36 protein-coding genes (1 of these 36 running past the window's edge) are annotated in these 57,671 nt (G+C 46.3%); 17 read left to right on the forward strand and 19 right to left on the reverse strand.

Features of this window, described 5'->3' with window-relative positions; all coding sequences use genetic code 11:
• Positions 1-609 precede the first annotated feature (609 nt).
• The 12 genes from Q1B11_RS09855 to Q1B11_RS09910 form a co-directional block, all read right to left on the reverse strand.
• The gene (locus tag Q1B11_RS09855; RefSeq protein ID WP_299731465.1) at positions 610-1,506 is read right to left on the reverse strand and encodes a ParB/RepB/Spo0J family partition protein; all 897 of its coding nucleotides are present in this window, start codon (positions 1,504-1,506) and stop codon (positions 610-612) included.
• A gap of 3 nt (positions 1,507-1,509) precedes the next feature.
• A complete protein-coding gene (locus Q1B11_RS09860) occupies positions 1,510-2,319 on the reverse strand; it encodes a ParA family protein (protein ID WP_067516014.1) in 810 nt (269 codons plus the stop codon).
• Between the two features lie 15 nt (positions 2,320-2,334).
• Positions 2,335-3,009, reverse strand: a complete 675-nt coding sequence (gene rsmG, locus Q1B11_RS09865; protein WP_299731472.1) for a 16S rRNA (guanine(527)-N(7))-methyltransferase RsmG — start codon at positions 3,007-3,009, stop codon at positions 2,335-2,337.
• 436 nt (positions 3,010-3,445) lie between these two features.
• Positions 3,446-9,508 carry a transglutaminase domain-containing protein gene (locus Q1B11_RS09870; RefSeq protein WP_299731475.1) on the reverse strand — a complete coding sequence of 2,021 codons (6,063 nt, stop codon included), beginning with the start codon at positions 9,506-9,508 and terminating at the stop codon, positions 3,446-3,448.
• Between the two features lie 69 nt (positions 9,509-9,577).
• Entirely contained in the window at positions 9,578-11,428 is a 1,851-nt protein-coding gene (locus tag Q1B11_RS09875; RefSeq protein ID WP_299731477.1) for a hypothetical protein, read from the reverse strand.
• A 115-nt stretch (positions 11,429-11,543) separates the two neighbouring features.
• Positions 11,544-11,915: a YiiX/YebB-like N1pC/P60 family cysteine hydrolase gene (locus tag Q1B11_RS09880; RefSeq protein ID WP_299731480.1), complete on the reverse strand. Its 372-nt coding sequence runs from the start codon at positions 11,913-11,915 to the stop codon at positions 11,544-11,546.
• An 83-nt stretch (positions 11,916-11,998) separates the two neighbouring features.
• Entirely contained in the window at positions 11,999-12,127 is a 129-nt protein-coding gene (locus Q1B11_RS09885) for a hypothetical protein (RefSeq protein WP_299731483.1), read from the reverse strand.
• 25 nt (positions 12,128-12,152) lie between these two features.
• The gene (aroE, locus tag Q1B11_RS09890) at positions 12,153-12,980 is read right to left on the reverse strand and encodes a shikimate dehydrogenase (protein WP_299731486.1); all 828 of its coding nucleotides are present in this window, start codon (positions 12,978-12,980) and stop codon (positions 12,153-12,155) included.
• A gap of 3 nt (positions 12,981-12,983) precedes the next feature.
• The gene (gene hemF / locus Q1B11_RS09895) at positions 12,984-13,901 is read right to left on the reverse strand and encodes an oxygen-dependent coproporphyrinogen oxidase (RefSeq protein WP_299731489.1); all 918 of its coding nucleotides are present in this window, start codon (positions 13,899-13,901) and stop codon (positions 12,984-12,986) included.
• Between the two features lie 28 nt (positions 13,902-13,929).
• Entirely contained in the window at positions 13,930-14,484 is a 555-nt protein-coding gene (locus tag Q1B11_RS09900; protein ID WP_299731492.1) for an L-threonylcarbamoyladenylate synthase, read from the reverse strand.
• An 84-nt stretch (positions 14,485-14,568) separates the two neighbouring features.
• Entirely contained in the window at positions 14,569-15,705 is a 1,137-nt protein-coding gene (dprA, locus tag Q1B11_RS09905; protein ID WP_299731495.1) for a DNA-processing protein DprA, read from the reverse strand.
• 95 nt (positions 15,706-15,800) lie between these two features.
• The gene (locus Q1B11_RS09910) at positions 15,801-16,838 is read right to left on the reverse strand and encodes a LysM peptidoglycan-binding domain-containing protein (protein ID WP_299731498.1); all 1,038 of its coding nucleotides are present in this window, start codon (positions 16,836-16,838) and stop codon (positions 15,801-15,803) included.
• Between the two features lie 189 nt (positions 16,839-17,027).
• Between Q1B11_RS09910 and Q1B11_RS09915 the strand changes: the two genes are divergently transcribed.
• The gene (locus tag Q1B11_RS09915) at positions 17,028-18,875 is read left to right on the forward strand and encodes an extracellular solute-binding protein (protein WP_299731501.1); all 1,848 of its coding nucleotides are present in this window, start codon (positions 17,028-17,030) and stop codon (positions 18,873-18,875) included.
• On the opposite strand, the gene Q1B11_RS09920 is transcribed toward Q1B11_RS09915, so the two are convergent.
• Positions 18,850-32,997, reverse strand: a complete 14,148-nt coding sequence (locus tag Q1B11_RS09920) for a hypothetical protein (protein ID WP_299731504.1) — start codon at positions 32,995-32,997, stop codon at positions 18,850-18,852. The two genes, Q1B11_RS09915 and Q1B11_RS09920, sit on opposite strands and share 26 nt — an antisense overlap.
• A 518-nt stretch (positions 32,998-33,515) precedes the next feature.
• Here Q1B11_RS09920 and def point away from each other — a divergent pair.
• From def to Q1B11_RS09950, 6 genes are all read left to right on the forward strand, one after another.
• Positions 33,516-34,013: a peptide deformylase gene (def, locus tag Q1B11_RS09925; protein ID WP_299731507.1), complete on the forward strand. Its 498-nt coding sequence runs from the start codon at positions 33,516-33,518 to the stop codon at positions 34,011-34,013.
• Positions 34,013-34,957 carry a methionyl-tRNA formyltransferase gene (fmt, locus tag Q1B11_RS09930; RefSeq protein ID WP_299731510.1) on the forward strand — a complete coding sequence of 315 codons (945 nt, stop codon included), beginning with the start codon at positions 34,013-34,015 and terminating at the stop codon, positions 34,955-34,957. The genes def and fmt overlap by 1 nt, the downstream gene beginning before the upstream one ends.
• Positions 34,958-36,283, forward strand: a complete 1,326-nt coding sequence (gene rsmB / locus Q1B11_RS09935; protein ID WP_299731513.1) for a 16S rRNA (cytosine(967)-C(5))-methyltransferase RsmB — start codon at positions 34,958-34,960, stop codon at positions 36,281-36,283.
• Positions 36,280-37,653 (forward strand): Trk system potassium transporter TrkA, encoded by a 1,374-nt coding sequence (gene trkA / locus Q1B11_RS09940; RefSeq protein WP_299731516.1) that lies wholly within the window; start codon positions 36,280-36,282, stop codon positions 37,651-37,653. Before rsmB ends, trkA begins: the two co-directional genes overlap by 4 nt.
• Before the next feature lie 129 nt (positions 37,654-37,782).
• Entirely contained in the window at positions 37,783-38,526 is a 744-nt protein-coding gene (locus tag Q1B11_RS09945) for a hypothetical protein (protein WP_299731519.1), read from the forward strand.
• Between the two features lie 141 nt (positions 38,527-38,667).
• Positions 38,668-40,119 carry a TrkH family potassium uptake protein gene (locus Q1B11_RS09950; RefSeq protein WP_299731522.1) on the forward strand — a complete coding sequence of 484 codons (1,452 nt, stop codon included), beginning with the start codon at positions 38,668-38,670 and terminating at the stop codon, positions 40,117-40,119.
• 18 nt (positions 40,120-40,137) lie between these two features.
• Here Q1B11_RS09950 and Q1B11_RS09955 read toward each other — a convergent pair whose 3' ends face one another.
• Positions 40,138-41,172, reverse strand: coding sequence for a permease (locus Q1B11_RS09955; protein WP_299731525.1), 1,035 nt, complete (start codon positions 41,170-41,172; stop codon positions 40,138-40,140).
• 178 nt (positions 41,173-41,350) lie between these two features.
• Here Q1B11_RS09955 and glyQ point away from each other — a divergent pair, with 178 nt between their 5' ends.
• The 4 genes from glyQ to Q1B11_RS09975 all read left to right on the forward strand — a co-directional run bounded on the left by glyQ (position 41,351) and on the right by Q1B11_RS09975 (position 45,855).
• Entirely contained in the window at positions 41,351-42,328 is a 978-nt protein-coding gene (gene glyQ / locus Q1B11_RS09960) for a glycine--tRNA ligase subunit alpha (RefSeq protein ID WP_299731528.1), read from the forward strand.
• On the forward strand, positions 42,328-44,415 hold the full coding sequence (gene glyS / locus Q1B11_RS09965) for a glycine--tRNA ligase subunit beta (RefSeq protein WP_299731531.1): 2,088 nt from the start codon (positions 42,328-42,330) through the stop codon (positions 44,413-44,415). The genes glyQ and glyS overlap by 1 nt, the downstream gene beginning before the upstream one ends.
• A 106-nt stretch (positions 44,416-44,521) precedes the next feature.
• Positions 44,522-45,088 carry a D-glycero-beta-D-manno-heptose 1,7-bisphosphate 7-phosphatase gene (gene gmhB, locus Q1B11_RS09970; RefSeq protein ID WP_299731534.1) on the forward strand — a complete coding sequence of 189 codons (567 nt, stop codon included), beginning with the start codon at positions 44,522-44,524 and terminating at the stop codon, positions 45,086-45,088.
• On the forward strand, positions 45,088-45,855 hold the full coding sequence (locus Q1B11_RS09975) for a lysophospholipid acyltransferase family protein (RefSeq protein ID WP_299731537.1): 768 nt from the start codon (positions 45,088-45,090) through the stop codon (positions 45,853-45,855). The genes gmhB and Q1B11_RS09975 overlap by 1 nt, the downstream gene beginning before the upstream one ends.
• Before the next feature lie 27 nt (positions 45,856-45,882).
• Here Q1B11_RS09975 and lpcA read toward each other — a convergent pair whose 3' ends face one another.
• From lpcA to dnaA, 5 genes are all read right to left on the reverse strand, one after another.
• Entirely contained in the window at positions 45,883-46,467 is a 585-nt protein-coding gene (gene lpcA / locus Q1B11_RS09980; RefSeq protein WP_299731540.1) for a D-sedoheptulose 7-phosphate isomerase, read from the reverse strand.
• 63 nt (positions 46,468-46,530) lie between these two features.
• Positions 46,531-48,945, reverse strand: coding sequence for a DNA topoisomerase (ATP-hydrolyzing) subunit B (gyrB, locus tag Q1B11_RS09985; protein ID WP_299731543.1), 2,415 nt, complete (start codon positions 48,943-48,945; stop codon positions 46,531-46,533).
• Complete coding sequence (recF, locus tag Q1B11_RS09990; protein ID WP_299731546.1) at positions 48,938-50,083, reverse strand: DNA replication/repair protein RecF; 1,146 nt, start codon at positions 50,081-50,083, stop codon at positions 48,938-48,940. Before recF ends, gyrB begins: the two co-directional genes overlap by 8 nt.
• Positions 50,084-50,170: 87 nt before the next feature.
• Positions 50,171-51,274 (reverse strand): DNA polymerase III subunit beta, encoded by a 1,104-nt coding sequence (gene dnaN / locus Q1B11_RS09995; RefSeq protein WP_299731550.1) that lies wholly within the window; start codon positions 51,272-51,274, stop codon positions 50,171-50,173.
• A gap of 72 nt (positions 51,275-51,346) precedes the next feature.
• Positions 51,347-52,918 carry a chromosomal replication initiator protein DnaA gene (gene dnaA, locus Q1B11_RS10000; RefSeq protein ID WP_299731553.1) on the reverse strand — a complete coding sequence of 524 codons (1,572 nt, stop codon included), beginning with the start codon at positions 52,916-52,918 and terminating at the stop codon, positions 51,347-51,349.
• Between the two features lie 706 nt (positions 52,919-53,624).
• Here dnaA and rpmH point away from each other — a divergent pair.
• From rpmH to Q1B11_RS10030, 6 genes are all read left to right on the forward strand, one after another.
• A complete protein-coding gene (rpmH, locus tag Q1B11_RS10005) occupies positions 53,625-53,759 on the forward strand; it encodes a 50S ribosomal protein L34 (protein ID WP_067515830.1) in 135 nt (44 codons plus the stop codon).
• Between the two features lie 32 nt (positions 53,760-53,791).
• Positions 53,792-54,163 (forward strand): ribonuclease P protein component, encoded by a 372-nt coding sequence (rnpA, locus tag Q1B11_RS10010; protein ID WP_299731561.1) that lies wholly within the window; start codon positions 53,792-53,794, stop codon positions 54,161-54,163.
• Positions 54,164-54,252: 89 nt separating this feature from the next.
• A complete protein-coding gene (locus tag Q1B11_RS10015) occupies positions 54,253-54,492 on the forward strand; it encodes a hypothetical protein (protein WP_299731731.1) in 240 nt (79 codons plus the stop codon).
• Positions 54,461-54,769 carry a membrane protein insertion efficiency factor YidD gene (gene yidD, locus Q1B11_RS10020; protein ID WP_366139452.1) on the forward strand — a complete coding sequence of 103 codons (309 nt, stop codon included), beginning with the start codon at positions 54,461-54,463 and terminating at the stop codon, positions 54,767-54,769. The genes Q1B11_RS10015 and yidD overlap by 32 nt, the downstream gene beginning before the upstream one ends.
• Positions 54,745-56,412, forward strand: a complete 1,668-nt coding sequence (yidC, locus tag Q1B11_RS10025) for a membrane protein insertase YidC (protein WP_299731567.1) — start codon at positions 54,745-54,747, stop codon at positions 56,410-56,412. The genes yidD and yidC overlap by 25 nt, the downstream gene beginning before the upstream one ends.
• 192 nt (positions 56,413-56,604) lie before the next feature.
• A protein-coding gene (locus Q1B11_RS10030; protein WP_299731570.1) for a hypothetical protein crosses the window boundary here: on the forward strand, positions 56,605-57,671 show its beginning. It continues 1,435 nt past the right edge of the window; 1,067 of the gene's 2,502 nt are visible here — the first part of the coding sequence; the start codon lies at positions 56,605-56,607; the stop codon falls past the right edge of the window.

The following is a 57,671-nucleotide window of genomic DNA, read 5'->3' on the forward strand; positions in this document are numbered from 1 at the left end:
TCTGTGAAGACAGCTGAATTAACGAGTGTTCACTTGATTGATCAAGCATTCAAAGTTTTTGAAAGAGACTCTTTATAACAAGTACAAAGAGAAGCTTTCTTAACCGATGCAATCACACAAGCGCCCACACGAATTGTCTGATATCTTGTTAAAGAACCTGATCAGTGCGTACCGAAGCGCGTCTTATCTGATCTCCAACCGGCGATGGTGCCGATCAGCGAGGCCGCTATCATACCGAAGCGGCTTTCGTTGTCAAGCGATCGTTTTCAGATGCTTTCCAACTCGCTGACGTTGTCGTTCAGACCGTGTCAGCGGAGGCGCATATTACCGCACCTCGTTGATTTGTCAATCGGTTGTTTTCATCGTTTGATTCAAGCAACCGTTTTCAAATCACTCTTCCTGCCAGAGATGAAAAATCATCTTCTGTCGTTAGGCTTCTCGTTGAAGATCGTCCGTGGAAGAGATGTGTATGATAGAGTTTTTTTGACTTTAATCAATAAGCAGAAGGGATATTACGTAAATGCACTTATAAATAGCAGCTAATTCGATGGAGAACGAAATATAGCCTCCATCACCATTAATGAAAGCTATATAAAGGAAGAGATGTGGTTATTGGATATGCTCAAGAACACCATCAAGTTCATCAAGGGTGTTATAGGAGATCACCAACTTCCCTTTGCCTTTCGCATTGCACTGAATAGCAACACGGGCACCCACCTTTTCAGACAGTTCGTCTTCCAACTGTTTGATATTAGGATCCAGTCGTTTAACAACTTTACTGCCTTTCTCCTTTTCCTGCTGAATTCTGCGAACCAGGGATTCAGTCTGTCGAACAGATAATCCTTTAGCGGCAACTATCCTGGCTATTTCCAGCTGATCCATTTCTCCTAACGGCAACAGAGCACGGGCATGCCCCATTTCCAGGTCACCATACTCCAGCATTTTCTTAACTTCGGTATTCAACGACATGAGACGTAGAATGTTGGCTACCGCAGCTCTGGACTTTCCAACCGCCTGAGCCACTTCTTGCTGGGTAAGCTCAAACTCTTTCTGAAGCCTGGAAAGCGCGATGGCTTCCTCTATAGGATTAAGATCTTCACGCTGAATGTTTTCGATAAGCGACATGGCTATGGCCGCTTCATCAGGCACATCACGAATTAAGGCAGGTACTTCTGACAAGCCAGCCAGTTGCGCGGCTCTCCAACGGCGCTCTCCGGCAATAATTTCATATCGATTATGACCAACCGGGCGCACCACAATGGGCTGCATAATGCCCTGCTCTTTAATGCTTTCTGACAACTCTTCAAGAGCATCGGAGTGCATGTCTCGGCGAGGCTGGTACTTTCCTCGAATAAGGAATTCAACCGGGAGTTCTTTCATTACGCCATCTAACGACTCTTTGTCCTGGAATTGTGACGGACCAGATAAGTCATTAGATAATGATGCTGGCAACTTTGCGCTACCGAGCAATGCATTCAAGTTAGTACCGAGACGTTGTTTTGCCATCTGTTAATGTGTTCCTGTTTTCCTTTCAGACTTGGCATGAAGGTTTTTAATGTCGTGCTTACGAACCAGTTCACCGGCCAGTGCCAGATAGGCGACAGCTCCACGGGAGTTTCTGTCGTATGCCAATACTGGCTTTCCATGGCTTGGTGCTTCCGCCAGTCGGATATTCCGAGGAATGACGGTTCGATAGACCTGTTCACCAAAGTGGCTGACGAGTTGTCTCGATACTTCGTTGGTCAGCGACATTCGTGGGTCATACATGGTTCGTAGCAGACCTTCGATATGCAAGTCTGGATTAATGGTCTCCCTGATACCGGCAATGGTTTCCATCAGGGCAGTCAAGCCTTCCAACGCATAGTATTCACACTGCATGGGGATGATCACCCCACGGGCAGCGACCATGGCATTGATGGTTAACATATTCAGAGAAGGTGGACAGTCGATCATAATAAAATCGTACTGACTCGCTACACGGTGTAGAGCATCTTTCAGTCGCGATTCTTTATGATCAAGCGTCATCAACTCAACTTCTGCGGCGGTCAGGTCAGCGTTGGCACCCAGCACATCGTAACCTGCATCAGCGGATGGTGTGATCGCCTGTGTGATATCACAGCGCCCAGTCAGCACATGATAGACCGACCATTCCTGATCGTGTTTATCAATACCACTGCCCATGGTGGCATTACCCTGGGGATCCATATCCACCAGCAATACCCGCTGCTTATTGGCAGCAAGCGATGCCGAGAGATTAACGCAGGATGTGGTTTTGCCAACACCACCTTTCTGATTGGTTACCGCTAGAATTTTAGCCACAGCCGTTAATACCATTTAATGACGATTAGTCAGGATGACCAGATGACGATCGCCTTCTGTGCCCGGTACATTCAGGGGCTCGCAGCCGACTAGTTCAATTTCGTGACGATCCATCAGTTCTTTCAACTCTTCTTCAGGATATAGCCCTTTCATGGCCAGATAAACACCTGAAGCTGATAATAAGTGTTTCGTGCCGTCCACCATATTAACTAATGAGCTGAATGCCCGCGAGGTTATTGCATCAAAAGGCTGTGGTGCTTCAAAGTTTTCTACACGACAGTTGGCGACTGTCAGGTTATCCAGCTTCAGGTCATTTTTCGCCTGTTGCATGAATCGGGTTTTCTTGCCGTTGCTGTCCAATGTCGTGAATTTTTTCTCTGGATAGAGGATGGCAAGCACAATTCCCGGCAAGCCGGGGCCGGAGCCAACATCCAGAATATAATCACCCACAATATGTGGAACAATGCTCAGACTATCGAGAATATGCCGGAACACCATCTCTTTTGGATCACGAATGGCCGTCAGGTTGTAGGCTTTGTTCCACTTATCCAGCAGCAAAACATAGTCTGTCAGTAGATCTGCTTTCGCTTCAGTCAAATCGATACCAAAGGATGTTGCACCTTTGCAGATATCGTTTCGTAGCTGAATGCTAAGTGGATGATCAAGAAGCGGGAAGGTGTCAGTACTCATGTTGCCCTTATGCAGGTTTCAAATGGGTAGTTTGCTGTCTGCGGGGCAGACGGTTAGAAGTCAGTATATGCAGTGATAAAAGCAAGTACTTTATTTTATGGCATTTTTCAGTACTTAACGATAGTTATTACACCAGCTCCCGAATGTTTCGGGCATGATGTCTTTAATCGTGCTGTATTTTATAAAGGCCTTCTACACTTTGTGGTGACAGTTTATAGACCAACTTATACCAATGGCGTTTTTAAATTTTGGAACGAGCAAGTTATTTTGGACGACTGGGCAATACCCGAGGGCATAAAGGCGAAGCGACGAGTCATAGCCTTTACGCCCTGTGGGTGGTAGCTATGGTGAGGAACTTCAACGCTGATCCAGTCGGTCAAAATGGCTGCGCAGCCCATAATTTAAAAACAGAATTGGTATTATCAGCCGTTAACAGCTATTCAACCACCGCAGCTTTCATCACCTGAACAAACTCCTCATACATCATCAGAATATCATGATTGTTTAATACTACAGCAGACGGTTCCTGAAAATTATCTCGAATCTGTTGTTTAGAATACTTCATCACATCAAAAGGTTTAACGGTATCTGTATGCTCAATATCAAGAATACCGTAGGGCAGTTTTATACCATTATCCTGTTCGATGCAGCCTTGATAGCTATTAAACAACCAACGCCAAGTAGTATTTCTACAATCTTTTTGTGTCTGACAAAGCCAGGTGATGAACAAATCAAGGTTAAATGATTCATACCAATCACCTCTTTCAGTAAAATCAGGGTAATTGGTTACTTTGATGCTATGGCCATCAGCCCTATAAAGACCTTCAATGTAGGCTCGATAGCATTTATCACGACCTTTTTTTTGAAAATCATAATGAATATCGGAAGGCAGTTTTTCACCCAACCTCGTCATTTGACGGTGATCAATATGACACATATCAAATACGACGGGTTTATATGATTTATGAACCGATTCATTGACAAACGCTGGCAACCCTTTGGCCAATCGCTCTGGCGCCAACCGGGAATTGCTTTCGGGGGCATGAGTGTATTTACGGTCAATGCGATTGCTGCCTATTTTTGCACTTAGATACTGACTTCGGGGCAACGTTGACGCAAAGGAAGTCAGCAATGCTTCTTTCTCAGTTATCACATCCAGAGGTTTGATTCTATCAAATGACGGATAGGGCATTTTATCCAGCAGACGATTAACACGTTCTTTATAAGCTACAAAATCGGGGGTTCCTGACAATTTCTGAAAATCACTGGCAAATATCTGGCTCAACTGAATATTCTCTTCGCACAAACCTAAAAACCAATCGATATAGCTATCTTGTAAAGATGATGGTTCCAAATCAAGGTTTACGTGATCAAACTGCGTTGGTTCCATATAGCTTTCTAAATAATCCTGTTTCTCAGCTCTGAAAAAATGATATTGGATTTTGCCTTTGATAACTGAGGAATAAGTATATTTTTCTACAACTAGTGGTGAATGCAGCAGCGCTCGTTTAATAATCGACACCCACTCATTATCCCCATGAATATATCGATAAGCCGGAAATGACAATAATTCTGCCCATTGACTCCTTAAGTAAGCTGTGGGATCTCCCTCATCCATTCGGTTTAATTCAGCTTGCATCCTTATTTTCAGCTCTGCCAACAGCCCCGGATCAACAGTATCTTGTTCAAGTTCTTTTTTAAAACGGTCAATATGTTTGTATAAACTATCGCTCCAATCAATATTGGAGTAAAACTTTTCAAAGTCCTTTTTGAGTGACTTTGACGATGGTTGAACACTATTTTTTCCAGATGGGTGGTCATAGACTTCAGAATCAGCTTCACTCTTGTTGTTACTGCTTGAAGATACTTCTGTTCCCGTCGTTTCTGATCCTCTGTCCAGACCTTGACCGAAAGGATCGTAGTTTCTCTTTTTGCGCTCATTTGGCGCTGCCAGCTCTGAAAAACCAGAGTTATTGTAATCCGTCCAATCTGGCTCTGTGACAACAGACTCCGAATTGCCTCCTCCGCCCACTTGATACTGGTGCCAGGATTGACCACCATCAGAACTTATCTCAACAAAAGCATGGGAGGTATTACTAACGGTTCGTGCCGGTACCCCCCAGTAATGACATAGCATTTGAAATACCATGGCTTTATGACGGCAAACACCCTGCTTTTCTCGAAGGATATTCAATAACAATTCACTACCATTACCCGACACATTGGCATTATCAGAAAAGCTATCAAGCCACTCCATAAGCGTCTGTAATCGTTCAGAAGTATCGTCAACATTATTAATCCAACGTAGTTGATCAAATGCCTCTACATCATCATTCTGGCTGAAGATGTGTTCATCAAACAACGCTTTTAACGCCGGCGAACAAAGATCATCCTGTAAAGCAATAGAGTCATTAGGCTCTAATTGCTCGTAATAGACCTGCTGGGGAGCAACAATGAAGTCAACAATGGCATCCATAGTTTCACTGGCTAATGAGCGAATCAGTAATTGGCCAGTTGACCCGCTTCGGCCAAGCTCAATGATTACATCCGGCTTGGTCCGTATACCTCGTAGATCATCCACTGGCGTCAGCGAAGGCAGTGGTTGCCAGTCACCGGTTAGATTCAACGCAATTTTACCAGGCAGTTCATCTACCTTCAGGTCTGCCCGCCAGGGAAGTTCTGTTACAGAAGGGAATGCTTCCACCTCACTATCCACCCAGGTGACTGGGTACGACCTCAATTGTCCATCTGCATCCAGAATCGTTTCGGATAATGTAAGTCTGTATTGTCGTGCATCATAAGGATACTCTGGAAAATAACGATCCACCTCAAAGTTGCTTGTTCCTGTTATATCACCGAAAGAAAGCGTTTGAGGGAGTAGGCTTGTCATTAAATTATTCGCCGCAGGCTTAGCTGACCAAGGCGATTTACGAACATGATTACTGCCTGTAGATGATGACTTTGGAGGTCGCACAACGGGGGTTTTAAATGCTGGCTTATCGCGTTCTGCCTGTTTACTGGCTGGGTTGCTTGTTAAGGACCCTTTGGTTTTCTGGTACTCTGGCCACTCAGGCTGAATATCCTTTGAAAAGTAGTGCGACCTTTCTACCGGGTAATAGTGCCACTTTTCCCCAAAATCAGGACTCACCTCAACAAAGCCATTTCTCTCGTTATCAACAATGCGGGATGGAATACCCCAGAAATCGCATAACAAATGGAAAACCACCAGCTTATCTGAACCAGAACCCTGTTTCGTACCAAGCACCCGTGATAACAAGTCTTCGCCATTCTCTGATACTCTCTTTTTTGTTTCAGAGAATGAGTCCAGCCAACGCCTCAGGGCTTCTAAGCGCTTCGGGATATTGGAAATATTATGAATATCATTTAACTCCTTAAACGCCATTTCACCATTAATAGGATTCACAACGTTTTTTTCCAGGAACTGATTGATTGTCGAAGACCCTAGACCGCTCTGTAATTCAACCGGGATATTATCATCAAGCTGACTAAAATAGTCCGCGTCCGGTGCGACAATAAAATCAACCACTGCATTTACCGGAGCTCCATTCCTATCAGCCAGTGCAATCATCAGCTGCCCGGTCTTATCACTGCGCTTGACGTCAATATCGGTCTCCGGTGTCACCTGAATCGCCTGCAAGGAATCCATGGCCGACAGTGATGGCAATGGATGCCACTGATTACTGAGGGTTAATGAGATTTGCCCGGGCACTTCCTCATTGTATAAATCTTCTCGCCATATCAGCTGGCTGAGCTCAGGTGAAATATCTTGCAAGCCTCCATACTCCCATGAAATGGGATATTGCATTAACTGTCCGTCGTTGTACCGAATCGCTGAAAGTCCGAGCCGGTATTGATCAGGCTTAAAACTCCGTCCTTGAAAATAAATGGTGGCCTGAGCATTCCTGTGAGGATTCGCCTCCTTTTCACCAACGACCGATGACGCTTTGGTATTCAATGGGTTCTTTCTGGCTCCCTTCTCTTTTTCATCGCTGCTAAAGTATTGCGCTAAAAATTGCGGGTAAATACTCTCTCCGGTCACTTCACGGGTCACCATCATGTAATTCTTACGAAGCTTAACCTCATTACCAAACTTCACGGTAATGGGTTCTTTCAGGCTCTCTGCCTGATTAACAAGGCGTTCCTGGGTAAGGCGCCACTGCTCTGTTTTCTGCTGTTGATCCAGGGTAGAACGTAAATTTTCATCAACATTAAGGGGGCTCTCCAGTGACCGGTTTGCCAGGGAAAGATGCTCAATAAAGCCATCCTGCCATTGGTTGGCAGGTTGAGCAGCAAGGTAACGGGTACAGCCGAATAAATCATCCAGTGCCGGTTGAATAGGGCTTCCCTGCTCCCTTAAGGCTAATGACAATTGATAAAAGCGATCTGCCAGCCATTCCGATAAACCTTCTGGCACCTCTTTTTGTCTGGAGATCAAACCTTCAAGGTCTGATCTGGATAATTGTTCCAGCTTAATCTGGGTACAGCGACTCTTCAAAGCCGGGCTCAGGGATTCACGACCATCAAAAGAACCGGGGTTTATCGTTCCGAATAATCGAAACCCCGGTGCGGCATAGCCCGTCAGAACATCATTAAACAATCCTTCCAGATAGTGACTGGGTATCAGGTTAAGTTCGCTGATTGCCAGAATGTGGCCTCGAGTCATAGCCTCACGAACCTTCTCAACCAGCTTGGGCCATTGATGGAGATTGGCATTGATATGCACCATTGGGCGGTTCGCTGACTGCTCCTGTTGCCACTGCTGAATAGTTCGGTCCAGAATAAAATCTTTACCCCAGCCTGCCGGGCCTTCTACCAGAACAGAAATACGACCATCATCGTCTTTTTCCAGGCTCTGCCAATAGTTATAAACCAACTTACGTACAGGTTCTGTGCCAAAGTCTCCTTCAGGGTTGTTCTTCTGAAGTTTCTCCATGAACGCTGAAAACGCCCTGTTCACGCCATTAAGAATGGCGGTATCTTCAGGGAACTGCCCCTGATACCAGTGATTCAACGCCTCCAGTTGCTGATGCTGTGAGCCAGTCACGGCACCACTGAGGCTATCCATAAAGGCTTTATGGATCAGTGCATTGATTTGTTCTTCAGAGATATCTTGTGCATCCAGTATCACCGGTCCTTGCTGGTAACGAAGTAACTGACGAACAGAAGCCAGCGTATCTTTTATATCTCTGGGTGTCATCAAATCACCCGGCACCAGCTCCCTGAACTGATTAAACAGGGTAAGCAGTCGTTCGCTGGCCTGCTGCTTCTGCGCTTCACTCCAGTTCGCTGGTAATCCCGGACGTATGATCGATTCGGCCAGCACCGCCTCCGACAGCGGGTGGTAGAACAGTGTTGGAACCTTGGTTTTCAAAACATCATCCAGATGCCGACCTTCGTAGTGATCAGGGTTGCCGGTCAAAACAATATGATGTCGTTCGGTCAGTGAGTATTGACGCCCCTGGTAGTCAATCACCGGAGGTTGGCCAGTGAGCCCTGCCAGTGGCGATAACAGTCCATCCGGAGCCAGATTGGCTTCATCCAGTAATAATAACGGCGGGTTTTCCGACATTGCCCATTTCAGAATGGGGCCTTCCTGAAACTCTGTACTGCGGTCGTTACCTTGTTTGATAACTCGCTGCCCACCAAAGATCTCATCCGACGTTCGGTTTGGGCTTAACTGTAATACCTGACAGTCTGGATAACCGGCCCGGCAGGCAATGGCTTTTGCCATGAAGGTTTTTCCCGCACCCGCCTCGCCCTGTAGAAATACGATGGGATGCTCGTCTATCCGTCGAGCCAGCTGTGCTATACGCCTTTCCTGACGGGCCTTACTGTGGCGCTGTCCTGTCATCAATGCATCAGGCAGATCCTGATAACCATCAGGTAATTGCCCATCTGAAAAAAAGGCACCAAACGTCTTACTCAGCTCAAGTCGTTTTTCAGCATCAGGCATTGACGCTTTCAGAATGACTGATACCTGGCGTTCCAATAACGTAACAGCGTCGTTGATGACGGTACCCGGTACTAATTGATGACGATTGGCAATCAACAGATCCCGAATATTAGAAACCACATTACCATCATAAAATGACTGCCCGACAACCTTCCTGAAACTGACCTTAAACTGCTTTGCCAGCTCTTGCTGCTGTGAGATGGGTGCCACGCCAATCAAAACAGTGGCCAATTGCTTGATCGCATTATCATCAATGGTGTGCAATTCATTGATCGCCTCATGAACATGGGAAGGACAATGGCGGGCCAATAGCCAGAAGCTGTCTTTTACGGTCTCAACCGTCGGTTTTGGGTTGGCTGCAAACCACTGTCGCAGGGCTGCATGATCTGCTCGCAGTTCCGCTGGTTGATCCGGAAAGTACTGTGCTGCCTTGGCTTTGATAAAGCTGTAAACTTTGTCATCCCCCCGATAAGCCTTGGCCAGCAAGCTATTCAGAGCCCTTCGCTGATGGGCAGGCTTAACCACCGCATCGCCATCCAGCTTACGCTCTTCCTCCGACTTTTTATCAAGTTGCTCCTGAAACGAGGCTGGTGTCTAGGGTGGACGGGATGGATATCGGCGCTGCAGAGAGCTGGGAAGCTCCTGAAGTAAACGATAGAACGGATTGCCTGACTTTGCTGCAACGGACGCATTGGATAAAAACACCTGATTAAACAATCGAGAGCCGGTTTCAAGACCATCTTCAGGTTTAACCAACGTCACCCTTGCTTTGGGCAATGGGATTTTTTGGCCATGAAGGAACAAATAGGGGTCTGGCAACAACAGTGTTTCCAGCATGGCTGCAAGCTCAGGCTTTCTTTCCAGCCCGTCAAGCACTACCGGCGGGGTTCCCTCGAGCAGGCAGTCCATTAACGGGCTGGTTATTACGGAAAACGTGAAATCCTGTTTACTGATTAATTTCACCTGTTGCAGGGATTCCAGTGAATCGCTGATGGTGAATGAATAATGGAATGCCTGGTCTGAATTCGAATCTGCTGTCAACTCACTGCGGTCTATTACCTGGCAATGACTGGACTCAGTCGTCAGTTGAGTCGGTGGAATGTCATTAAAAAGGGCTGGACGAGTCGACTCAGGCAATGCTTCCAACTGACCGAATAGCCATAGCCAGTCTTCTTTGCTGAGAACAGAGGTCACCACCAACTGCCCAGCCCCCCCCAGCAGGTCGGATAAAGCGCTCGCTTGAACAACTGAAGTACCTTCCACTTTGACAGAATGTTTCAGCGATTTAACCGTCGCCGAATTCAAACATACTGACGTTTTTTCTACCGAGAACAGCTCGGCTTTTTCAATGGCAGACTTTTTAAGCTGGCCAAGCTGTTCGTCGGAAACGGCTTCCCGACTCAGTGTCAAACCCTCAGGTAAAGAAACCCATTGTCGATCGACATAAAATCCTCCCGCGCGCAAAGCATCCGTAATCGTTGACTTAAAAGCCTTATCTTCCCATGGTGCATTTTGCAGGGTCAGATGTGTACTCGCTGTAAGGTTAGCCAATTTACCTGATGAGAAATACAATTGCCCCCGTGCGTCCAGAGTAATACCGCCAAACAGCGCATGTTGCCAATCGGGTTCTGCCGCAAAGTCGATGACTGTAGAGTAACCACTTTCACCATGCCCCAGCTGTTCCAGTTGATCCAGCAAATCGTCATCTGAGCAAGATGAAGACGGTTCAGCAACGGTATCGCTCACCTCTTTCATTTGACCAAGCCGCCGCCACAAATCAGGGTTGGCGGCCTGTCGCCCCTTCAGCATGTCATCATTGACAAGAAATAATCGATGAATGCTGTCACCCAGAGGTAACCCATTACAGGTTGGGTTAGCCTGCATAATATCATTGAACTCGGCGATATCACCGGGCGTCATGGCAGTCAGATCAAAAATAAGGGTTAGCGGTTTGTCTTGATATATCCGACCCTGAGCGTTTTTCAGCTGGCTATTTTCCAGCCAAACCGTCTGCATCAGATCTGATGTCTCAAGATCTTCTGGTGATCGAATACAAATAACGGACTCAGGAGGTAACTTTTGGTATTGCTGGTCAATAACCTGCTGCTTCGACAGGTCATTATTAGTAAAGAAATAGCTGCCAGGACTTTGGCTGACCTTAGTGGCCGAAAGTGAATGTTCTTTAAACGCTTCATCTGCGCTCAACTCTGAATGATGATGCGTAATCTTCCCGGAATATTTGTCATAAATGGACTGTTCACCCTGCTGGAGAGGGTGTGAAGAGTCGCTTTCAACCTTACGTTCAATACTTGCTTCATTGACTTTATAGCCAAACGCAAGTCGAAACCCAATAACTGCCTTCTCTGCCAGAGAGTAATCATCACCAGAGATTACTTCTCGGTATTCATTTCGGAAGTGGTTATATCTCTCAAAAAGATTAGGCATTTTGAACTTATTTCTCTCGTAGAGAACTTCAAGATAAGTTCGGCCATTCCTGATTCTGCTTTAAAAACAACAGTTTTATTAGAAAATGAGAAGTCAGATAAATCAAAATAAGAAATTACTGGTGCCGTAAAAAAGCACAAGATACAGCCTTTGATTCATCGGGAGTGGCTGGCTCTGCTTGATAATGCGAATTATAAGGCAACTCAAGCTGTTGCTCTGCATACTCCAAAACAGATGCAATCAGTTCGGAATGATCTGGCAAAACACGGCAAACTAATACACAAGGCCTGCCATGATTATCTTTAACTGAGTTATCAAGAAACTCAGTTAGTGTCGTTTTTTTCACATGAGGCATTACTGCCTCAATCACTGCATTATCACCATCATAAATAGCAACATGATTAATGGCATAAGTACCCGGCCATATGGAATCGAATATTTCTGGCTTGTTGATCAGGTTCTCTGCAAGGCGCAACGGCGGGAGCATAGCGAGCTATGTGACCAGAGTTGCAACGCAGTCAGAGGGTCTGATCAACAAGTCAGAAAATATGATTTCATATGGTTGGGTACTTAGCCATCGCGACCAGCAAAAATACGGCTTATTGCCCATTCAGCTTCACCACCGGAGCGGAACTGGAATAACAGATCCCCCGGCAATAGGTCTTCAGAAATAATGGGGGCTGGTTGTTGTTTGTCCATATCCTCACCATCGCTCTATCGAATATTAACTCAGATCCGCTCGAAGCAAATCCAACATAAGATTCGTTGCCGGGCGAACACCTCGCCAGATAGCAAATTGCTCTGCGGCTTGCTCAACCAGCATCCCCAAACCATCAATGGTTTTACCGGCACCTTGCTCACGACACCAGCGATTGAATACGGTTTCTTCAGCGCCATACATCATGTCATAGCAACAGGTGGATGGCGTGATGACATGGGCAGGTATTGGCGGTAAGTCGCCTTGCAGGCTGGCGGAAGTACCGTTAATGATTAAGTCAAAGTAGCCTTCCATCTCTCCAAAACTGCTAGCAGACAATGGCGAACCGGGAAAAAGTTCAACAAGGGTTTCAGCCTTACTTAACGTGCGGTTAGCAATAACAATTTCTGAAGGTTGCTCAGACAGCAAAGGTTCAAGGATTCCTCGAACAGCACCACCTGCACCGAGCACCAGCACCCGGGCATTTTTAATCTCAATATCATTATTGTTTTTCAGGTCTGCCACCAGCCCCAGACCATCGGTATTGTCACCATTAATGTGGCCATTTTCATCTTGCCAAAGCGTATTAACAGCGCCCGCCTTTTCCGCACGGGAGGTTTTCTTTACTGCCAGCTGCCAGGCTTCTTCTTTAAAGGGCACAGTAACACTTAAGCCGAGATCACCATTTTCAAAGAACGCCTCCACCGCTTCCCGAAAGCCATTTATTTCAACAAGCATGGCGGTATAACGAAGATTCTGATTGGTCTGGTCAGCAAACAGTGTATGAATGACTGGTGATTTACTGTGGGCAATCGGGTTACCCATAACGGCATAACTGTCTACTGGGCCGGCCATGATTTATTCCTCTTTTATCCAATCTTTTGGTTTTAAGAATTCTTCGTACAATCGTGCCTCTTCTGAGCCGGACTCCGGACTCCAATTGTACTCCCAACGCACATGGGGAGGCAGCGACATCAGTATAGACTCAGTTCGGCCACCGGACTGCAAGCCAAACAATGTGCCCCGATCATGCACCAGATTGAATTCTACATAGCGACCACGACGGTATTCCTGAAAGTGTTTGTGTTTCTCAGTATAAGGTAGCTCTTTACGGCGCTGAACAATGGGTAAGTAAGCATCAACAAAACTGCTGCCAATCGCTTGCATAAAACCAAAACAATCATCAAAAGGCCATTCGTTCAGGTCATCAAAGAATAGACCGCCAATGCCTCTTGGTTCGTTGCGGTGCTTCAAAAAGAAATAATCATCACACCACTTTTTATACTTGGGATACACCGCTTCACCAAATGGTTCGCAGGCTTTCAGTGCTGTTTTGTGCCAATGCTGGCAATCTTCCTCAAAGCCATAATAAGGCGTTAGATCGTAGCCACCACCAAACCACCAGATGGGTGCTTCGCCTTCTTTGTGGGCGATCAGCATTCTCACGTTGGCGTGAGAGGTTGGCACAAAAGGGTTGGTTGGATGGATTACCAATGAAACCCCCATAGCCTCAAAGCTACGCCCAGCCAGTTGTGGTCGATGAGCAGTAGAACTCGCGGGCAGGTTTTCACCTTTGACATAGGAGAAGTTAACGCCGGCTTTCTCGAAGACTTCGCCGCCTTCCAGTACTCTGGCTTTTCCGCCACCGCCGCCATGATAGCTCCATTCGTCTTCACGAAAGGCACCATTAGTTTCTTCCGCTTCGAGCGCCGTACATATTTGGTTTTGCAGCCCCATCAGGTATTGCTTTACAAGATCTACAGAAGGTTCAGACATCTTGGGACACGCCTTATCATTATTGATTTCAACCTGCTCGCACCAGCTTGCCGGTGCGCAGATCCTGTATAGTCGAGGGGGTTTTCTGATCGCCGGTTTCGCCGGTTACGATGCCTTGCAATAAATGGCCAAACTCAGCTTCTACTTCTGCCTGTGTCAGTAACGGGTTGTTACCAGCAAGGTTGGCAGAGGTGGAAACAATGGGCATTCCGGTCGCATCACATAAAGATTTGACGACCGGATGGGCGCTGACTCGAACAGCCACAGTATCAAACTGGCCTCGAATCCACTCTGGCGTCCATCCGCCTGGGTCGGGTATTAACCAAGTATAAGGGCCGGGCCATGTTTCATTGAGTCGGGATTTTTCTTCAGGCGAGAGTGGGTTTAGCAACGGTGTAAACTGTTCCAGAGAACTGCCAATAAGGATCACTCCTTTTTCAACAGGTCGTTGCTTTAGTTCGAGAATTCGGTAGACCACTTCACGGTTCCACGGGTCACAACCCAACCCCCAAACCGCTTCGGTAGGATAAGCAATGACGCCCCCGCTTTGCACCACTTCAGCAGCCTGATTAACATCCATCATCCAACAACCTTCCACAACTCTAAAATAACCCGGTTATTTAATGCTGCAAGTCTAACAAGAGACGCTTTTGAGAAACAGAGATGGCTAACCCAGTCGAATAAAACCGCCGGGCGTGGATTCAATCACACCATCCAGCTCCATTTCGGTGAGAAGCACGGAAAGCTCCGTATAGGGGATTCCGGAAACCGCACAGATTTGATCCACACTGACCACGTCAAAGCCCATGGCTTCTATAATTTTTAACCGGAGTGGGTCGGTTTCCTGATGATGGTTCGAAGCAACATGATCAAACTCACGGATTGCCCCACGCAGCTGAGGCGCCAGCTCCATCAAGATATCATCCGGATGTTCCACCAGCACAGCGCCTTCCCGTATCAACTTATGACACCCTTTACTCAACGGGTTAAGGACAGATCCGGGAACAGCAAACACTTCCCGCCCTTGTTCGGCCGCCATTCTTGCCGAGATCAAAGAGCCACTTTCCATCGCAGCTTCCACCACCAGAACGCCCAGCGACAGGCCGGAAAGGATTCTATTGCGTCGGGGAAAGTTACCGGCAAAAGGTTTGGTGCCTAAAGGGTATTCGCTCACTAACGCGCCTTGAACGGCAATGGCCTGATAAATATCTCGGTGCCGTGCCGGGTAGACCTGATCAACGCCTGTGCCCAGAACAGCGACAGTACCACCGTAAGAACTGAGCGCACCTTGATGCGCAGCGGCATCAATTCCCATTGCCATGCCACTGGTGATCACCAATCCGCTTCTTGCTATTTGCTCACTGAATTCCTGGGCAACTCTGCGGCCATTTGGTGTAGGCCGTCGACTGCCAACAACCCCCAGTTGTGGCTCGCGCAACAAACTGCAGTTTCCGATGACATAAAGCACAACCGGTGGATCCGGAAGTTCCTTTAGCGCTTCAGGGTAACCGACTGACTCCGGCGTCAGTATTGAGTGCGCCTCACTGGAATGCAGCCATGCTTCAGTGTGTTTCAGCTGTTTTTTTATATCAGCCTGCAGAATAGAGTGAGCCAATTTTCTGGAAATCACGGAGCATAGATGAGCTTCCGTCGCGGAGAATATCTTCTCAGGATGACCAAATTGTTCGATCAGCTTGGAGACTTTTATTGGCCCAAGGCCGGGAATAAGGGAGAGCTTTAGCCAGGGAAGAATCTGTGGCCAGTTTTTCTGGCTCGATTGTGGAAGCGTTTGAACTGATATCATCGATTTCTCTTTCGGGTCAGTGTGGCTTTTATTTGTTAGTGAAAGCCACACTTCCCGGGGGCATCCTGCCCGAAAACCGAATCTATGGTTTCAGATTATGGCTGTGGGCTTTTGAGGATATAGCCAACTTCAAGATCCTCTTCTGCCATCAGCACAATACCATAGCTCATTTTTTCAAAAGGGCGATAAACCATGACATAACCCACCCGTTCCAGCGGTAAAGACACTTTCTCGCCAGAGAACGGATCCAACACTTTTTCATCCGGGCGGTAAATGGCGAATACATCACCTTGCTCCAGCTGTTCACGTCCACCTTTGTTGATGATGATCGTGTCATGCTTGGAGATCTTCTTTGAACCGTTCAGGTTAGCAGTCACCGTGGCTTCAACTGGTACTTCAGGGGATTTTGGAAAGAAGGTCGTCACCAGGCCACTGGATTCCTGATCAACCAGACGATCACCATTGCGCATCTCCAGCTTGCTGCTTTGAATGATGATAGAGGCTACGTCACCTTGAACCTGATGCAAGTTGGCAGTGCCGATATCAAGACCAACAATACCCAGCAACTCTCCGGTTTGCGGATCTTCGATCATATCGCCACGGCGGACAGCACTGAATCGTGAGACGTTATCCGCAGTAAAGTCACCTCTGGCATACACTTTGTCACCCGTGGCGGCAGTCGTCTTAGAATCTTCGCCGTAAAATACATAAGGTGACTGTTCAAACTCTTCTTCACTGGCAAATACATAGCCACCTTTCAAATAGCTCTTGATAGCACCGAGAGGAATCGCTGGAATGGCAGACTCACCGGGCAACACTCGCACCTTTGGACTAAGCTTGATGGTTCGTCCGGTATCGCCACGGCTTGAAATCATCAAACGAGGCTTACCGTCAACATAAACCAGGCTGATCACATCCCCGGGGAATATCAGGTGAGGGTTCTGAATTTGCGGATTGGCATGCCAAATCTCAGGCCATAACCATGGGCTTTCCAGGAACGTTGTTGATATATCCCACAGGGTATCGCCTGATGCTACCGTGTACTTGGTGGGGGAATCGTCTTTTATGGGGCCACTTGCCATACCCAGTGTAGACATGACCAGCAGGACACCTGCCAGAACAATACGTTTCATTGTGATCCGATCCCTTGAATGATTTATTGCAAACATTGCGAACAGTGTATCAATCGCCTCTGGTTCTGGGCAATCAGCTCTAACAGGTTCTCGGCTTTTATTGTTAATTCTCAAGATAAAGTCACAGTTACTTAACCACCAACACGGACGATAACCATGCCTTCGACCCTGTTTTTTTGAGTGCATACAGTGAAACACTTTGAGCGACTTCTTGCCTATGCCTTAATCCTGCTGCTCGGTTTTATACCAGACATCCACGCGATGACTCAAAAGACACATAAATCCCACGGCTTAAGCCGCTTTGATGATCTGAAATACCCTGCAGAATTTTCTCACGTAGAGTATGTAAACCCTGATGCCCCTAAAGGTGGACACCTAAAAATTGCTGCCGTTGGTATACTGGATACTCTGAACCCTTATACTCCAACCGGAACCCCCATCCTCGAAGCCTGGCCTATCAACTACTTCTTTCTAGGTTTCCTTGGTCTGAATGAACCCTTAATGGCTGGCACCGGAAACTACAGCGTTGCTGCTGATGAGCCTAAATCCGCCTACGGCCTTATTGCTGAATCGGTAGAGCATCCAGATAACAGCCAATGGATCACGTTCAATTTAAGAAAAGATGCCCGATTCCACGATGGTCACCCAATTACTGCCGCAGACGTGGTTTTCTCCTATCACTTTCTGAAGACAAAAGGCTCCATTCGCTATCAAATGCAACTGAGCCTGATCGATCGAATAGAAATCATCAATGACCACAGCGTACGCTTTTATTTCAAGTCGCCAGGCAATAGAGAGCAACTATTCAGCGCAGCTGAATTACCGGTTCTACCGGAACACTACTGGTCTGACGCATCCATAAAGAAGGCTAAACTCGACCCACCGCTAGGCAGTGGCCCATACAAAATAACCAAAGTCGTCCCGGGGACATCTATTACCTTCTCTAGAGTTCAGGATTACTGGGGAAAAGACCTGCCGATCAACCGTGGAAAATACAATTTCGATCAGATAACGCTCTATTTTTACCAAGATATCGCTGTCGCCTTTGAAGCGTTTAAAGCAAGTACTGTTGATATGCACTTTGAGCGCGTCGCCAAACGCTGGGCCGAAGCTTACGACTTTCCTGATGTTATCAATGGCCGTGTGCTCAAGGTTGAAATACCCAGCAAATCAATGACCCTCACACCGGTATGCGTGTTAAATACACGACACTATCCGCTCGACAACCTTCAGGTTCGTAAGGCACTTGCGTATTTAATGGACTTTGAATGGAGCAATCGCACCCTTTTTGATCATGCCTATATTCGCTCTGCCAGTTACTTCCCAAATTCGGCATACGCCGCTGAAGGGCTGCCCTCTGACGACGAGATTGCTGTTCTCAACCCCTATAAAAACGCACTGCCAGAAGAGCTTTTCTCTAAACCATTTGCTATGCCAACTACCGATGGATCCGGACAGATCAGAGCACATCAACAAACTGCGCTGCAACTTCTCAAAGAAGCTGGCTGGCAAGTAAAGAACAACCAGCTGGTCAATAAGGATGGAAAACAGCTGAGCTTTGAGTTGATATCCAATAGCCATGCCATGGACAAAATCATCATTCCCTTTAAGAAAAATCTGGCAGGCATTGGTATCGATTTAAAATATCGGGTACTGGATAGCAGCACCTATATCCGGCGAGTCCGAAACGCCGACTTTGATGTGATTGGTTATAACTACCCATTCGGCCTTTCACCCGGTATCGAATTGTTCCGCTTCTTTCACTCCAGCAATGCAGATGCACCGGACAACCAAAACCTTGCAGGAGCCAGTAATCCGGTGGTTGATCATCTTCTAGAAAAAATACCCCATGCTCAATCGCAGCAGGAGCTTGAAGTCATACTAAAAAGTCTGGACCGCACGTTGCTCTGGAACTACTACGCCATCCCTCTCTGGTACCATCCTCGCACCAGAGTTGCCATGAGAAACCATATTCGTCGCCCTGATACCGAAACGGACTTCCCGGTAATCATCAGCTCATGGTGGCTGGCTGAGTAGAAGTCGATGCTGCCGACAAAGAGATTGGCATACAGGCTGCGGGCAAGTAGACGTTAGATTGCTCAGGAAATATATTCAGACTGTTTATAAGATCCTTTTCTCTGGGTGAGGTTATATTAGACACTCTGACAAAACCTACCCCGGTTTCATGGCTTACCTCTTCATGCTCTTTTGCTACAACCTGCCACTCTTTAGATACCATGCTGCTGATTTTATGAGCCAGTTCATTACTGTCAACATCATCCACTAATTGATGAAAGCAAGTTAAAGCAATATCTCTATGGAGCTCTTTAACCACATCAATATCATGCGATGACATTGTTTCAGGCATGGAGCTGACAGCATTGCTATATGATTGATGGTATAGCTCAGCCAGCTGGCCAGCCTTATCCTTTAACAAAGAATGATCCTCTGCCTCGTCAGGCGATAAAGATTGTATTTGATGCAGCCGCTCCCAAATGGCAATTGATAACGGAATTCTATCCTGACTGTTCATATCAAAACTTTTCAGTTTTTTATTGATCAAGGTTATTAAATCAGTCACATAACGGGTTTTAAGATCAGGCTCACTATTTTTAGCTTCTGTACACCAATCATCGACTAACTGCAGGCATTGAGAAATGCTCACGTGCTCAGTATTGCTTTCATTGATACGACGTTTTTCTTTTAATAGTTGCCTGGCAACATCAATATATTTGGAGCCAGAGTTATCAAGACAGCTTCTTGCCATGACGTTCAGCATGCAACGAACCAGTTCAAGGCGGTTACCATTCTGAGGGCTACAGAGTTGAATACGCTCAACGGGATGGTCATCATTCATCTGTCTGTAAACAGTGGCCAGTTTAAAGAAGCTGTGTCCGGACATTCCTTTAATATTATCTTCAGCATGGCGCCCCCTGATTCTGACACCTCCATTCTCTTCCACATCAAAAAGATCACTATAACTCTGGGATTCTGGTCCAACAGGAGAATTAAGCAATTCACTAATAAATTGTTTCGCAAGCACATCGCTTCTCAGTTCTTTTGTTTTTCCTAAGTAAGTTTGCAATATCGAAATACAAGTCAGGTCTGAATTGCTCCAATGCGACATGTCACAGTGGCCATCTTTAGCAAGCTTGATGTAGTTTTTCACATCATCATAGAGATCAGAGGCTATATCCGTTCCATCCTGAAGCACTCCAATCAAAGAAGTATGACTTCCTGTCTCTTTCGCTTTTTGAACATCAGACCAGTGCCCTTTAATCATACTACGGTCGTTAATTGTGCAGGCCAGAAGGTTTAAAATTTCAGCCAGATTTCTAGGGGTTTCAATAATTGGTTGCCACTGAAGATAAGCCGCCATTCGGGAATCCATTGTGGCGGCCCTCCTGATTAAATCAATTCGTTCTGGAGTAACCACACCTGATTCAGCTTCCGATAGTTCACCTTTCATTTGGTTATTGGTTAAGTCAAATTGAAAGGCTGACTCTCCTGTAACAGTTAATAAAATATTACCTTGAGCATCACGCCGGAAACCTTCAGGAAGAGAGCCGTGGGAGGATTCAAATAGATCTAATGTTTCCAGAAAAGTTGGCTTATGTGTAAATGGCATATGTAAACCATGAGCGCCATTTAAGTAATCTGCACTTTTTTGCCACTTTGACAGAGCCTGCTCCTTCATCATTTCTTTAATTGAGCCAGCTGCCGCTGCCAGTATTTCTTGTTCATTACACTGCGAATCATCCCGGCTGGAATTTTCGTTCCCGCTAAACTTCCGTTTAGAGAATAGATTCTCCATATTAAGGGCTTCTGTTTCCTCGCAGGTTCCCAAAGCTGCACTGAACTGGAACGAGGAACATTCCTTATCGCCCTCGGGGGTTTGGCTATAGCAAAATGCAGGGTCATCAGAGTGTGTTGTCATCACCCCCACTTGAGCTTTGCAGTCATTAGACTCACCTTCGCACTTCCCAAGAACAGTCACTGTCGAGCGCCACTGCCGGGTAGACGCTTCCTTTACACCTGTTTCTTTAAGAAGCTCTTTCGTTGAATTTTCTTTGCTGGCATGCGCTTCAAATCCGGAGTTTGGCTTTTCTGAGCTTTCTTCAGTAACAGGGCCATTAAAGTAAGATGTGAATTGACTGAAAAACGCCGAAATATCCGGATTAAGGATTTCTTTCGCAAACGTACTCAGTATTTGAAAACCTTTATTAATAGGGCTCTCAAGCCGGGATGCACTTGAACTCACCGGCTTTTGAGAGTCATTATCTTCTCTAAATAGCCCGTCCAAAGGACGGTGGCCTTCTAAATGTTCAGAACCCACACTTAAGAGTTTTCGATTATGATGGGCCGGTGGCTTAGGTACAGCATCGGTATCTCGCCGGTGGTGATGCCTGGCAACATTATCAGCAGGTGCCGTGGTATTAGTTCCAAGGCTGGCAACAGGGCGAATTGCAGGATGTTGTATCACCTCTTGAACAGTAGCTACCTTGAGCTGCTTAACCAGACGCCTGGATTTTTCCAACTCTGTTTGGATAGAATGGAGAACGCGGATCTCAGCCTCTCGACTAAGGCCAAGGGGTGATGACCGCCTGGTATGTAGTGTTACTGATGGAATACGGTAGGTTGACAGAAGGTGCTGATTCGCTTTCTCAAACTGCTTTACCGTGACATCGAACTGCCGCATGTGTTTAATCAATAGTTTGGTTTGTTTAGGGCTTGTGGCAGCAATTGGACGTCCTTTTTTATCGGTACATGGCTGATAAAATTTCCCGTCTCGTAAAAACTTCTCTCTCTCGTTAGAGAGCGCTTTCATTTTTTTCAACATTTTCAATAATGGGACCAGCCCATTTATTTTTCCTGCGCGGGAGTGCTTCAACAGTGCTGTTAACATGCTCTGAACAGCACTAAGCCTGGATGGCAAAGAATTATAAGCTGCCTCAAGCACCCTGGAATCTGAGCTTTCACTGGCAACAGACTTCGAGTTCGAGCTAGGTTTATATCTACTAAGGATCCTGCAGTTGAGCTTTCGGTTCTTTCTGACCCTGACGTTTTTTTCAGGCAGCTGAACTCCCTCAAAAGATTGCAGCTGATTTTTGACCATTCTCAGTTCTCCCTGCACTCTTGCAATCTCACTCAACTCATCACTGTGCCTATTGGCAGCCCGTTTCCTGCGTCCCCGAATTGCAGGCTCTGTATTTTTCTGACTATCTTTTTCACCCTGCAGCACTTCGAATAGTTTCTTATCAATTTCCCTCATTAAATGCTGCTTTTGCCTCGAACGATGTGAGTGATGCTCATGGCGGATAGATCTGGTTACTCTTCCTTGCCTGCGGGAAGCAAATTCTTTAAACCATTTATCCTTGACCCAAGTAAGTCGCACAAGATCAATAATCTCTCTTTTCTGCGCCATATCATTTTCATAACTGGCCTCCCCCTCTCTCGATACACAGGGTTTAAATTTTTCGTCACTGAGTAATCGTGTTCTTACGACAAGAGCAGCATCATCTGTTAAAAACATTCTTACCAGATCTCTGGCTTCTCTGACAGGCAGGGTTGTAGCTTTAGGAAGTGATGACAAGTACTCACTGATGCTTCCCAGCGATGACTCCAGAAAACCCATCATATTCCCATACATGTGGTTAACCTGTTCATCCGTAAACACCCCACGCGCAAACCATTCTGGAAAATCAAATTTCACCAAAACTTTGCATGCCAAATCTCTGGACGGTTTAAGCGAAGGCTGAGCAACCGGCGGCTCGGAGCTTATTGACCCTGATTTTTTAGATGTCGTTGCTAGTGACTCTTGTGTTGTGTCCTCTCGGCCTGATGCTGTCGTTTTTGGTGACTCTTGTGTTGATAACACTACTGGAGTTGTATCCTCCCGGTCGGGTGCAGCCGTTGTCGGTGGCTCTTGTGTTGATAACACTACTGGAGTTGTATCCTCCCGGCCGGATGCAGCTGTTGTCGGTGGCTCTTGTGTTGATAACGCTACTGGAGTTGTACCCTCCCGGTCGGTTACAGCTGTTGTCGGTGGTTCTTGTGTTGATGATGCTACTGGAGTTGTATCCTCCCGGCCGGATGCAGCTGTTGTCGGTGGCTCTTGTGTTGATAACGCTACTGGAGTTGTATCCTGCCGGCCGGGTGCAGCCGTTGTCGGTGGTTCTTGTGTTGATAACGCTACTGGAGTTGTATCCTGCCGGCCGGGTGCAGCTGTTGTCGGTAGTTCTTGTGTTGATGATGCTACTGGAGTTGTATCCTCCCGGCCGGGTGCAGCTGTTGTCGGTAGTTCTTGTGTTGATGATGCTACTGGAGTTGTATCCTCCCGGCCGGGTGCAGCTGTTGTCGGTGGTTCTTGTGTTAATGCCCCCCCTTGTGTCACTCCCTCTGGTACTTTTTGAGTGGCAGGAGATTCCGTTGTTAATGTCTTTTCCTTTGTAGCAGGAGGCAAGGTTGCCACAGGCATTACTGGATTATTGGCCTCATGCTCAGAAGGTTGATTGTGCTCATGCCTGACTGGTGGAAGTGCTGGCGGTTCATCAGACGTCTGTGTCCGTTCAGAGTCGTGATTACTGGCTGCTGCACCCAAGCCAAATAAAAACAGCAGAGAGCCCGCAAAGCCACCTCCGATTGCCGGAGCCGCATCCACCAACCCTTCACCTGCGGCACCATCCAGCAGAAGGTCACCCAGAGTATCTCCAACTCCTTCTTCGGCATCTTCAAAAGGTGTACAGCCTCTAAGATCCCTTTTGCAAGGCATATGCTCAGGCACATCCTTTACCGGTGCTTCCACAGGCACATCCTCTACCTCTGCTTCCACAGTATCCGTTTTTGGAGGTCCTTCCACTTTTTCTAATACTTTCTTTATAAGTTGCTCGACTTCTTCAGGGTCAACAGGCTCCTTCGTTGGAATCTCACTGGTATATTCGCCTGTGCTGCCCAAGGGTCTATATGCCAGATTCGAGGCTTGCGCTGATCTATAGGAAAAAGCAGCTCCCCCAATCAGAACAGTACCAGAAGCAACACCACCGACAACAGCCCCCGTAACGGTAATCCCACCCTCCGTTACCGATACCAGCTCACTGGCTTTTATATTCAGAAACACCTGAACTTGTGGGTCTTCCATCAGTTCATCAATAGAATCAATAGGCTTTTGTTTGATCTGTGGTGCTGGCTCCTTTTCGCCAAATACCTGCTCGATGCTTTGTTCAGCAACCGCATCTACAGTTTCTGCCAACAAATCATTGGCTGCGTTAGTCTCAACAATTTTAGATTTAGATTTTCCCATCCCTGTCAGTGCCGAGAATACTTTTACTCCATCCAGAAACTGGGTGACCACCTGTTTTTCAGCGGTCAGTAACGCTTCCTTATTGGGTGTTTTTGTTCCATCCGCCTTAACCGGTGTTTCTTTCAGTGCAATTTTCTCAGCCTGAGATTTCAGTGATTTTTTAAACTTGGACTTTGTTGCTGAAGGTAAAGCATGGCTTGGTGCATCGGGTAACTGCACCTCAACAACGGTCAAATGCTCTGTTTTCTGGGAAAACACATCCACTTGTGTACGAAACTCAGGCAGGTCATCAGCAGGAATACCTCCCCGAATACAGGCGTTTAGCATTGCCTGAGACAGAGACCTGAGGCCGTTCAGCTGCTTCTGAGTTAGCCACAAAGCGAGCGTCGTATCGGGCATGTTATTAATGAGCTTTAATGTCTTCGTGAAAAATTGAACAACATCTCCCGTCAGCTTTCTGGTTTGCACCGGTATCGCTTTACCCATTGCCTGATTCGTTCCAATGGATTCCACCAGCTCTCGGACAATGTGCACCATGGATTCAGAGCTACTGACCATTCTGGGAGAGTCTTTACCAATGACTGTTCCAGATAAACTGAGCGCCTGACTAACCCCAGGTTCAGCAAGTTTGTTAAAAAAATCAGAAAACAGTGCAAGCTCTTTCTCTTCAATCAGCGCCTGCATACCACTCTCCGGTGTATTAACTATTTCATTAAGGGTCAGAGGACTACCAGGGTTGAGTTTCAGTATGCCTAGATTGGTGATTTGAGCAGGGGTTATTCTAGAAAGTGATACGACATCGCCATGGTAATTATATGCTGCTTTTAAGTCTTCTTCTACCACCTTGTTAAATTTCTGTTTAACACTATCAGAATCAAGATTTTCCAAAGAGCTTGCTGAAAAATCCAGAAGAATTGTAGCGGAGTTTTCATATTGTAATTTATAAAGCTGTCCATTGTTGTGTTCGGTCAATGAGATTCTAATTACATGCGGCTTTTCTATAAATTCGTTTGCATTAAGCCTTATCTGGACTGAATTGAACTCCTTTCCCTCTTTTTCAGCTTCAGCTTTGAGTATTTTAAAACGCTCAATAACATTGGTAGCTATATTGTCAATTCTTACAGTATCACCCTTTACATCAGTTATACTTTTCCTTAAGGCAGTCACCTGTTTAAATAAGCTTTCAAATAATTGACTATCTATTTTTAAACCTAACTCCTGTAATACCTCTTTTAATCTCAATCTCGTACTAGCCGATTCTATTTGCACTTTTTCACTAGCCGCTCTTACTTTCGAGATTGTACTAGGATGCATATGAAAACCCACGTCTAAAAAATTCTGCAATATAAAAATTGTCCTAAGTATTGATGTCTCTGACGGGGTCTGAGGGTTTTTTAGATTTTCCAGCACCTTTGTAAGTAACAGGCTTTTGTCAGCAGCTAACGACTCCAGTAATAAATAACTGAAACAGACACCCTTCTCTTCCATAAAAAATGGGTTTGAAAGTAATAAAGCATAGTGCAAAGTAGAGCCAAATTTAAACGCTGAGAATGCTGTGAAGTCTGGATGAGACTGTATTTTTTCCAGAAACTGTTCTTTAAATCCGGAAAGCCGAGCAGCATTCTCACTTATAGTGCCTCCATCCATCAATAATTTAATATAACCAGCATCAAACAGTTTTTTTCCTGCCTCAAAATAGCTTCCTCTGTTAAAGAGTTTTCTGAAATTATTTTTTAGAGTGTTATATTCACTTAGATGGGGATCATTTTCCATGGCCCTCTTGATGATTTCATCCTCATCTGAAAGCTCTTCCATATTTGTATTATCAATGTCTGCCGATAATACAGACTTCTGTCGTGCATTATACCCCCGAAATAACTGCTTATAGCTCGTAATATGGGGCTTTTTAGCCAGCTTATCGAGAATATTTCTGATAGATTTATCAAGTTCTTTGTTCAACGATTCTTGGTTTTCTTGTATTCGTTTATCACGCTCATCATCGGTATCAGATCGCCGGGTTCTCGAGTGGGCAGGCTGAAGCAAACCATTAATTTCTTGTTTAATAAACGCCGCCAGACTTCTATAGCTTTCAGCTTCTTCAGGGTAATCTTCAGCAATTTCATCAGCAAAGAGAGTCACCTGTTGCAAAAGTGATAACAATACTGAGAACTTATTAATAATTCCGAACATCTTGCGGGCCTCAGGAGGCAGATCAAAATGTTCCAGCAAATTATCCAGCCATGATTGATCCAGCACCCCACTCGCCAGTGCTTCGAGCTCAGACTCAGGTGAAACCGTTGTTGCCGTTTGAATTGTAGAACCAGCAGCATCAGAAGTGGTTAGATCTGGCACCGTCACACCTGATGTCGATTGAGTGCCTGAAGGTTGAGGAGTGGTTTGTAACATGGAAGACACTTGTTGTGTTGTGCCCACCGAGTCGGAAACACCTTTTTCATCTGGCGTTGTTTCTGTTTGAGTGCTTTCCGTCGTTTGGCTCACTGCTGAAGCCAGAGGAGTTGTCTGTTTAACATCCTCTAAGGCCGTTGTCTTTTCAGTTTCTTCTGTCGTTGGGCTTATATCTGGGCGCGTTGTTAAACTCTCATTACTCTGTGTAATTTTTTCAGTACTTTTTTTTGTCTGCTCAGGTGTAGTAATTGTCGTACTTGGCTCAGCCAATGGTTTGGAAGTAGTTAATGGTGTTTGGTCTGTAGTGGCCTGATCGATTGCAGGCCTATCTGCCCCCCCCTGGTTATTACTATTATCGCCAGATTTGGGTTTGCGGGTGACAGGAGAATGGCTATGGCTATCGGACGGTGAATTAGCTGGAGGCGACTGGGGCTGTTCATTCTGATTGCCGCTACCAGCTGCTCCTAACCCGACTACTGTTAACATAGTTCCAGCAAAGAAGGCTCCAGCTGGCAGGGCCGTATCAGCTAAGCCGTCACTGGCAGCACCTCCTTCCAAACCATCAATAAACAGATCAGCAAAACTGTCACCAGCACCTTCCTCTGTTTCTGAAGTGACACAACCAGTGTCTCTTTTGCAAATAACCCGGGGCTTTTTAGCGACCGGAGCACCATCAAGAGGAGCATCCGGAGCATCCAGCTCAGCTGAATCGAGCTTTTCAGCGACCGGAGCACCATCAAGAGGAGTATCGGGAGCATCCGGAGCATCCAGCTCAGCTGAATCGAGCTTTTTTATGCCTTTCTGGACATTGTTATTTAAGTCTGTTGCGCTTGTATCCAGATCTTCCGTCTCCCGTAAATCATTTGCATCCATGGAAGCACCGCTGGAGCCTACTCGCTTATAAAGGAACGACCACTCTCCTACAGTGACCCGGTAAGTGAACGCAACACCGCCTACTTCAGCAATTCCAGAAGCAATGCCTCCCACAACTTTGGCAGTAACCGTGACACCGCCTTCTGTAACGCTGACAAAATCACTGGGTCTGAGCTTCAGGAACGCTCTGACTGACTCATCTTGCAACAGCCGATCAATCGCATCGTCATTTTTACCTGGTATACGACTCCATGACTCACCAACTCCTGCTGTTTCTTTTAGCCCCTGATCAGCAGCCTCATTTAATGCGTTGGATAACTTCTGGGAATTTGATTCTGTGGGTGTGCCAACATTTCTGGAAGGCGCACCAACAACAGCCATAAAAAAGTCGGCCCCATCTTTAAACTGCGTAGCAACCTGCTCTTCCGCCTTTTCGATAGATTCACTGCTTGGTTCTTTGGTAGCTGATGATGTGGATGGTGTTTCCTCCAGCGCTATCTTGTACGCTTTTTCCTTCAGTGTTTTTTTAAGCTTTGTAACGGTTTTCTCTGGAAGTGGATGACTTTCAGCATCCGGCAACTGAAGCTCCGAAATAGATATACTCTGTGTCTTCTGAGAAAAGGCATCCACTTCTGTGTTTAACTTGGTTACAGCATCGTTTAAATCGGTTGCTACACCAAAGTCTGAGCCCGCGGTCGCTTCTTTCAATGCCTCCATAGCTTGAGACAACTGTCGTAAGTTATTCAATTTTTCCTGAGTAAGCCATCGTCCCAGCACCGTAGCAGGTATCGAGTTGATCAGTTTGAGTTCATTGGTCACTGTGGCAAGGATATCTTGAATTAATTCAATCCTTTCACTGGATATGGCAGTTCCCTGACGTTCAAATAAATCAATAGCCTCAAGCACCTCGCGAACCTTTTGGTTAAACGAGCTTAAGCTACTGACCTTATTTGGATTAACTGTCGAATCTTCAACCAGCCCTTCAAAAGCTCCCTGCCGGATGGCGTCTCTGGTGGATGGCTGAGAAAGCTTCGTTAACAGCTCTGTGAGCTTTTGGAGCTTCCTGCCCTGATCCAGCAAAGCCCTTTCAGAGGGAGGAGTTGCAACTAATTCACCTAATGTTAAAAAACTCGTTGGCAGGATTTGTAAGCTCGCAATTTCTGACAGGATGGAGGGTGTCAGTTTTACTAAACGGAGTTGTTCATCGGTGTAACTATAACGATTCCGTAAGTCACTGCGGATAATTTCCCCAAACTGTTGTCGCACCTTATCGGTTTTTAGCTCGCTTAATGAGCTAACCGGTATTTTGATTAACGATGACTGAGAGTTCTCATAAATGATATAAAAACCGCCCTCCGGGTTTTCTTCCAGGGCCAACCGGATCATATGCGGAACTTTAATATAAAAAGTACAGACAATGCCTACTTCGGCGCCTTTAATCTCTGAGGTTTGAGCCGCTCCTTTTTGAGCTTCATAAAAGTCAACCAATGCATCCAGAGCTGTATCAAGAGTTGTGTCCTGTGTTTCCAGTCCATGATATTCAATATTAATCGCATCAATTTTGTTCAGCAGATTTTTAAAAACCAAACTCTCTTTTTTAAAGCCAAAATATTTTAGCCTTCCTGCTTCAAAAGCAGCTTCTGCCGGATTCAGATCGGGTAGATGAGAAGAGTGAGAGATATTAAGTAGCATTTGTAGCACTGCAATCGCCTGTGGCAGTGTTCCGGCATCCAACTGATTTTCAGCCAGCATATCTAGCAGGCGATAGTTCAGACTTATCCCTTTCATTCCAGCGATAGCCTGAATGAAGGAAAAACCTTTGCAATAACCAGTACATCCCGCTAACACATCACGAACAAACAGCGGGTTAGTTACGATTGCCATAAAGCAGGATGCTTCAAATAAACTGGCATCCAAATTTCCATTGATCTCAATTTGACCGCTCTGTGACAGACTGGTATTAGCATCATTAGCTTCCGTGATCGACTCACTGTTGCCTGAGCTTCTGGCCAAAACATGCTGATTAACACTGATCTCACCCAGGTCAAAAGATGTTTGACCTGCAGAGTAATAATCGCCCTCAGCAAAATAATCAGTGATCTGCTGTTTTACCTCCTCCATTTCAGAGGGGGTAATCACTCTACTTTTGGATTCTTCCGCTAAACTTTCTGAGCGCGTAGGTGTTGAATCCAACATTTGATTATTCAGCTTCAACGAATAGTTGGTAATACTGCTCTGGATACCCTGGGAAAACCGAGTGAAAGCTTCAGCCTTTTCATCACTGGCTAACTGATTAAGCAGTGAGAAAACCTGATGATCCAAATCAAATGGATTGAGAGGTGAACGTTTTCTTCGGGAGTGCTGATCTTCACTGCCATCATTCTCATTTCTGTCTATGCTGTCCAGAATGTTTGCAAACCGACTGGCTGTCTCTGGATCTGATGATTTAGCCGCTTTCACAAATGCACTAATCCAGCTCTTAAGCTCTTTCAGCTTATCTGTCTTAATCAACTTCTCTAAGGCATTTATAACCGGTTGAACACTCTCACCATCTGGAGCCTCATCACGATACTTCAACAATCTTAATTGAAGCTTATAAACCCATGTGTCTTTTACAGCATTTATCAGTACATTCTGAAGTATGAATTGTGTGGACTGTGTTGTTGTTACTAGAGTAGTAGTTGCTGGCTTTGTCGGTGCAGCTACTGACATTGTTTCAGGTACTTTTGTGGGAATCGGTGTGGTGCTGTTTTTTATATAACCACTGAAGTTTAATTCAGAAGGCGTTACGTCTTCAGACTCTGATTTTGTATGATTATTTGGCGGTAGAAAAGTTTGTGACACAGGCTCTGAACGTGATTCAGAGGACGCATCAAAACACTTCTGCCATTGAGATAGCAAGTTAAAAGAAGGCTGATTTCCAGTTAATGACCGATAGGAATTCTTCTCTGGGTGAACCTCAAGATGGCTTCCTTGATGCCATTCCATAATCTCGTTCAAACTGCTTTTGAACAGACCACTTATAGCCTGATCAGTATTCAGTGAAGGTGCTTCAGTCTGACCTGTCCACTCTTCGGGAGTAAACACTCCCAAAACGCCTTCATGCTCTTTAAAAAAGGCGACCAATTCTTGCTCTGTCATTGTCTGAGCATCAGCCTCACTGCCCTTTAGTTTTCCCACTATCCACCTTAATAACTGCCCAGGATTCAGAAGCACCTTTGAACCCGGTGAGTGAATTACAGATGTCTCTTTTGTCTGGCTTTCTGGCTCCTGGTGATTTCCAGCTGCGGTTGTCGCTTCAGTATGCTGGCGTAAATACACTTGTGACTGAGTATTAAATTCAGACAATGCTTCTCTGATATCCGATGGAATAGACAACTCCGTGTCGTCTAAAACATCAGAAACCATACTGCTAAACTCGGAGAACGCCTGTTTTGCATCTGCAGATAACCCACCGGAAGATTGTAAACCACCATTGCTCAGCCTGAGAATGCCAGTGAATCCTTTTATGACATTCTTAAACAATTGCTCTGTACCGGGTTTAATCAGCTCTTCCCCATCCACCGCTCCTTTTTTAATAGCAAGCAGCTCCTGCATTCCAGCGGTTAAGTTTGAAAAGGGGGTGGCTGTGTCTATTGGAGATGTTTTATGCTGTGTTGCAGGTGTTATTAGAGTGGTGAAAATAGCTCTGTCTTTCATTGTATTGAAGAACTGATGAGTCAGCTCCATCATGCGTGTACGCTCAAGCTGAGGAAGCTGTGAAACAGGCGTTGAAATAATATCTCGTAGACTAAGCGGACTTCCCTGCAACACTGTTAACTGATCAACGGAATAAATCGATGCTGGTACAATCTGAATAGGGATGCTGACATCATTACCCACCGCTGCTTCAAAATGCAGGCTGAGTAAATGCTTTATTTTATAGCTAAACAACTCATTAAAAGTGGTTCCAACCAGCCGCTCTCTGGCCATTCCCGAATAATGTATAGACCCTTCTGTAGAGTCATCAATGGTAAGACTGAATAGTCCATTATTATCCCGAATCAAACCAATTCGAATAAACTCTGTCCTGTATTTCGGTGACTGTGTACCATTTCTATTGGTATGAATAACGATCTGAAGATTATTAAAATTCTCATCCTTGCCATGCTCTTCATCAAACTTATTGATAAGAAAGCTAATGATTTCAGCCGGAGTACTTCTACTATCTTCCCAATCACTCATTGGCCCAATAAATCGCCCAATGGCTGCCTGTAACTGAGAGAAGTACTTACTTGATATATCCACTCCAAGCTTTTGAAGAATAGTCGCGCTGGCTCTCTGTTTTTCTCCATCCGGATACACAGTAGTGTACAGGTAATATTCATAGCTGGCCTGAAAAGCCAGTGTAAGCTCTTTCACCACCAGCCCGGAGTCTGCATCTGATAAGGTCATCTGCTCCAGAAGGTTATTCAGATACTGAGGGTTATCACCCGATAACATCTGCAGAAAACTGAATGCAGCGCCAAACTCATCATCTTCATTCCAGATCCCCCCATAACTTTTCAGGCTTGCCAGAATAAGGGCGACTTTAATGCCATATTCAAAATCACTTCGAACTTCATTAGATGGGTGCTCAGCCTTTAATGGTAAGGAAGGAGGTTCAAAATCAAGCAGCTTATCAATGAATAGGCTCTGGCTTTGATGATTGTAAGCGGTTCCTTCTTTCCCCCTAATCATTGCATTTGCAAAGAAAAACAACCTGCCTGCCTGCTCAGATTCATCTGCAGATATAAGCTGGTGTAATTTTTCATACAGATTTTCATACAATGTTGCTCGATCAAGGCCCTGTTCTAACGAAGCCGCTATAACCCTTTCATTCTCATTAACAGGGGTAATGTTTGACAATGGCTGCTGCAGCCTTGCGGTCTCAAGCTGCCGAGCTCGCAACCCTTTAAAAAACAGACCAAACTTACCGCTGTACTTCAAGGGTTTGAGACGATTAATGGCCTCATCAATCAAGTCAAAAAGTGCTTTGCCTTTTGAGCTCTCTTCTGAGTCCGCCTCATTGAGAATGGCGGTGGCTTTTGTTTCAACATCATCAATAATGTTGCTATAAGCATTTCCTGTCTTTGTATCAAAGGATTTAATAATATCCCGGTACTCTACCAGTTGGCTGTAAAACAGAGCCATTGTTTGACGTGAAATATTTGTATTGGCCTTTTCGATAATTGGATCGAGCTTCGTACTGTCTTCAGGGCACAGGCTGCTATAGGTGAGCAGGATGCTAAGAAAGTGCCAATCACGCGCACTCTCCATATTTATGTTTAATTCATTCTGCAGTTTCAGGTGCAACGTCTGAAGTTCGTCAACGTCTGTATTGTCCGGTGTCGTGGTTTGACTCACTGTTGATGCTGAACCCTCAGTCTCAGGAATTGCCGTTGTTGTCATTTTCTGATGTTTAGTTTCAGCACTTCGACGCTCTCGAGTCAGACTACTTTCTTTCGCTTTTTCAACATCGTCATTTACTAAATTTTTTTTGGGGGTCGCTACTTGAGACCCACGGTCGGTTATGCTCTTGTCCTCTGGGGTTGAACTCATTAAGGGCTTTTTTGAGAAGACGGTCTGTGGTGTTTTATATGTTGAGCTGTCATCTGACCTATCGTTTTCAAATGGCCTATCACTACCAGGCACTGCAAATGTTACAGGAAGAGATAAAGCAGGCATGAAACACTCTCTGTATATATTGTTATATTCAAAATTGCCCGAACCTTTTGGCTTAAGTAGTTGTGCAAATGGAATCGAATATTTCAGGGTGAGTGGTTAGTTACTATGCAAGGCGCAGCGTCGGGAGCATAGCCTTAGCGATGTAACCAGAGTTGTAACGCGGCAGAGTGATTGACCACTTACTCAGAAAATATGATTCCATTTGGTCAACTAATTAATATAATTTTTATAAGGTGTAGACTTCAAGCTCCTAAAAATAGCTGATATTCATCGGCACCTTATAATTTTTTACTATTTCCTATTCCTGCAGTTCCTGTCTCTTAGTTGATGACCCCAAATAGCGATATACTGCATAATAGATACCGATTTTTTTCGCCAGATAGAGAGTACTGATGGCCTTACTGGAAATCCTTGAATACCCTGACCCACGGCTGCGCACCGTTGCCAAGCCGGTTGCTGAGGTCACTGATGAGATTCGCCGCTTTGTGGACGATATGCTGGAAACCATGTACGAAGCACAGGGCGTCGGGCTTGCTGCGACTCAGGTGGATTTTCATCAGCGTATTGTGGTTATGGATCTTTCCGAAGAAGGTGACGACCCTCAGGTATTGATCAACCCTTCCTATGAGCCGATTGGCGATGAGAAATCCGAGCTTCAGGAAGGCTGTCTTTCCGTTCCCGGCTTTTATGAATTGCTGGATCGCTGGGAAAAAGTTCGTCTGACCGCTCTGGATCGTGACGGCAACGAATACAGCAAAGACTTTGATGGTCTGGCTGCCGTCTGTGTGCAGCATGAGTTAGACCACCTGGAAGGCAAGCTTTTCATCGACACTCTCTCCCGCCTTAAGCAGGATCGCATTCGCAAGAAGTTGGGTAAAAAGAACCGGTAATGAAAAGTCTTCGCATCGTTTTTGCTGGCACTCCCGAGTTCGCCAGCGCTCATCTTCAGGCCATTTTGAATACCCACCATGAGGTGATCGGCGTTTACAGTCAGCCAGATCGCCCGGCGGGTCGTGGTCAGAAATTGATGCCATCTCCTGTAAAAAAGCTGGCTTTGGAACACAACATTCCGGTTTACCAGCCAAAATCCCTTCGTAATGAAGAGGCTCAACAGGAACTTTCTTCGCTGAATGCGGATCTAATGGTCGTTGTGGCTTACGGGTTGATTCTGCCTCAAGTGGTATTGGATACACCAAAGCTTGGCTGCATCAATGTGCACGGTTCTATTCTGCCGCGCTGGCGTGGTGCCGCTCCAATCCAGCGAGCGGTTGAAGCGGGCGATACCGAATCCGGCGTTACCATTATGCAAATGGATGCGGGGCTGGATACCGGCGATATGTTGTTAAAAGCATTCTGCCCAATTCATGCCCATGATACGTCTGCCAATCTTCATGATCGCTTGATTGAAGTGGGTCAGCCGGCACTGGTAGAAGCACTGGATAAAATTGCCAAAGGTCAGCTTCAGCCAGAAAAGCAGGACGATGCTTTGGCCAATTACGCTCATAAAATGAGTAAAGAAGAAGCAAAGCTAAACTGGCAGAGTGCTTCGGTAACACTGGATCGTCAGATTCGCGCGTTTAACCCCTGGCCTGTGGCCACCACTGTTCTGGACGACACCAATATCCGCGTCTGGGAAGCTGAACCTTTAAGTGAAAGTTCAGATCAAAAACCGGGCACCCTGATAAAAGCCCATAAGGATGGACTGGATATTGCATGCTCCGAAGGCACTCTTCGGATTAAAAAACTGCAGCTGGCAGGAAGCCGCGCAATGACCGTTCAGGAGCTGTTGAACAGCAAAAAGGAAATGTTCAGCGCCGGGAAACTATTCAGCTAAATGGCCAAACAATCGTCTGTTCGACAACTGGCGGCTCGGGCAGTGACCCGGGTTGCCAATGGTGAATCCCTCAGCGTCGTGCTGCCCGCCCTGCAGGAAAAGCTGGCTAAAAAAGATCAACCACTGCTGGCAGAGCTCTCTTACGGAACCCTTCGTTATTACCACAAGCTGGATGCCTGGCTGAAGTTTCTCACCGAGAAGCCTTTAAAAGACAAGGAGCAGGATATTCATAACCTGATCCTGGTGGGCTTTTATCAACTGTTTTATACCCGAATTCCGGCTCACGCGGCCATTGGTGAAACGGTTCAAGCCACACGCACCATGGGCAAAGCCTGGGCCAGAGGTTTAGTTAACGGCATTCTCAGAAACGCCCAGCGTCGTCTGGATGAACTGAAAGAACTGGAAGACAGAAGCCCTGTGTGTGGTTGGTCTCATCCAAAATGGATGATCAACACCATCAAGCGCGCCTGGCCTGCCCATTACGAAAGCATCCTGACTGGCAATAACCAGCAGCCGCCCATGACTTTGCGGGTGAATGAACAACAGTTTCAACCATCCCGTTATATGAAAAAGTTACTGGATGACTGCATTGAAGGTAAATTGTCGCCTATTGCACCACAGGGAATCGTTTTAAATCGTCCTGTGCCTGTAGATAAGCTTCATAAGTTTAGTGAAGGTGCGGTCAGTGTTCAGGATGAATCTGCACAGCTGGCAGCCACGTTAATTACACCAAAACCCGGCGATCATGTTCTGGATGCCTGCTGTGCCCCCGGTGGAAAGACCTGCCACCTTCTTGAGTTAAATCCTGATATTACCGTCGACGCTCTGGATGCGGATGGTCATCGTCTGGAACGCGTTGGCGAAAATCTAAACCGGCTCGGCCTGACGGCCAATGTGCTTTGTGGTGACGCTACCGATCCTGATAGCTGGTTCCCGGGCAAACTGTACGACCATATTCTTTTAGATGCGCCCTGTTCCGCTACCGGTGTGATTCGTCGCCATCCGGACATTAAACTGCTCAGAACCGCAGAAGATATTGAAGCCCTTGCGGAACTCCAGCAGAAGATTCTTCGGGCTATCTGGCCATTATTAAAACCCGGCGGCACGCTTCTCTACGCTACCTGCTCCATTATGCCTCAGGAAAACCATTTGCAGGTTGAGCGTTTTCTATCAGAAACCGCCGGCGCCAAACTGCTACCCATTGAAGGAAAATGGGGTCATGATACTGGGTTTGGCAAACAGCTTTTTCCGGGCAACAGCGGTCAGACCAGCTCTAATGGTGATGGCTTCTTCTATAGCCTGATGGTGAAGACGGAATCCCCATGAAAATTATCATTCTAGGTGCAGGCCAGGTTGGCGGCACACTGGCAGAGAATCTCGCCGGCGAAGAAAATGACATTACCGTTGTCGATACTGACGGCGTCCGGTTGCGTGAGCTTCAGGATAAAATCGATATCCGCACGATTCAGGGAAAAGCGTCTTTTCCGGGTGTTCTGAAGCAGGCCGGAGCAGATGAAGCCGATATGCTGGTTGCTGTGACAAACAGTGACGAAGTCAATATGATCGCCTGCCAAATCGCTTATACCTTGTTTCACACGCCCTCGAAAATTGCCCGTATTCGTCAGGCGGCTTACCTAAAAAATCAGGATTTGTTTGCCAATACCGCCTTACCTATCGATGTATTGATCAGCCCTGAACAGGTCGTCACCAATTACATTAAACGGTTGCTGGAACGGCCCGGAGCTCTTCAGGTTCTCGATTTTGCCGATGGCCGAGTTCAACTGGTGGCCATGAAAGCATACTACGGTGGTCCATTAGTTGGGCATGAGCTTCGCTACATCCGTGAGCACATGCCGAATGTGGATACCCGAATTGCTGCCATCTTCCGCCGGGGAAATGCAATTTCACCGAAGGGCACCACCGTTATCGAAGTAGACGACGAAGTATTTTTTATTGCCGCAAGAGAAGATATTCGTCCGGTAATGAGTGAACTTCAACGCCTGGATGATGATTACAAACGCATCATTATTGCCGGAGGCGGTAATATTGGTTTGCGCTTGGCTCAGGCGGTTGAGGGTCAGTACAAAGTTAAAATTATCGAACGGGATATGGAGCGCTGTCAGTTCCTGTCAGAAACCCTCACCAAAGCCATGGTGTTTAATGGCAACGCCTCTGACAAAGAATTGTTGATCAGTGAAAACATCGAAGAAACCGATATTTTCTGCGCACTCACTAACGATGATGAAGCCAACGTTATGGCTTCCATGCTGGCGAAACGTCTTGGTGCCCGCAAGGTAATGGCACTGATTAACAACCCAGCCTACGTTGATCTGGTTCAGGGCGGTGAAATTGATATTGCGATCTCCCCGCAGCTTGCCACCATCGGCAGTTTGCTCAAACACGTTCGACGTGGGGATATTGTGAATGTTCACTCTCTTCGCCGTGGTGCCGCCGAAGCGATTGAAGCCATTGCTCATGGCGATGAACACAGTTCTAAAGTGGTAGGTAAGGCTCTTCAAGATATCAACCTTCCAGATGGCGCAACCATAGGGGCTATTGTTCGTAATGATGAAGTGCTCATTGCCCACGATTCTACCCGTATTGAGACTGGCGACCATGTAATCTTATTCCTGACGAATAAACGCAAAATCAGAGACGTTGAGCAACTGTTTCAGGTTGGTCTTGGCTTTTTCTGAGATAGAAAATACGAGCGGCTTTTTGTGTAGGTATCAATCGATACCTGCATCATTATAAATTCTGAAACTTTTTCCCTCATAATGAGTCCAACCGAGAAGTTAGGTTACGATACCGAACCGGAGGTGATCATGAGTTTGGGTGTTTCTACAGCCTATAATTTTGGTGTTTTAGCAGCACGTGCAGCGTTAAATAACTGTCACAGCACTTTTGGCATTTATACAGTCACCAGGCAATGTCACTCAGATTCTAAGAAAAAGCTCCCCCAAAACCTCAAGGATGAATCTCAAGCTGATAAAAAAAAATTATGTTGCATGGATATCAAGGCATCAATGTCAGCCAAAAGCTGTTTAATCACTGAGAATACAGCCTCTCTCGATAAATTACTGGACTTAATCGGTAAGCTGTCTGAAATATGCTTGCCAGCTGATACAAAGCAAGCATATTTAGAATTATATGACGCGAAAAATTTAATTGAAGATGCCAAAAAAGCAGCGGTATTCTATAAAGATGTGCGCTATGAAGAATATTCGATAGCACAGAAATTGGGGATCCTACTAGCACAGAAAGTGAGTATGCTAGAGGGTATAACTGCTATTAATCAGGCACGCTATTCTCTGACTGATATGGCTCATGACAACCAGTTTGTTAGAAACTACATCCGTGAAAAACTGAAAGACAACTCATTAACTAATAATCAACGAGACTTTCTTGAAGTTCTGGCTCAACAAGCCCTCCCTGAAGAGGTAAAAAGCCTTATGGAGAATATACACCCAAGCTCAACATCCGAGCTTTTTAACAAACCAGAACCCGAAATCGACAACTCTCATGGCAATCAGGCAGAAATAGAAAAAAAGATTAACACTCATCAATGAGAGTCATTTATCTATCCGTTATTTAGGTCTTTGTTTTTCCTACGGATTGGGAGTACCCTGCTACTGCATATAATCAAAATTATTTATAGCCACTATAAAAATTTACACGGCATACGCCAAAAGGATTGAAGCAGGCACACCATGCAGTTTCAGGTTATTTCCCCTATTTTGGGAATACTGCTGTTACTTTTCAGCACCTCCAGCTTACCACCGATGCTCGTTGCTCTGATTTATCAGGAGCAAGAAATCACCATTTTCATCTATACCTTTTTACTGACCCTATCTTTGGGCATTCTGCTCTGGTTTCCGTTCAGAAACATTAAAGATGAACTTAGAAACCGTGAAGGCTTTCTGGTCACCGCCTTGTTTTGGATCGTACTTGGCTCAGTGGGCTCTCTGCCGTTTCTGTTTATGGAAAGCCCGTCGCTCAGTATTACCGATGCACTGTTTGAGTCCATGTCCGGGCTTACGACAACCGGTGCAACAATTCTGACTAATATCGAAGACTTACCGCGCTCGATTCTCTTTTATCGCCAGCAGTTGCAATGGCTTGGCGGGATGGGCATTGTCGTTCTGGCTGTCGCTATTTTACCGATGCTGGGTATCGGTGGAATGCAGCTTTATCGCACAGAAACCCCTGGGCCGGTTAAAGATTCAAAGCTGACACCCCGAATTACAGAAACCGCCAAAGCGCTATGGTTTCTTTATCTGTTTCTTACCGCCGCCTGTGCTCTTGCCTACTGGCTGGCAGGAATGAATTTGTTTGATGCCATCTGCCATAGCTTTTCTACCATTGCCATTGGTGGCTTCTCCACTTACGACGGCAGTATGGGAGCGTTTAATTCACCACTGATCATTTCCGTCGCTATTTTCTTTATGGTGGTCGCTGGCTTTAACTTTGCACTTCACTTTACTGCCTGGCGATATAAGTCACTGTCTCACTATTTTCAGGATCCGGAAGTGAAATGGTTTCTGGGGATTCTTGGGGTTGTGGGGGCGATTACCGTGGCAACACTGTATTTCTCAGATACCTATTCACTGACCAAATCCTTTCGCTACGGATTGTTTGAGGTGGTTTCCGTTGCGACGACGACGGGTTACACCTCCTCTTCCAGCTTTTCTTCATGGCCGATGTTTTTACCGTTCCTGTTATTTTTCACCAGCTTTATTGGTGGTTGTGCAGGGTCAACAGCCGGCGGTATGAAAGTGATTCGTGTGGCATTGATTGCCAAGCAAGGAGTAAGAGAACTTCGTCGCTTAGTTCATCCAAATGCTATTTTCACCATCAAACTGGGTGGCAGACCCATAAGCCCGAGAGTGGGTGAAGCGGTATGGGGATTCTTTGCTACTTATATTCTGGTCTTTGTTTTGCTGTTTCTGGTTCTTCTAGGTACAGGTCTGGATTTCGTCACCGCTTTTTCTACCATCGCTTCCTGCCTGAACAACCTTGGCCCAGCCCTTGGTGAAGCCGCTGCCAGTTATCAAACTCTGCCTGATAGCGCTAAATGGGTTCTCTCCTTTGCGATGCTTCTTGGACGTTTGGAAATATTTACCCTGCTAGTGTTGTTTACTCCGACCTTCTGGCGTTATTAACCATCAAAATAGGCGACATTACATAGACATGTCGCCTGCCATTCCTTTTCCCTTGCGATACATAAGTACGCCAAGGCTTCCCAGAATACTGTTTAATAGTAATGTTAAGTCGCTATGTCCACTGATACCAAGAGATAACCGATCACTCTGCTCCAGATGAATCGAAGCATTCAATACGAACCAATCAATAGAAACAGCAGCTAAAATAATTGCTGCTACTTGAATCAAAGCCTGCCTTATCGTCACACTTTTTCCATAATACCCATGGGTAATTTTCAGCATGGGAAATGTCAGTAAACAGGCCATAAGAAACGCCATCACACCACCGGCAGGCACACCGTTCCACCACATCACCGCGGCAAGAGAGACATTACCGATTGAGCATCCAAACGTTAACACCGTGATAATAATGCCAATTGCCGCATTCCACACCCATGCCAAAGCACCAAAATCCTGATAGCTCCAGAAAATCATTTGCCACCAGGAGGGCGGCATCATTACGCCCACGGCAGAAGCTACAATAAATCCAACCAGAATATCCTTGCGGGTCATATCGAGGTCTTCACGGAAAAAGTCACACGCGGCCTGCCATCTGGACTTCTTATCCATCATCATTTCTTGCTGTTCAGCAGGCTCTACAGGGTTATCTCCCATGCATATACAGCACAAGATATAACCAATAATCAGGAAGGCCATTGCTGCGCCTATCATCACTTTTAAAAAGATCGCTCCCAAAAAACCATAAACGGCAATGATCATTGTGATGCCAAGGTTCGTACTGGCAATCATATAACCCAATGTATTGGGCCAGCTGGCGCCTTTTAATCGTAGGGTATGCCCCATTCCAACTGTTGCATAATTACAAACTGACGACACAGCACCAAACAACACAGCCAGAACACAACTAATAAAGCCGTTTTTTCCAAGATGCTTAATGATCGTTTCACTGGATACATAACTTCGTATACAGGCGGAGAATGCAAAGCCAAATACCAGAGGCCACACCATATGCCAGATCAACATGGACAGAGTATTAATGAAGTGCATAACCATGAAAGAAAACTCATACTTCAGTGCTGCTGAATTATAGTATCAACACTTCTTACCCACATTTTTCACAGCTTATCCACAGCTTAATTTTACCGCCGTAAACCGGTATAATCCCCGTCTATTTTTACAATTGCCCCCTGGGAGTCGTCGCTCACAGGGAAAGCCTCCAAGAGGTAGACAAGTGACTTCCCAGAGCACGCCAGATACTCAAACATTTCAAGGGCTGATCTTTGCCCTGCAACAATTTTGGGCCCAACAGGGCTGCGCCATCATGCAACCGCTGGATATGGAAGTGGGGGCAGGCACGTTCCACCCGGCGACTTTTCTGCGTGCGATTGGTCCGGAGAACTGGAATGCCGCTTATGTTCAGCCAAGCCGCCGCCCAACGGATGGCCGTTATGGTGAGAACCCGAACCGTCTGCAGCACTATTATCAGTTTCAGGTGGTGATGAAGCCGTCTCCTGACAATATTCAGGAACTGTACTTGGATTCCCTGCGCGCTCTTGGCATTGATCCGCTGGTTCACGATATCCGTTTTGTGGAAGATAACTGGGAATCCCCGACTCTCGGTGCCTGGGGTCTTGGCTGGGAAGTATGGATGAACGGGATGGAAGTCACCCAGTTCACCTATTTCCAGCAGGTAGGTGGTCTGGAGTGTTATCCGGTGACTGGCGAGATCACTTACGGTCTCGAACGTCTGGCCATGTATATCCAGAATGTAGACAACGTTTACGATCTTATCTGGACTCACGGCCCACAAGGCCCGGTGACTTACGGAGATGTGTTCCATCAGCAGGAAGTGGAGATGTCTACTTTCAACTTTGAGCATGCGAACACTGATGATCTGTTCAAGCATTTTGATTTCTTTGAAAGCGAATCCAAAAAGCTGGTTGAGCTGAACCTTCCATTACCGGCTTACGAATACGTACTGAAAGCGTCGCATACTTTCAACCTGCTGGATGCCCGTCATGCCATCTCGGTAACGGAACGTCAGCGTTTTATCCTGCGTGTCAGAACTCTGGCCAGAGCGGTTGCCAAAGCTTATTTCGATAAACGACACGAACTTGGCTTCCCAATGGCGGATGAAGCGATTCGAAATGAAGTGCTAGCCTCTCTTGAAAAAGAAGCAAAGAAAGACAGCGCGCAGGAGGCTAAATAATGAGCACCGCAATTCATAAAGAAGACTTCCTGGTCGAACTGGGAACCGAAGAGCTGCCACCGAAAGCGCTGAAAAGCCTTTCAGATGCGTTTACCCAAGGCATTCTTTCCGGTCTGGATAAAGCTCAAATCACTTACAATGAGGTTGAATCGTTTGCGGCACCGCGTCGTCTGGCACTGCTGATCAAAGGTCTGGACACTGCTCAGCCGGATCAACAAATTGAAAAGAAAGGTCCCGCAGTTAAAGCGGCTTTTGATGCTGATGGCAACCCAAGCAAAGCGGCCTTAGGTTTTGCCCGTTCCAATGGCGTTAACTTTGATGATCTGATTCAGGAAGATCGTCTGGTATTCCGTACGGTTCAGCAAGGCCAATCGACCAGCGAGCTGCTGCCAGAGATAATTTCCCAATCACTGAATAGCCTGCCGATTCCAAAGCGCATGCGCTGGGGTGCTCGTCGTACGGAATTTGTGCGCCCGGTTCACTGGTTGCTGATGCTATTGGGTAACAAGATTGTTGGTTGTGAAATTCTTGGTCTTAAAGCAGGCGCTACCACTCGTGGCCATCGCTTCCATGCGAATCAGGAAATCACCATCACGAACCCTGCGGATTATGCACAAACGCTGCATCAACAGGGCAAGGTTGTTGCCAGCTTTGCTGCCCGCCGTGACATGATCAATGAGCAGGTGCAAAAAGTAGCTGCTGATATTAATGGTCAGGCGGTGATTGATGACGACCTGCTGGATGAAGTAGCAGCACTGAATGAATGGCCAGTGGCGCTGTCTGGTCGTTTTGATGATGAGTTTCTATCTGTACCATCCGAAGCGCTGATTTCTTCCATGAAAGGGCATCAGAAATACTTCCACGTTGTGGATGCTTCTGGAAACCTGCTTCCCTACTTTATTACTGTTGCGAACATTGAAAGCAGCGAGCCAAAACATGTGGTGGAAGGTAACGAAAAAGTTATACGACCACGATTGTCTGATGCAAAGTTTTTCTACGACACTGATCGTAAGCAAACACAAGACGATCGTCGTGAAAAATTAAAGTCGATTGTTTTCCAGGCGCAACTGGGTTCCGTGTTCGCCAAAACTGAACGTATTGCCAATCTTGCTGCGTTTATTTCCAACGCCGAAGGTGGCGATGCCAAACTGGCAGAAAGAGCAGGTCAGCTTTGCAAATCGGATCTGGTGTCTGAGATGGTTCTGGAGTTTCCAGAACTTCAGGGCATCATGGGTCAGTACTATGCGTCGAATGATGGTGAAAGCCCGGAAGTCAGCAAAACCCTTGATGAGCAGTACATGCCTCGCTTTGCCGGCGATCAGCTGCCTTCCAGCCTGACCGGTTGCGCAGTTGCAATTGCTGATAAAGTTGACACCATCACCGGCATCTTTGGTATCGGACAACTGCCAACAGGCAGCAAAGACCCATTTGCACTGCGTCGGGCAAGCATTGGTGTGTTGAGAATTATTGTTGAGAAGAATCTCAACCTTGATTTGGAAGCGCTTGTAGAAAAAGCCATTGCCGGTTATCAGGAACAAAAAGTAGAACTGCCAGCCCTCGACAAACTAAACACGACAATCGTCAATTATATGCTCGAGCGTTTCGATGCGGCTTATCAGGAAGACGGTGTTGCTGTTGAGGTAATCAATGCGGTTAAAGCATTGCGCCCAACTCGCCCATTGGATTTTGATTTACGTATCAAAGCAGTCACTCGCTTTAACGCGATGGATGAAGCCGATGCTCTGGCTGCAGCCAATAAGCGAGTCTCCAATATTCTGGCCAAAGCGGGTGACATTGTTATTCCTGATAGCGTTAACGCCGCACTTCTAAGCGAAGATGCCGAGAAAGCGCTGGCGGAAGCGGTAGAATCCTGCAAACAGGCGATTGCACCTGCACTTGCGAAAGGTCTCTACGCTGATGCCATGGAAAGCCTGGCTTCTTTAAAAGAGCCGGTTGACCGTTTCTTTGATGACGTTCTGGTTAATGCTGAAGACGAAGCGGTTCGCATGAACCGTTATGCTTTGCTGAAGCAGCTACGAAGCTTGTTCCTGCATGTTGCTGATATCAGTTTGTTACAGAAAAGCTGATTTTAACCTGATACAGTTCGGCAACAGCCGCAGCTTTATATCAGGGTTCACTAATCCCGGAAACAAAGATTCGGTTTCTGGGATTTTTTGTATCTGGGATAAGAGAATGACAAAGCTGGTAATTCTGGACAGGGATGGTGTGATCAACCAAGACTCGGATCATTATGTCCGGTCTGCAGAAGAATGGATTCCAATTCCGGGAAGTATCGAGGCTATAGCCCAACTAACAAAAGCCGGTTACCAAATTGCCATTGCCACTAACCAGTCGGGTATTGCCCGAGGCTATTTCTCATTGCAAGTGCTGGAAGCCATGCATGAAAAAATGCTTACTCTGGTGAAAGCTCAGGGCGGACATATTAATGGAATCTATTTCTGCCCTCATGGGCCGGAGGATCACTGCCATTGCCGAAAACCGGATACGGGCTTAATTGAACAAGTACTTCAGGAATTTAACGGAACTCCTGAACACGTATGGGTTGTTGGTGATTCATTAAGAGATCTTCAGGCTGGCGCAAAATGCGGATGCAAAGTCGCCTTAGTACTCACTGGTAAAGGGTTGAAAACTCAGGCTAAACTTTCTGAGAGCCCAGATGAACTACCGGTTACTATGGATGTGCCGGTATTTAATAATTTACAGAATTTTGTTGAAGCACTGGTTTCAGAGGGAATTTAATGTCAGCAGCCGCCAGCCAGAATCAATACTCTTTATTTTCAACCTGCCTTTCGGTGGTTAGAACGGCTATTTTTTATTCGTGTCTGGCGGTATGGACGATCTTTTGGTCCGTGCTGATGATCTTGCTAATTTCTTTTCTTCCTTTTCGCCAACGTCATCAGTTGTTTGTAAAACCGTGGGCGATTGTTGCGGTTTATCTCTGTCGGTTTATCTGTGGTATTTCATGGAAGGTGACCGGTAGAGAGAATATTCCTGCTGAACCTTGTGTGGTTATCAGTAACCACCAAAGTGCCTGGGAAGCTTTTTTCCTGCAAACACTGATAACACCTCAAACGCAGGTTATCAAGCAAGAAATCTTAAACATCCCCTTTTATGGCTGGGCCTTCCGTAAAATCAAACCCATTGCCATTGACCGAAAAGATGTTCGTCTAGCCCTTCAGCAAGTTCGTGATCAAGGTAAAGCGGCTCTGGAGCATCGTGTTTGGGTTTTGATTTTCCCTGAAGGTACGCGAACACTTCCCGGAGAACCCGGGAAATTCTCCCGGGGTGGTGCCGGTTTAGCGAAAGCTGCTGAAACAAACATTCTACCCATTGCACACAATTCTGGTAGCTTCTGGCCTAGTCGTGGTTTTTTGAAAAGACCTGGCACTATTCAGGTTGAGGTAGGCAACGTTATCAAGACGGAATCATTAAGTGTTGCGGAAGCGAACGATCAGGCGAGAAACACCATTGCTGAATCACTAAAGCGTTTTTATGCCACAAAATAAGAAAAGGCCGGGAAGCCGGCCTTTTCTTTATTCCATATATTTTTCAATAAGTTGAATCATGATATGGATCGCTTTTATATGTACTTCCTGAATCCGGTCAGCATAACCAAAGTGCGGAACGCGGATTTCAACGTCAGCCGTTCCCGCCATTTTTCCACCGTCTTTTCCAGACAGAAGAATCACTTTCATACCTTTGGCTCTGGCAGCTTCTACGGCTTTGATAATGTTTCCAGAATTTCCGCTGGTGCTAATTCCGAACAACACATCCCCTTCCCTACCCACCGCTTCAACATAGCGTGAGAAGACGTAATCGTAACCAAAGTCATTGGATACACAGGAGATATGACTTGGATCGGAAATCGCAATGGCAGGATAGCCAGGACGATTTTCTCTGTAACGACCGGTCAGCTCTTCTGCAAAGTGCATAGCATCACAATGGGAACCGCCATTACCGCAGGACAGTACCTTACCACCGTCTTTAAAACTGTCAGACAATAGTCGTGCAGCTTGATCAATGGCATCGAGGTTAGTTTCATCATCGAGAAACCGGTTAAGAACAACTGCTGCCTCTTCCAGCTCCTGCCGGATAATTGCTTTAAATTCTGAGGACATAAACAACACACCCTAAAGCAAATTCTAAAAAAATACCGGCTTAACGCCGGCATTGAAATGATTTTAAACGTCCAGATTCGCTACATTCAGAGCATTGCTCTCGATAAACTCACGACGTGGTTCAACGTGATCACCCATCAATGTATTGAAGATCTGATCTGCAGAGATGGCATCATCAATGGTGACCTTCAGCATACGGCGAACGTCAGGGTCCATCGTGGTTTCCCAGAGCTGGTCAGGATTCATCTCACCCAAACCCTTATAACGCTGAATGTAGTGGCGCTTGGTCGATTCGGTCATCAGCCATTGTAAGGCTTCTTCAAAGGAAGTGACTTCCTTCTTACGCTCACCTTTCTGGATATAGGCACCGTCTTCAATCAGGCCTTGCAGCTTCTGACCGAGAGAGGAGATTTTTGCGTAGTTGGTAGAGACAAAGAAATCTGAACTCAGACGATAATCCGTAGCAATACCGTGGGAAACAATCGTTACCTTTGGCAACCAGGCGTTGTGCTCTTTGTCTTCCTCAACGGTGCACTCAGTGACACTGCCGGCCACTTTTAGATTTTCGATACGAGTGCTCAGCTGGCCAACCCACGCTTCCATAGCGCTCTTATCTGAAAGACTTTCCGGATTCAGCGCCGACATATAAATCATTTCTTTCAGAATGTGCGATGGATATACCCGAGCCAGTCGATCGGTAAGCGCGTGCACATCACGGAATTCTCTAACCAGTTCTTCCAGAGCATGATCCGCAATACCCGGTGCATTTTCATTAACGTGCAGGCTGGCGTTTTCCAGCGCAGACTGAGTCAGGTAACCATCCAGAGCTGCTTCGTCTTTCAGGTATTGTTCCTGCTTACCACGTTTTACTTTGTACAACGGTGGTTGTGCAATATAGATGTAGCCACGTTCAATCAGCTCTGGCATCTGACGGAAGAAAAACGTCAGCAGCAGTGTACGGATGTGGGAACCGTCCACATCCGCATCGGTCATGATAATGATGTTGTGGTAACGCAGTTTTTCGATATTGAATTCGGTACGACCAATACCACAACCCAATGCTGTGATCAGGGTGCCGACTTCTTGAGAAGAAAGCATCTTATCGAAGCGGGCTTTTTCTACGTTCAGGATCTTACCTTTCAGAGGTAGAATAGCCTGAGTCTTACGGTTACGTCCCTGCTTGGCGGAACCGCCTGCAGAGTCACCCTCCACTATGTAGAGTTCAGAAAGCGCAGGGTCTTTCTCTTGGCAATCCGCCAGCTTTCCTGGTAAGCCTGCGATATCCAGCGCGCCTTTACGACGGGTCATTTCACGGGCCTTACGGGCAGCTTCACGGGCTCTTGCTGCATCCAACATCTTACCGACAACGGCTTTGGCTTCCTGGGGGTTTTCCATCAGGTAGTCGTTGAGGTATTTACCCATTTCCTGTTCAACGGCCGCTTTCACTTCAGAGGAAACCAGCTTGTCTTTGGTCTGGGAAGAGAACTTAGGATCCGGCACTTTTACAGAAATAATCGCCGTCAAACCTTCACGAGCATCATCACCGGAAGTGGCTACCTTGGCGTTTTTCTGGAAACCTTCTCTTTCGATGTAGTTATTCAGGCTTCGTGTCAGTGCTGCACGGAAACCGGCCAGGTGCGTCCCGCCATCCCGCTGTGGAATGTTATTGGTAAAGCAGAATACGCCTTCCTGGAAGCTGTCATTCCACTGCATGGCCACTTCCACACCAATGCCATCTTCCCGAGTCATATTGAAATGGAAGACTTTATTGATGGTGGATTTGTTAACGTTCAGGTATTCAACAAACGCCTGAAGGCCACCATCGTATTTGAAGTCATCAACTTTGCCGGTGCGCTCATCCGTCAGCTGGATATAGACACCGGAGTTCAGAAAGGAGAGTTCACGAAGACGCTTTGCCAGAATTTCATAAACGAACTGGATATTTGAGAACGTGTCCGGTGACGGAATGAAGTGTAGTTCCGTACCGGTCACATCCGTTTCACCGATGACTTTCAGTGGTTCGTTCGGTACGCCCTGACTGTAAATCTGTTGATGAACTTTACCGTGACGACGGATAGTCAGCTTCAACTGGCTGGAAAGTGCGTTTACAACGGAAACCCCCACGCCGTGAAGGCCACCGGACACCTTGTAGGTGTTATCATCGAACTTACCACCGGCGTGAAGTACCGTCATGATAACTTCTGCCGCAGATACGCCCTCTTCTTCGTGGATATCTACCGGAATACCACGGCCATTATCTTTTACCGTGATGGATTCATCCGGGTGGATAATCACAGAAATCTTATCGCAATGCCCTGCCAGCGCTTCATCGATGGAGTTATCCACCACCTCGAACACCATGTGATGCAGGCCGGTGCCATCGTCCGTGTCACCAATGTACATACCCGGGCGCTTGCGCACAGCATCCAGGCCCTTAAGAACCTTAATGTTGGACGCGTCGTAAACTTGTTCACTCATGCACTATCTCCAAAGACTCTGCCCGGCGAATACTTTGCTGACCAGGGTTATCATCCAATTCCACCTGTCCGTGTTTCACGTGAAACAATTTCACCTCGGTTTCAGGTAACCAGCAATTTTCCAATGCCTCCTTCTCAACACAAGTGATAAAGGTTTGGCATTTCATTTTCTGAAACAACCGACACAACTTTTGCCGGTTGATGGTATCCAGCTCTGATGGCAGATCATCCACAAGAAAAACGCACTGCTTTCCCTGTATCTCTTTGTAGAGAAATCCCTGTGCCAGTTTAAGAGCACACACCACCAGTTTTAGCTGACCTCGGGAAAGTACATCGACAGCACTACCCCGGCCAATTCTTACTCTCAGATCCGCCCGCTGCGGTCCGGCGTGGGTATAGCCTGACTGAATATCTCGAGTCAGCCCACTTTCTAATACTTCTTTTAAATCCCGATCTTTATCCCACCCACGGTAATATTGGATAGTCAGATCATCCATATCCGATAATTCCGACAATACTTCTTTAAAGACCGGTATCAGCTTCTGGATATAATCGCTTCGCAGTTGATCTATGGCTTTCGCCGCTTTTTCAAACTCAATATTCCACGAAGACAATTCGGAACCGTTTATTCTACCATGACGGAGCAAACTGTTCCGCTGTTTAAGCGCTTTCTGCATGCGTTTCCAAATGGGGAAGAAATCCTGATGTTTCACGTGAAACACTCCCCAATCGATGAAATGTCTTCTTAGCTTGGGTGAACCTTCTAGCAGCCTGAATGTATCAGGATTGATAACCTGCAGCGGAAGCAACCTTGCCAACTCGGATGTGGATTTCAGGTTCTCACCGGAAACCCGAATCTGCAACGATTCGTCCATAAGGTTTCGAGAGACTCCGATGGGAATAGTTCCTGAACTCATACCTAATCTGCCAAATACTGTGCAGATATCAGATTCCCGATTAATTACAGGTTTGATGCGGGATGTTCGAAACGAGCGAGCAACGCCCAATAAATGAATAGCCTCAAGCACACTGGTTTTACCACTGCCATTGAATCCATAGAGCACATTTATAGAAGGGGATGGTTGAAGGCTGGCAGAAATAAGATTTCTGATTTGAGTGATTTTAAGCTGCTGAATCATATTTAGTTTATATCCGGGCCGGACAGGTGGCCGGATCAGGATGGAGTAAGTGAAAAGACTGAAAACTCAGCCTTTTCACAAACTACTTTACAGCCGCATGGGCATCACAACGTAGGTAGAATCCCCAGATTCAGATTCTTCCAGCAGTGCACTGCTGTTTGGATCGGATAAGGTCATCTTAATAGTGTCGCCGGAAAGTACCGACAGCACATCCAGCAAATAGCTGACGTTGAAACCCATTTCCATAGTTTCGCCGTGATAAGCCAGGCTCATCTCTTCTTCAGCTTCTTCCTGCTCTGGGTTATTAGCCATAACCTTAAGCTGACCATCGGAAAGTATCAGGCGAATACCACGATACTTTTCGTTGGATAGAATAGACGCACGCTGAAATGCATGGCGCAATTCCTGACGATCCCCGATGATAACCTTGTTACCACCTTTTGGAATGACTCGATCATAATCAGGGAATTTACCGTCCACCAGTTTGGAGGTGAACATAAACTCGCCAGTTTTCGCACGGATGTGGTTGGCGCCCAAGGTGATATGAACACTTTCATCACCTTCCGTCAGAAGGCGCGCCATTTCCATGATACCTTTACGCGGTACGATAACTTGATGCTTTTCCTGCTGATTGATGTCAGCATCCACACTGCACATGGCAAGACGGTGACCATCAGTCGCTACTGCACGCAGCGAATTCTGGCTCACTTCAACCAGCATGCCATTCAGGTAATAACGAACATCCTGCTGAGCCATGGCAAACGCCGTGCGATCAATCAGACGACGCAAACGGGACTGACCAATAGTGAAGGAGATCGAACCGGCTTCTTCTTCAATACTTGGGAAGTCATTGGCTGGCAGCGTGGACAATGTGAACCGTGAGCGCCCAGCTTTCAGTTTGACTCGCTGGTCTTCCTGCTTAAACTCAATCAGTGTGTTATCCGGCAGGGATTTACAAATATCCATCAGCTTGCGCGCCGGGATGGTAATCTCTCCACCTTCTGCCACATCATCCAGCGTTACACGACCAACCAGTTCCACTTCCAGATCGGTACCGGTTAACGACAGTTGATCTCCATCAACCACCATCAGCACGTTGGATAACACCGGCAGGGTTTGTCTACGCTCAACCACACCGGCAACCAGCTGAAGTGGTTTAAGCAATGCTTCCCGATTAATGGTAAATTTCATCGCTTTCCTTCTCTTGGCTAACTGGGAAGGGCGATCAACATCACGCCCTAAAACTCTATTAAAAACAATTAATTAACTGGTAAGGGAACGCAACAGATTTTTGTAATCACTTTTGATCTCATTATCTGCTTCCACCAGTTCCTTCACTTTACGGCAGGCATGGAGCACTGTCGTGTGATCACGGCCACCGTAGGCATCACCAATCTCAGGCAGGCTGTGACTGGTTAATTCTTTCGAGAGCGCCATGGCGATCTGACGAGGTCTGGCTACGGAACGACTGCGACGCTTGGACAGAATATCCGTCACCTTGATCTTGAAATACTCAGCCACCGTTCTCTGGATATTATCTATACTGACTTGTTTATCCTGCAATGCCAACAGGTCTTTCAGAGACTCGCGAATCAGGTCAATATCAATACGCCGCCCCATAAAGTGAGCACTGGCAATAACCCGTTTCAAAGCCCCTTCCAGCTCACGAACATTGGAACGAATCCGCTGAGCAATAAAGAAAGCCGCCTCATGGGGAAGCTCTACTTTATGCTGCTCTGCCTTCTTCATCAAAATAGCAACACGGGTTTCTAATTCCGGCGGTTCAACCGCAACGGTTAAGCCCCAACCAAACCGGGATTTCAACCGTTCTTCAACGCCGTTAATTTCTTTCGGGTAACGATCGCAGGTCAGAATCATCTGCTGACCACCTTCAAGCAACGCATTAAAGGTATGGAAGAACTCTTCCTGGGAACGTTCTTTGCCCGCAAAGAATTGGATATCATCAATCAATAATGCATCAACAGAACGATAGTACTTCTTAAAGTCATTGATAGCGTTCAGCTGTAGCGCTTTGACCATATCCGCTACAAACCGTTCGGAGTGAAGATAAACAACTCTGGCATTACGATTTTGTTTAACCAGAGAGTTACCCACCGCATGCATCAAGTGAGTCTTACCAAGACCAACGCCACCGTATAAAAAGAGTGGGTTGTAGGAAGAGCCCGGATTTTCAGACACCTGCTTTGCTGCCGCCAACGCTAACTGGTTCGACTTACCTTCAACAAAAGTATCGAAGGTAAAACCTGTGTTCAGGGAACTGTGGTGTTTGATGGAGCCTTCCACAACCACTTGCCTTGGTGGTGGGGCAGCCGGTTCCTCATGATCAACACTGCTCTCTTTTAAAGGGTTAACCTTTATCTGGGCAGACTCTTTCTCAATCTCGGCAACAAGATCGGGTTCAGGCGTTTCATCTTTCGCTACCGGTAAAGACGAGACCAGCTCATGAGTCACCACAGACTGCTCTATAGCAGCTTGTTTTAAAGGGTTCTCTATGGGTCTATCGGAAACTGAAATCGTTGCTGGCTCCGACTCCCTGACGCGAGTTGTGCGCTTGGTCAAAGACGCCGGGCGACGGTTGGAAACCGCCAGAGCGACCGCAGGGGATTCGCCATCGGATAACTCATCCAGAATTTCTTCAATTCGTGGCAGAAACTTCTCTTTAACCCAGTCTGCAACAAAACGGTTAGGTGCCAGCAGGCAGAGGTCGTAATCGTCCCCCATCACTTTCAAAGGCCGAATCCAGGTATTGAACTGCTGGGAAGACAGTTCATCCTGCAACATGTTAATGCATTTCTGCCATAGCTCGAGAGGCACAGGCGATCTCCTACTTTCCTGATACAGATCAAGATCTGATACGGGTATCACTGAAGCCGGTCAGACAGCCTGCTGAAGACCTTCAGGTTCGTTAAGGATAAGGGTAAATAGATAAAAAGAAATTGTATCCTTTTTGGATAAAGTTATCCACATAGAGATTGGAAGCTGAACTTACCAATAAAAATAAAATTTATTATATATATCAATAACTTGAATAAACCTAAGCAGGTTTTACCAGATATATATGTTATCAACTAAAAGCTGTGGAAAGCCCCGTTAATGAGTACCCTTGAATCTTATGTTCTTCCTGTGGGTAACATGACCAGGATTTCCTCTGTGGATAAACAGCCTTCTTATCCACAAGACACTAAGATGAAAGCAACAGAATACAGAGAGGCTTTAGACAACTACATGCACACGATCAATCCCTTATAAAACCTGGGCAAAAGCCACTTATCCACACAAAAGTGCCACCGTAATAATTACATCTATTTCTAATACACATCACATAAGAGATAAATCTCTTATCTATATAAGTAAGAAAACATTTCACCTGAATAAATTCCACTTCTATATAGGCAACGCAAAAGACATAGTGTAAACAACAGTGCTACTACGGTGCTTCTTGACAAATGCAAATTGACGCCCCCTCTTCAATTACTTAGAATGCCCGTCTTTTGTAAGTCCATAAAGACGAGATAACCCGATGAAAAGAACTTTCCAGCCAAGCAACCTGAAGCGTAAACGTACTCATGGCTTCCGTGCGCGTATGGCTACCAAGAGCGGCCGTGCACTTATCAATCGCCGTCGTGCTAAAGGACGTAAGCGTCTGTCTGCGTGATTGACGCCTGCGGCTCTGTAAAGAGCGTCAGCATGGGTCAATCGTTTAGCCGTGATAAACGGCTATGTAGCTCGGCTGATTTCAAACAGGTATTTGATACAACGGATATTAAGGTATCCAGCCAACAACTGTTGATACTGGCAAAAGCCAATGTGCTGGGTCAGGCAAGACTGGGGTTGGTGGTTGCCAAGAAAAATATTCGTACCGCTGTTGGCCGAAACCGGGCCAAGCGCCATATCCGGGAAACCTTTCGTCTCAAACAGGATGAAATAGGTGACCTGGATATTGTCGTTTTAGTCCGCCGGGGTTTTCACGAACTGACGGACAGCGAGCAAAACCAACTGCTTAACAAGCAGTGGCAGCGACTAAAGCGCAAACGGAGTGAGAGGCAGCAGCAAGCCTGACGTTCACCTCCGTTGGTATCCGACCTGTCTGGATGACAGGCCAGAGCACCGCAACAGGGTATTCGTGGTTTTAACGCATGTTTTAACTAATGAACACATCCTGTTTGGCTCAACTAGGTCTGAAAGACGTGCATCAACAGACAATACGGATTCATCGTGATTCATTGTTTGTGGGTAAGCCGCCTCAGGGCAGTGAATTAAAGCAAGCTTTCTCAGGTTGTTTCTTAGGAGATTTCTCAAGAAGTGTCTCAGAAAGTATTGATCGAATAAGGCATCTGTATGGTCAGATTGGCAAGCATCCCAAGGGAGCTATTGGTGGGCTTAATTAAAGTCTATCGTTATGCCATCAGTCCACTGCTGCCCAGTCGATGCCGCTTTTACCCCTCATGTTCCGCCTATGGCCTGGAAGCCCTAAATCGTCATGGTTTTCTGACTGGCAGCAAGCTGACCTTGCTCCGGCTACTGAGGTGTCACCCCTGGCATCCAGGAGGATTTGACCCGGTACCGGAAAAAGATTCTGGTGAACATCGGAATCACTCAGACAATCATATTCACTCATCTGAATGTGTGGCCCGGAACTCATGGATTTCCAAAGAACACTCCTGATTGGTGCCATTGCTGTCGTCGGTGTTTTAACACTGCAGCAGTGGAACGCAGATTATCCCGGTACGTCGAAATCGACCGCCGTGACCCAATCCGTTTCCAGCACGCTCGCTGGCTCCGATATGCCGTCACTGTCCAGTGACAATGCAATTCCTTCTACTAATACTACGGGTGCTTCCAAGCCTTCTACTGATCTGATCAGTGTGAAGACCGACACCATTGACGCCCTGATCGATCCGGCCGGTGGTGATATTATCAGTCTGAGTCTGCCTGAATACCCAGCCTGGTTACCAGAAGATGGTGAAACATCGGTACCGTTCCAGTTGCTGGTAAACAGTCCTGACTGTCTGGGTGAGCAAACCTGTGTATTTACTGCCCAGAGTGCGCTGGCAAAATCCGATGGCCCCAACGCTGATAATCAGCGCGGAATCTATCAGGTTAAGCAATCCAGCTACACCATGGAAAATGGTCAGGATGCTCTGACGGTTGATCTCTATAAAAATACTGACGGCGTTAACATCACCAAAAGCTTCACCTTCTACCGTGATCGCTATGATGTGTCTGTGGATTATAAGATCACCAACAACAGCAACAAGGTGTGGAAAGATCAGTTTTACGCTCAGCTAAAACGCGATAACTCTGAAGATCCAAGCCAGTTGAACTCCAAAGCGCCAATGAACACCTTCCTGGGCGCTGCGGTGCATTCCAGTGAAGAGCCTTACAAGAAGCTGGCATTTGACGATTCCGCGGATAAACCGTTTAACGAAACCGTGAAAGGTGGTTATGCGGCCATGCTGCAGCACTACTTTGTCAGTGCGTGGATTCCAGACCAGGATGCAGACCATAAGTACTATGCCAAGCAAAACAAAGAAGGTTATAACTTTGTTGGTTTCTTTGATAACGCCCTCACAGCACAACCTGGTGAGACGGTAGAAACCGGTGCGACGTTGTATGTTGGTCCAAAGAATCAGGACATCCTGAAAACCCATGCGGATGGTCTTGAACTGACCGTCGACTACGGCATGCTCTGGTTCCTGGCTCAGCCGTTGTTTGCCATTCTGAAATGGATTCATTCCATTGTGGGTAACTGGGGTTGGTCCATCATTCTGCTGACGGTACTGGTGAAAGGTATTTTCTATCCATTGAACGCAACCAGTTTTCGTTCCATGGCGAAAATGCGAAAGCTTGGACCTAAGCTGGCAGAACTGAAAGAACAGTTTGGTGACGATCGTCAGAAGATGTCGCAGGCGATGATGGAGCTGTACAAGAAGGAGAAGGTCAACCCAATGGGTGGCTGTCTGCCAATTCTTGTTCAGATGCCGGTATTTATTGCGTTGTACTGGACGCTGCTGGAATCCGTTGAATTACGGCAGGCTCCATGGTTGGGCTGGATTCACGATCTGTCCCAGATGGATCCGTACTTTATTCTGCCGCTGATCATGGGTGCATCCATGTTTATTCAGCAGATGTTGAACCCGACACCTCCAGACCCTGTTCAGGCAAAAGTGATGAAGATGATGCCTGTCATCTTTACCTTCTTCTTCCTGTTCTTCCCAGCTGGTCTGGTACTGTACTGGGTGACGAACAACACGTTGTCGATTATTCAGCAGTACTTCATTACCAAGAAGATCGAAAGAGAGGGTTAACCTCTCTTTTAGAGCAAAGCAGCGCAAGGCTGCTTTGCTTTCTTCATCTTTTCTCTTCTGCTATTTCCCTTTCTAATTAATCCATCTTCTGTCGTCTTTTTCGGCGTTTCTACAGTTGCCTTCCCCTATACCGATAACCAGAGAGTAATTCGGAATTTCCATTGATGGGCTAACCAGAAAAAGACCAGAATCATGCTCAAAAAATTGATAGGAACTGCTATTGCCAGCAGTGTTGCAGGAAGCTTAATGGCCAGCCCAAAGCTGGGAAATATTGTCTTGAACCATGCACAAGACAACTATTTCAATGGTGTGATAGCGATTGATGCTCTACCGGATGAGCTGAAGAATAAAAAATTGAAGGCCAAGCTTGGGTCAATCACTGACTTCTATCGTCATGATGTCGAGTATAGCAATCAGCTATCCAGCCTTCGATTTAATGTGCTCAAGGTTGCTGGCGGTAAACACATCATTCGTGTTAAATCGATGCGCCCTATTGTATCTGGTACTCTGCCTCTGGTTGTAAAACTCTATGCCGGCCTGCAAAAAATATACGGAGTCTATGATCTGGAAATGCGCCCGGGTTATCAGGGGTTTGCAAAAAACCAGGTTGAGAGTTCAGTATTAAGAGTGGCTTCAAGCTCAGCACCGATAATGCAATCCAAGCAGGATTTTTCATACCGTGATAGCGGCTCCAAAGCGACCAATTTTTCGAGTAAAGGTAAACAGTTAAGTCAGAATACTCATTACAAAAAACCTTCAGCAGCATCTATTAAAAAGGTTGCTAGAAGTAATTATGATGTGCCAAAGCCAATTATCGCTGCATCAATACCCAGACCAGTAAAATCGATTGCGAAACATATGGATAGTTCTCTATCCAGTAAAAATAGGGTGTTGTCAGGCGCTAGTATCAGCAAAATTTCCATGGAACTGTTGCCTCGGTATCCAGAACATAAGAACTGGCAGTCACTGATGAATCACTTGGTGTCGATGAACCCAACTGCGTTTATCAATGGAGATAAAAACCGACTACGTGAAAATGCTGTTTTGATGCTGCCGGAAGTACAAAGCGATAGAAGTAAACAAAAGAGATTGATCGTAAGAGGTGGAGGAAGCTCAGAGGCAAAGCCCAGAGTTAATAAGCAATCTATTGCTCGTGCATCGTCCATAAGTGCATTAAATGCGCTTGATGAGCCTATTAAGACTGATGGCAGAGCAACGGTTCAATTCACTGCAAGTGTTAAAAAACCGGTCATCTTTAA

Source organism: uncultured Endozoicomonas sp., assembly GCF_947495845.1.
Taxonomy (GTDB): Bacteria; Pseudomonadota; Gammaproteobacteria; order Pseudomonadales; family Endozoicomonadaceae; genus Endozoicomonas.

Bases quoted from the DNA above. Each gene is read 5' to 3' on its own strand.
- Q1B11_RS09855 (WP_299731465.1), bottom strand. From the start codon at position 1,506: ATGGCAAAACAACGTCTCGGTACTAACTTGAATGCATTGCTCGGTAGC.
- rsmG (WP_299731472.1), bottom strand. From the start codon at position 3,009: ATGAGTACTGACACCTTCCCGCTTCTTGATCATCCACTTAGCATTCAG.
- Q1B11_RS09875 (WP_299731477.1), bottom strand. From the start codon at position 11,428: ATGCCTAATCTTTTTGAGAGATATAACCACTTCCGAAATGAATACCGA.
- Q1B11_RS09880 (WP_299731480.1), bottom strand. From the start codon at position 11,915: ATGCTCCCGCCGTTGCGCCTTGCAGAGAACCTGATCAACAAGCCAGAA.
- Q1B11_RS09885 (WP_299731483.1), bottom strand. From the start codon at position 12,127: ATGGACAAACAACAACCAGCCCCCATTATTTCTGAAGACCTATTGCCG.
- aroE (WP_299731486.1), bottom strand. From the start codon at position 12,980: ATGGCCGGCCCAGTAGACAGTTATGCCGTTATGGGTAACCCGATTGCC.
- hemF (WP_299731489.1), bottom strand. From the start codon at position 13,901: ATGTCTGAACCTTCTGTAGATCTTGTAAAGCAATACCTGATGGGGCTG.
- Q1B11_RS09900 (WP_299731492.1), bottom strand. From the start codon at position 14,484: ATGATGGATGTTAATCAGGCTGCTGAAGTGGTGCAAAGCGGGGGCGTC.
- dprA (WP_299731495.1), bottom strand. From the start codon at position 15,705: ATGATATCAGTTCAAACGCTTCCACAATCGAGCCAGAAAAACTGGCCA.
- Q1B11_RS09910 (WP_299731498.1), bottom strand. From the start codon at position 16,838: ATGAAACGTATTGTTCTGGCAGGTGTCCTGCTGGTCATGTCTACACTG.
- Q1B11_RS09920 (WP_299731504.1), bottom strand. From the start codon at position 32,997: ATGAGTTCAACCCCAGAGGACAAGAGCATAACCGACCGTGGGTCTCAA.
- def (WP_299731507.1), top strand. From the start codon at position 33,516: ATGGCCTTACTGGAAATCCTTGAATACCCTGACCCACGGCTGCGCACC.
- fmt (WP_299731510.1), top strand. From the start codon at position 34,013: ATGAAAAGTCTTCGCATCGTTTTTGCTGGCACTCCCGAGTTCGCCAGC.
- rsmB (WP_299731513.1), top strand. From the start codon at position 34,958: ATGGCCAAACAATCGTCTGTTCGACAACTGGCGGCTCGGGCAGTGACC.
- trkA (WP_299731516.1), top strand. From the start codon at position 36,280: ATGAAAATTATCATTCTAGGTGCAGGCCAGGTTGGCGGCACACTGGCA.
- Q1B11_RS09945 (WP_299731519.1), top strand. From the start codon at position 37,783: ATGAGTTTGGGTGTTTCTACAGCCTATAATTTTGGTGTTTTAGCAGCA.
- Q1B11_RS09950 (WP_299731522.1), top strand. From the start codon at position 38,668: ATGCAGTTTCAGGTTATTTCCCCTATTTTGGGAATACTGCTGTTACTT.
- Q1B11_RS09955 (WP_299731525.1), bottom strand. From the start codon at position 41,172: ATGGTTATGCACTTCATTAATACTCTGTCCATGTTGATCTGGCATATG.
- glyS (WP_299731531.1), top strand. From the start codon at position 42,328: ATGAGCACCGCAATTCATAAAGAAGACTTCCTGGTCGAACTGGGAACC.
- gmhB (WP_299731534.1), top strand. From the start codon at position 44,522: ATGACAAAGCTGGTAATTCTGGACAGGGATGGTGTGATCAACCAAGAC.
- Q1B11_RS09975 (WP_299731537.1), top strand. From the start codon at position 45,088: ATGTCAGCAGCCGCCAGCCAGAATCAATACTCTTTATTTTCAACCTGC.
- lpcA (WP_299731540.1), bottom strand. From the start codon at position 46,467: ATGTCCTCAGAATTTAAAGCAATTATCCGGCAGGAGCTGGAAGAGGCA.
- gyrB (WP_299731543.1), bottom strand. From the start codon at position 48,945: ATGAGTGAACAAGTTTACGACGCGTCCAACATTAAGGTTCTTAAGGGC.
- recF (WP_299731546.1), bottom strand. From the start codon at position 50,083: ATGATTCAGCAGCTTAAAATCACTCAAATCAGAAATCTTATTTCTGCC.
- dnaN (WP_299731550.1), bottom strand. From the start codon at position 51,274: ATGAAATTTACCATTAATCGGGAAGCATTGCTTAAACCACTTCAGCTG.
- rpmH (WP_067515830.1), top strand. From the start codon at position 53,625: ATGAAAAGAACTTTCCAGCCAAGCAACCTGAAGCGTAAACGTACTCAT.
- rnpA (WP_299731561.1), top strand. From the start codon at position 53,792: ATGGGTCAATCGTTTAGCCGTGATAAACGGCTATGTAGCTCGGCTGAT.
- Q1B11_RS10015 (WP_299731731.1), top strand. From the start codon at position 54,253: ATGAACACATCCTGTTTGGCTCAACTAGGTCTGAAAGACGTGCATCAA.
- yidC (WP_299731567.1), top strand. From the start codon at position 54,745: ATGGATTTCCAAAGAACACTCCTGATTGGTGCCATTGCTGTCGTCGGT.